Annotated in this window: 52 protein-coding genes (2 of these 52 running past the window's edge); 25 read left to right on the forward strand and 27 right to left on the reverse strand. The window is 60.2% G+C overall.

The window, feature by feature from the left end; all coding sequences use genetic code 11:
- The 5 genes from EA797_RS15205 to EA797_RS15225 form a co-directional block, all read right to left on the reverse strand.
- A protein-coding gene (locus EA797_RS15205; RefSeq protein WP_122166675.1) for a non-ribosomal peptide synthetase crosses the window boundary here: on the reverse strand, window positions 1-444 show its 5' end (the start). The gene continues 2,652 nt to the left of window position 1, outside the view; the window shows 444 of its 3,096 coding nt (coding positions 1-444); its start codon is at window positions 442-444; the stop codon falls past the left edge of the window.
- Window positions 441-1,313: an isochorismatase family protein gene (locus EA797_RS15210; protein ID WP_122166677.1), complete on the reverse strand. Its 873-nt coding sequence runs from the start codon at window positions 1,311-1,313 to the stop codon at window positions 441-443. The genes EA797_RS15205 and EA797_RS15210 overlap by 4 nt, the downstream gene beginning before the upstream one ends.
- Window positions 1,314-1,324: 11 nt before the next feature.
- Window positions 1,325-2,950 carry a (2,3-dihydroxybenzoyl)adenylate synthase gene (locus tag EA797_RS15215; protein ID WP_122166679.1) on the reverse strand — a complete coding sequence of 542 codons (1,626 nt, stop codon included), beginning with the start codon at window positions 2,948-2,950 and terminating at the stop codon, window positions 1,325-1,327.
- Window positions 2,947-4,119 (reverse strand): isochorismate synthase, encoded by a 1,173-nt coding sequence (locus EA797_RS15220; protein WP_208644459.1) that lies wholly within the window; start codon window positions 4,117-4,119, stop codon window positions 2,947-2,949. Before EA797_RS15220 ends, EA797_RS15215 begins: the two co-directional genes overlap by 4 nt.
- Window positions 4,120-4,416: 297 nt before the next feature.
- Complete coding sequence (locus EA797_RS15225) at window positions 4,417-4,893, reverse strand: GreA/GreB family elongation factor (protein ID WP_122166681.1); 477 nt, start codon at window positions 4,891-4,893, stop codon at window positions 4,417-4,419.
- Window positions 4,894-5,153: 260 nt separating this feature from the next.
- On the opposite strand from EA797_RS15225, the gene EA797_RS15230 reads away from it, so the two are divergent.
- Window positions 5,154-5,585 carry a DUF2141 domain-containing protein gene (locus EA797_RS15230; RefSeq protein WP_122166683.1) on the forward strand — a complete coding sequence of 144 codons (432 nt, stop codon included), beginning with the start codon at window positions 5,154-5,156 and terminating at the stop codon, window positions 5,583-5,585.
- 379 nt (window positions 5,586-5,964) lie between these two features.
- Window positions 5,965-6,237, forward strand: coding sequence for an HU family DNA-binding protein (locus tag EA797_RS15235; RefSeq protein ID WP_122166685.1), 273 nt, complete (start codon window positions 5,965-5,967; stop codon window positions 6,235-6,237).
- A 275-nt stretch (window positions 6,238-6,512) separates the two neighbouring features.
- On the opposite strand, the gene EA797_RS15240 is transcribed toward EA797_RS15235, so the two are convergent.
- Window positions 6,513-7,277 carry an SDR family NAD(P)-dependent oxidoreductase gene (locus EA797_RS15240; RefSeq protein ID WP_122166687.1) on the reverse strand — a complete coding sequence of 255 codons (765 nt, stop codon included), beginning with the start codon at window positions 7,275-7,277 and terminating at the stop codon, window positions 6,513-6,515.
- A 385-nt stretch (window positions 7,278-7,662) separates the two neighbouring features.
- Here EA797_RS15240 and EA797_RS15245 point away from each other — a divergent pair, with 385 nt between their 5' ends.
- A complete protein-coding gene (locus EA797_RS15245; RefSeq protein ID WP_122166689.1) occupies window positions 7,663-8,757 on the forward strand; it encodes a hypothetical protein in 1,095 nt (364 codons plus the stop codon).
- Window positions 8,758-8,816: 59 nt separating this feature from the next.
- On the opposite strand, the gene EA797_RS15250 is transcribed toward EA797_RS15245, so the two are convergent.
- Together EA797_RS15250 and EA797_RS15255 are read right to left on the reverse strand one after the other, a co-directional pair.
- Complete coding sequence (locus tag EA797_RS15250; RefSeq protein ID WP_122166691.1) at window positions 8,817-9,179, reverse strand: response regulator; 363 nt, start codon at window positions 9,177-9,179, stop codon at window positions 8,817-8,819.
- Window positions 9,169-10,962, reverse strand: a complete 1,794-nt coding sequence (locus tag EA797_RS15255; RefSeq protein ID WP_122166692.1) for a sensor histidine kinase — start codon at window positions 10,960-10,962, stop codon at window positions 9,169-9,171. The genes EA797_RS15250 and EA797_RS15255 overlap by 11 nt, the downstream gene beginning before the upstream one ends.
- A gap of 216 nt (window positions 10,963-11,178) precedes the next feature.
- Between EA797_RS15255 and EA797_RS15260 the strand changes: the two genes are divergently transcribed.
- The 6 genes from EA797_RS15260 (at window position 11,179) to EA797_RS15285 (ending at window position 18,961) form a co-directional block, all read left to right on the forward strand.
- Window positions 11,179-12,690, forward strand: coding sequence for a CoA-acylating methylmalonate-semialdehyde dehydrogenase (locus EA797_RS15260; protein WP_122166694.1), 1,512 nt, complete (start codon window positions 11,179-11,181; stop codon window positions 12,688-12,690).
- A 66-nt stretch (window positions 12,691-12,756) separates the two neighbouring features.
- Complete coding sequence (gene mmsB, locus EA797_RS15265; protein WP_122166696.1) at window positions 12,757-13,647, forward strand: 3-hydroxyisobutyrate dehydrogenase; 891 nt, start codon at window positions 12,757-12,759, stop codon at window positions 13,645-13,647.
- A 2-nt stretch (window positions 13,648-13,649) separates the two neighbouring features.
- On the forward strand, window positions 13,650-14,705 hold the full coding sequence (locus tag EA797_RS15270; protein ID WP_122166698.1) for an enoyl-CoA hydratase/isomerase family protein: 1,056 nt from the start codon (window positions 13,650-13,652) through the stop codon (window positions 14,703-14,705).
- Between the two features lie 10 nt (window positions 14,706-14,715).
- A complete protein-coding gene (locus tag EA797_RS15275) occupies window positions 14,716-15,867 on the forward strand; it encodes an acyl-CoA dehydrogenase family protein (RefSeq protein ID WP_122166700.1) in 1,152 nt (383 codons plus the stop codon).
- A gap of 303 nt (window positions 15,868-16,170) precedes the next feature.
- Complete coding sequence (locus EA797_RS15280) at window positions 16,171-17,823, forward strand: long-chain fatty acid--CoA ligase (protein WP_244214129.1); 1,653 nt, start codon at window positions 16,171-16,173, stop codon at window positions 17,821-17,823.
- Window positions 17,824-17,887: 64 nt separating this feature from the next.
- On the forward strand, window positions 17,888-18,961 hold the full coding sequence (locus EA797_RS15285) for a CaiB/BaiF CoA transferase family protein (RefSeq protein WP_122166702.1): 1,074 nt from the start codon (window positions 17,888-17,890) through the stop codon (window positions 18,959-18,961).
- Between the two features lie 366 nt (window positions 18,962-19,327).
- Here EA797_RS15285 and EA797_RS15290 read toward each other — a convergent pair whose 3' ends face one another.
- From EA797_RS15290 to EA797_RS15315, 5 genes are all read right to left on the reverse strand, one after another.
- A complete protein-coding gene (locus tag EA797_RS15290; protein ID WP_122166704.1) occupies window positions 19,328-20,461 on the reverse strand; it encodes an acyl-CoA dehydrogenase in 1,134 nt (377 codons plus the stop codon).
- A 9-nt stretch (window positions 20,462-20,470) separates the two neighbouring features.
- The gene (locus EA797_RS15295) at window positions 20,471-21,658 is read right to left on the reverse strand and encodes an acetyl-CoA C-acyltransferase (RefSeq protein ID WP_122166706.1); all 1,188 of its coding nucleotides are present in this window, start codon (window positions 21,656-21,658) and stop codon (window positions 20,471-20,473) included.
- 12 nt (window positions 21,659-21,670) lie between these two features.
- A complete protein-coding gene (locus EA797_RS15300) occupies window positions 21,671-22,438 on the reverse strand; it encodes an SDR family NAD(P)-dependent oxidoreductase (protein ID WP_122166708.1) in 768 nt (255 codons plus the stop codon).
- Between the two features lie 296 nt (window positions 22,439-22,734).
- Window positions 22,735-23,781, reverse strand: a complete 1,047-nt coding sequence (locus EA797_RS15310; protein ID WP_122166712.1) for an AraC family transcriptional regulator — start codon at window positions 23,779-23,781, stop codon at window positions 22,735-22,737.
- Window positions 23,778-24,668, reverse strand: coding sequence for a LysR family transcriptional regulator (locus EA797_RS15315; RefSeq protein WP_122166879.1), 891 nt, complete (start codon window positions 24,666-24,668; stop codon window positions 23,778-23,780). Before EA797_RS15315 ends, EA797_RS15310 begins: the two co-directional genes overlap by 4 nt.
- Window positions 24,669-24,840: 172 nt before the next feature.
- Between EA797_RS15315 and EA797_RS15320 the strand changes: the two genes are divergently transcribed.
- Window positions 24,841-25,617, forward strand: coding sequence for an enoyl-CoA hydratase (locus EA797_RS15320; protein WP_122166714.1), 777 nt, complete (start codon window positions 24,841-24,843; stop codon window positions 25,615-25,617).
- Window positions 25,618-25,830: 213 nt separating this feature from the next.
- Here the strand turns inward: EA797_RS15320 and EA797_RS15325 are convergent, their stop codons facing one another.
- From EA797_RS15325 to EA797_RS15360, 8 genes are all read right to left on the reverse strand, one after another.
- Window positions 25,831-26,850 (reverse strand): branched-chain amino acid ABC transporter permease, encoded by a 1,020-nt coding sequence (locus EA797_RS15325; RefSeq protein WP_122166716.1) that lies wholly within the window; start codon window positions 26,848-26,850, stop codon window positions 25,831-25,833.
- 2 nt (window positions 26,851-26,852) lie between these two features.
- Window positions 26,853-27,740, reverse strand: a complete 888-nt coding sequence (locus EA797_RS15330) for a branched-chain amino acid ABC transporter permease (protein ID WP_122166718.1) — start codon at window positions 27,738-27,740, stop codon at window positions 26,853-26,855.
- A gap of 70 nt (window positions 27,741-27,810) precedes the next feature.
- Window positions 27,811-29,028 (reverse strand): ABC transporter substrate-binding protein, encoded by a 1,218-nt coding sequence (locus EA797_RS15335; protein ID WP_122166720.1) that lies wholly within the window; start codon window positions 29,026-29,028, stop codon window positions 27,811-27,813.
- 90 nt (window positions 29,029-29,118) lie between these two features.
- Window positions 29,119-29,835, reverse strand: a complete 717-nt coding sequence (locus EA797_RS15340) for an ABC transporter ATP-binding protein (protein WP_122166722.1) — start codon at window positions 29,833-29,835, stop codon at window positions 29,119-29,121.
- Entirely contained in the window at window positions 29,832-30,605 is a 774-nt protein-coding gene (locus EA797_RS15345) for an ABC transporter ATP-binding protein (protein ID WP_122166724.1), read from the reverse strand. Before EA797_RS15345 ends, EA797_RS15340 begins: the two co-directional genes overlap by 4 nt.
- A gap of 239 nt (window positions 30,606-30,844) precedes the next feature.
- Window positions 30,845-32,113 carry an OprD family porin gene (locus EA797_RS15350; protein WP_122166726.1) on the reverse strand — a complete coding sequence of 423 codons (1,269 nt, stop codon included), beginning with the start codon at window positions 32,111-32,113 and terminating at the stop codon, window positions 30,845-30,847.
- A gap of 104 nt (window positions 32,114-32,217) precedes the next feature.
- Window positions 32,218-32,811, reverse strand: coding sequence for a peroxidase-related enzyme (locus EA797_RS15355; RefSeq protein ID WP_122166728.1), 594 nt, complete (start codon window positions 32,809-32,811; stop codon window positions 32,218-32,220).
- Between the two features lie 38 nt (window positions 32,812-32,849).
- Window positions 32,850-34,529, reverse strand: a complete 1,680-nt coding sequence (locus tag EA797_RS15360) for an AMP-binding protein (protein ID WP_122166730.1) — start codon at window positions 34,527-34,529, stop codon at window positions 32,850-32,852.
- Between the two features lie 252 nt (window positions 34,530-34,781).
- Here EA797_RS15360 and EA797_RS15365 point away from each other — a divergent pair, with 252 nt between their 5' ends.
- The 4 genes from EA797_RS15365 to EA797_RS15380 all read left to right on the forward strand — a co-directional run bounded on the left by EA797_RS15365 (window position 34,782) and on the right by EA797_RS15380 (window position 40,510).
- The gene (locus EA797_RS15365) at window positions 34,782-35,945 is read left to right on the forward strand and encodes an isovaleryl-CoA dehydrogenase (RefSeq protein ID WP_122166732.1); all 1,164 of its coding nucleotides are present in this window, start codon (window positions 34,782-34,784) and stop codon (window positions 35,943-35,945) included.
- Between the two features lie 101 nt (window positions 35,946-36,046).
- Window positions 36,047-37,654 carry a carboxyl transferase domain-containing protein gene (locus tag EA797_RS15370; protein ID WP_122166734.1) on the forward strand — a complete coding sequence of 536 codons (1,608 nt, stop codon included), beginning with the start codon at window positions 36,047-36,049 and terminating at the stop codon, window positions 37,652-37,654.
- 112 nt (window positions 37,655-37,766) lie between these two features.
- On the forward strand, window positions 37,767-38,570 hold the full coding sequence (locus tag EA797_RS15375) for a gamma-carboxygeranoyl-CoA hydratase (RefSeq protein ID WP_122166736.1): 804 nt from the start codon (window positions 37,767-37,769) through the stop codon (window positions 38,568-38,570).
- Window positions 38,567-40,510 (forward strand): acetyl/propionyl/methylcrotonyl-CoA carboxylase subunit alpha, encoded by a 1,944-nt coding sequence (locus tag EA797_RS15380; RefSeq protein WP_122166737.1) that lies wholly within the window; start codon window positions 38,567-38,569, stop codon window positions 40,508-40,510. The genes EA797_RS15375 and EA797_RS15380 overlap by 4 nt, the downstream gene beginning before the upstream one ends.
- Before the next feature lie 200 nt (window positions 40,511-40,710).
- On the opposite strand, the gene EA797_RS15385 is transcribed toward EA797_RS15380, so the two are convergent.
- Window positions 40,711-42,333, reverse strand: a complete 1,623-nt coding sequence (locus EA797_RS15385) for a methyl-accepting chemotaxis protein (RefSeq protein WP_122166739.1) — start codon at window positions 42,331-42,333, stop codon at window positions 40,711-40,713.
- Between the two features lie 173 nt (window positions 42,334-42,506).
- Between EA797_RS15385 and EA797_RS15390 the strand changes: the two genes are divergently transcribed.
- The 8 genes from EA797_RS15390 to EA797_RS15425 all read left to right on the forward strand — a co-directional run bounded on the left by EA797_RS15390 (window position 42,507) and on the right by EA797_RS15425 (window position 50,654).
- Window positions 42,507-43,421, forward strand: coding sequence for a hydroxymethylglutaryl-CoA lyase (locus tag EA797_RS15390; RefSeq protein WP_122166881.1), 915 nt, complete (start codon window positions 42,507-42,509; stop codon window positions 43,419-43,421).
- A 37-nt stretch (window positions 43,422-43,458) separates the two neighbouring features.
- Window positions 43,459-44,154: a CoA transferase subunit A gene (locus EA797_RS15395; RefSeq protein WP_122166741.1), complete on the forward strand. Its 696-nt coding sequence runs from the start codon at window positions 43,459-43,461 to the stop codon at window positions 44,152-44,154.
- Between the two features lie 2 nt (window positions 44,155-44,156).
- On the forward strand, window positions 44,157-44,783 hold the full coding sequence (locus tag EA797_RS15400) for a CoA transferase subunit B (RefSeq protein WP_122166743.1): 627 nt from the start codon (window positions 44,157-44,159) through the stop codon (window positions 44,781-44,783).
- A gap of 129 nt (window positions 44,784-44,912) precedes the next feature.
- Entirely contained in the window at window positions 44,913-45,308 is a 396-nt protein-coding gene (locus EA797_RS15405; RefSeq protein WP_122166745.1) for a MerR family transcriptional regulator, read from the forward strand.
- 474 nt (window positions 45,309-45,782) lie between these two features.
- Entirely contained in the window at window positions 45,783-46,868 is a 1,086-nt protein-coding gene (locus tag EA797_RS15410; protein ID WP_122166747.1) for a TRAP transporter substrate-binding protein, read from the forward strand.
- A gap of 200 nt (window positions 46,869-47,068) precedes the next feature.
- Window positions 47,069-47,683 carry a TRAP transporter small permease subunit gene (locus EA797_RS15415; protein ID WP_244214130.1) on the forward strand — a complete coding sequence of 205 codons (615 nt, stop codon included), beginning with the start codon at window positions 47,069-47,071 and terminating at the stop codon, window positions 47,681-47,683.
- A gap of 16 nt (window positions 47,684-47,699) precedes the next feature.
- On the forward strand, window positions 47,700-49,067 hold the full coding sequence (locus tag EA797_RS15420) for a TRAP transporter large permease (protein WP_122166749.1): 1,368 nt from the start codon (window positions 47,700-47,702) through the stop codon (window positions 49,065-49,067).
- Window positions 49,068-49,169: 102 nt separating this feature from the next.
- Window positions 49,170-50,654, forward strand: coding sequence for a sigma-54 interaction domain-containing protein (locus EA797_RS15425; protein ID WP_122166884.1), 1,485 nt, complete (start codon window positions 49,170-49,172; stop codon window positions 50,652-50,654).
- Window positions 50,655-50,783: 129 nt separating this feature from the next.
- Here the strand turns inward: EA797_RS15425 and EA797_RS15430 are convergent, their stop codons facing one another.
- A complete protein-coding gene (locus tag EA797_RS15430) occupies window positions 50,784-51,554 on the reverse strand; it encodes a 3-hydroxybutyrate dehydrogenase (protein ID WP_122166751.1) in 771 nt (256 codons plus the stop codon).
- 616 nt (window positions 51,555-52,170) lie between these two features.
- On the opposite strand from EA797_RS15430, the gene EA797_RS15435 reads away from it, so the two are divergent.
- Window positions 52,171-52,569, forward strand: coding sequence for a DoxX family protein (locus tag EA797_RS15435; protein ID WP_122166753.1), 399 nt, complete (start codon window positions 52,171-52,173; stop codon window positions 52,567-52,569).
- 211 nt (window positions 52,570-52,780) lie between these two features.
- Here EA797_RS15435 and EA797_RS15440 read toward each other — a convergent pair whose 3' ends face one another.
- Complete coding sequence (locus EA797_RS15440; RefSeq protein WP_122166755.1) at window positions 52,781-53,716, reverse strand: LysR family transcriptional regulator; 936 nt, start codon at window positions 53,714-53,716, stop codon at window positions 52,781-52,783.
- Between the two features lie 138 nt (window positions 53,717-53,854).
- On the opposite strand from EA797_RS15440, the gene EA797_RS15445 reads away from it, so the two are divergent.
- Together EA797_RS15445 and EA797_RS15450 are read left to right on the forward strand one after the other, a co-directional pair.
- Window positions 53,855-54,259, forward strand: coding sequence for a RidA family protein (locus tag EA797_RS15445; RefSeq protein WP_122166757.1), 405 nt, complete (start codon window positions 53,855-53,857; stop codon window positions 54,257-54,259).
- 172 nt (window positions 54,260-54,431) lie between these two features.
- Complete coding sequence (locus EA797_RS15450; protein WP_122166759.1) at window positions 54,432-55,046, forward strand: glutathione S-transferase N-terminal domain-containing protein; 615 nt, start codon at window positions 54,432-54,434, stop codon at window positions 55,044-55,046.
- Window positions 55,047-55,094: 48 nt separating this feature from the next.
- On the opposite strand, the gene EA797_RS15455 is transcribed toward EA797_RS15450, so the two are convergent.
- The 3 genes from EA797_RS15455 to EA797_RS15465 all read right to left on the reverse strand — a co-directional run.
- Window positions 55,095-55,499 carry a VOC family protein gene (locus EA797_RS15455; protein ID WP_122166761.1) on the reverse strand — a complete coding sequence of 135 codons (405 nt, stop codon included), beginning with the start codon at window positions 55,497-55,499 and terminating at the stop codon, window positions 55,095-55,097.
- Between the two features lie 59 nt (window positions 55,500-55,558).
- Window positions 55,559-57,223 (reverse strand): phosphoglucomutase (alpha-D-glucose-1,6-bisphosphate-dependent), encoded by a 1,665-nt coding sequence (gene pgm, locus EA797_RS15460; protein WP_122166763.1) that lies wholly within the window; start codon window positions 57,221-57,223, stop codon window positions 55,559-55,561.
- 225 nt (window positions 57,224-57,448) lie between these two features.
- On the reverse strand, window positions 57,449-57,671 hold the final stretch of the coding sequence (locus tag EA797_RS15465; protein ID WP_122166764.1) for a LysE family translocator. The gene runs 371 nt beyond the window's last position; 223 of the gene's 594 nt are visible here — the last part of the coding sequence; its start codon lies off the right edge, out of view; its stop codon occupies window positions 57,449-57,451.

Below are 57,671 nucleotides of genomic sequence, written 5' to 3' on the forward strand. Positions count from 1 at the left end.
CGAGGCTATCCGTTGATACAGCAGATTGGTGCCATAACCGTCCAGCGCGATGTGGTGGACGCAGCTATACAGAAAGTCGCTCTTCTCGCCCTGCAGCAAGACGAAACGACATGCCATTTCTCGCTCAAGATCCATCGGCAGACGGATGTCGCGCATGGCCCATTCACGAACCCAGCTTTCGGCATCGGCGCCAGCGGGTATCTGCAGTTGATGTACATCCAACGGCAATTCGCAAGGCTTGAAGCAGACCGAGTCTCCGTCCGCCACGTACAGGCCGGACAGCACTTCGCACTCGCTGACTGACCGTTGCACAGCGGCAATCAGCGCCGATGCCTGGACCTTGCCAGCGAAAGCGATGCACTCGGCGGTGTTGAACATGGCGCGGTCTTCATTGAGCAGGTAACCGTACCAGAGTCCCTGCTGGGCAATGCCAAGCGGCCTCATTGGACGCCTCCCCGGTCGCTGATGAGTGCCCACCAGCCATTCAAGGTCGGCGTCTTGGCCAGGTCGGTGAAGTTGAGCTCGAGGCCCTGTTCCCGCCACTCGCTCAGCAAGGTCATCATCTGAATCGAATCAAGCCCGTAATCGAGCAGGTTCTCGTCCGGATCGAAGGGTTCATCCATCTCGTCCAGCATGCTCAGCAATCGAGACTTGAGGTCGTCGCGCGTTGGCAGCGACCGCACGGTGTCACCTAGACCAAGTACTTCCCTGCAGGTCAGGACCCGCCCGCACCGAGTTGCGACGTAGTCGAGCGCCATCTGGTGTTCGGCCTGACTGAAGTCGGCGATGCCATCGGCGAGCATGAAGGGCTGGATGTCACGCATGAAGGCGTCGCATGCGGTCATGAGGCAGCCAATGTGCCCATAGATACCGCCGATGATCAGCTGATCACGCCCAAGCTCGGCCATCATGTGTTCCAGGGGCGAACGCTGGAATGCGCTATAGCGCCATTTCACCAGTACGGTGTCGTCGTCCGCCGGCTCGAGTCCGGCAGTGATGGCCTGCCGATCGGGATGCTGAGTGATGCCTGGCCCCCACATGTCGGAAAGCAATGCACGATCGACATCGCTCTGCTGCCCCGGCTGTGCGGTGTAGATGACGGGAATCCCAAGGTCCTTGCAGCGTTGGCGAACCTGCGCCAGACGCGAGACAAGCTCGGCAACGAATGGGCTCGCTGCGCCCCAGAAATCGCAGAAGTACGCCTGCATGTCGTGAATCAGCAGCACAGCGCGCCCGGGATCCAGCGTCCACTGAACCTTGTTTTCGCGCCATTCGCGAGGTAACGGGTAAGACGTGAGGGTGGGAATAGCCATGAAACGGATCCTTATTCGGTCACTGTCAATTGTTCAGCGGCACGGCGGCGCAGGTAGTTCTTGTCCACCTTGCCCACGGCTGTCATCGGGAGCGCGTCTATGTGTACGAAGCGGTCCGGCAGCTTGTAGTCCGCCAGACCAAGCCCGCGCAGGAATTTGCGCAGTGCGGTGCTCTTGAGGTGGGCGTCGAAGCTGACGATGTAAGCGCAGCTCTTCTCTCCCATGGCATCGTCCGGGATTGAAACCAAGGCAGCCTGTGCCACTGCCGGGTGCGCCATCAGCAGGTTTTCAACTTCTTCGGCAGCAATCTTTTCACCACCTCGGTTGATCTGGTCCTTGATGCGGCCCACGACCACCAGATAGCCGTCTTCACGCAACCGGACCAGATCACCGGAGCGGTAGAAGCCCTCGGCATCAAATGCATTGGCGTTGTGCTCAGGACTCTGGAAGTAGCCACGGATCGTGTAGGGCCCACGCGTCATCAGCGCGCCGACTTCTCCAGCTGGAACCGGTTTGCCGGCTCGATCAACGACCTTGACCTCGTCATCCGGGCTCATTGGTCGCCCCTGAGTCAGGTAGACCCGCTCATCGCTGTCATCCAGGCGGGTGTAATTGACCAGCCCCTCGGCCATGCCGAAAACCTGCTGCAAACGGCACCCGAGCATTTGCGGAACGCACCTGGCCTGGGATTCCGGCAACTTCGCTCCACCTACCTGCACCAACTCCAGCGAAGCGATCTCGGTACGATGCGTGGGTGCAGCCTGCAGCCACAACGACAGCGCCGAAGGCACCAGTGCAGTGACATTGACCCGATGCTGCGCAATCAGCGGGAAACAGCTGGCCGGACCGGGATCACTGCTGAGCACAACCCTGCCTCCGACGAGAAACACACCCAATGCACCGGGCGAACTCAGCGGAAAGTTGTGCGCCGCGGGCAAGGCGCAGAGGTAACGGGTGTGGTGATCGAACTCACAGATCTCGACGCTACGGCGCACGCTGTATAGGTAATCATCATGGGTTCGAGGAATCAGCTTGGGCGTACCGGTGCTACCTCCCGATAGCTGAAAGAAGGCCACCTCGCCTGCTGGCGTCGGGCTGAATGACCGCTCAGCCGTAACCGGCTCCAACCAGCGCTGCAACCGCAACTCAGGCTGCGGGTCGTCATGCAGCACGGCCGTATCGAGTTCCGGGATGAGTTCGGACAGCTCTTCAGCAAATTCATCATCAGCAAACAGCGAATGAGCACGGCTTGCGACCAGTAATCGCGGACGGATCTGTGAGGCATAAGCCATAAGCTCCAGGCGGTTATGGCTGAACAGTGCATTGACCGGCGCGATGCCGGCCTTAATCAATGCGAAAAAGACGATGTAGAGCTCGGCCTGATTGCCCAGCTGCACCAGAGCCCGATCACCCTGCCCCACGCCACGGTTTGCCAACCGTCGAGCGAAGTGTGTCGAAGCTGTATCCAGCTCGGCGTAGCTGATCTCCCGTCCGCCACAGACAATGGCGATGGCATCCGCCTGAGCGCTGACCCGGTCCGCCAGCATCTGGCTCAGCGGTTCACCGCGCCAATGGCCAGCACGCCGATAGCGCTCGGCAAATGCCTCAGGCCAGCGCGCGAAAGGAACCAGGCTCATGCGACCTCCCGATCCAGGCCGAACGCCGCGAGCATGGTGCGCAGCTTGGTACCGGTCTCTCGCCATTCCGATTCAGGGCAGGACGCCGATACCAGACCGGCTCCTGCAAACAACCGAACCTTGTGTTGGTCGATCACCCCACAGCGAATGACGACGGCCCATTCACCGTTTCCGGCGGCGTCGCACCAGCCGACAATCCCGCCGAACACGCCGCGATCGAACGGCTCCAGCTCGGCGATCAGCTGCCGGGCGGCTGCCGTCGGAAACCCACAGAGCGCTGGGGTCGGGTGCAGCTGACAGGCCAGATTCAGGGCTGAGATCGGCTCTGCCAACTCGCCCTCGATCCGGGTAGACAGGTGCCACAACTTGGCCGTAGCCATCAACGAGGGTGTCTCCGGTATATGCAACTCGTGGCACAGCGGGCGCAGCTGCCGCTCCATGTCGCGGATCACCAGCCGGTGTTCGTGCTGATCCTTTGCCGAATCCAGCAGGCGCTGCGCCGCGTCATCGTCTGCCAACGGATCGGCATGACGTCGAGCTGAGCCAGCCAGCGGGTTGGTTTCCAGACGCTGCCCAATTTTGCGCAACAGCAGCTCGGGGCTGGCGCCGATCAGGACGCCGCCTTCGGGCAAGTCCGCGTAGAAGTGATAGGCCTCGGGATTCTGTTGGCGCAGCCCTTGGAAAATGGTTGCCGGACACGGAGGTACATCGAATTCCAACTGCAACAGCCGGGAAAGAACTGCCTTGTCCAGCCGGCCATTACGCAGGGCGCCAAGAGCACGATTGACCGCCTGCTGGAAGCCCGCCTGATTTGGGTGCTCGATGCATTTACGAGCGCTACCGCACGGAAAACCGCAGATGGCGGTGGGTGGGGACGTAGGGGAAAGATGACTCACATGGCGTGGGATGAACAAGCTAGAAGGCTGGCGCTTATCGAAGGGGATTACGCCAACCAGCACCGGATTGGCCAACCCGGCTGCTTGGGCGTCGGCAAATGCTCGCTGCACATCGCTTTCCAGCCTTGGCCCGGCGCCTTCAGCTGGTGTGGTTATTGCCTTGAAACAACCGCTGGCTTCGATGCCGCCCACCGGTGAATAGAATCGATATGACGGGGGGTATTTGTATCCTTCCCCTGGCCCGTCATAGGCGACGCGAGTCAATGCGTTCACCACCACCTCCGCAAATGCCAATGAGATTGCTTATCATTTGCTGCGGAAAGATAGTTAGCTCGACTGGATGCGTCAAATTGTTTCTGCGTTGCCCGCTAGGCGGCCCTTGCCGGGCAGGCTATTAGTCAAGCAGGCCGTTTACGGCAATAACTTGCGTAAAATCAGATAGTTACGATATTTATATAATTTATTTTCGAGATTGAATTCGAAGCGGCGCTGCTGACAACGACACGCTCCGCCTTTATGGAGATAAAGCTTTAAGTAGGCAGGTTATCTAACTGATAAATATAACTTTATTTACTGCACAGTCAAAATCTGGAACCGCTGCACTCGGCTTTCCACAGTGATCTCTACCTCGTCGCCTTCGTGCAAGCCCAGCAGTGCTTGCCCTAAAGGTGATCGAGACGAGATGAGCAGCACTTCGATATCGTTCACAGTGACGCGCAATCCTGCTGCGTCCGGACCAAGGAACACCCATCGGCATGAACCATCGACTTCCAGTTCGATCAGAGCGCCGAGCGTAATAGCCTCGTTCAAGTGGGGCCTGATCGGCAGATTGCGGTAACCGGACAGAGCGGTCTCGATTTCATGCACCCGCCGTCGTTGGCCATCGGCCAGGTATGCAGCTTCGAGGCCACGGGTGTCGTACTTGTTTTCCGCCTTGCTCTCGGCATGGGTGGCCGCCTCGTGAGACGCCTGCAGGGCGTCCTTTGCAATGGCGAGATCGGCTTGCAGCTTGTCAATGATCGCCGTCTGGAGCTGGCTTTTATTCATGAGGGCTCGAAATGATTTAGGGCTGGCCTTCTAGCATCGCATCGATGCAGCCCGGCCAGTCTGTTGGCGGTACGGATTGTCACGCGTCTCAGGCAATTTGGCTGGCTACGCACGAGCAAGAACCATTAGTAGAATGCGCACGCTGGCCGCTCAGAGCAAAGCCCGGCACTATCGCCAGCAATACCCACGAGCAAACCTACGACTGGTGCCGATCGCGCCGTTTACCCTATTTACCTGTTTCGTTTATCGGGGAGTGACTGATGACATTACGCGCAAGTCTGGTGCTGGCTGCAGCCATCGCGGCAAGTGGATCCGCCTTTGCCGATGGGCAATCGATGACCGTAAGGCTGAACGGAGTTGAACACGACCGTGGCACTCTTCGCGTTGCCCTGTTCTCCGACCCCAAGACCTTTCGCAAGGCCGACCAGGCGTTTGCAGCACAGGAGGTGCAGGCCAGTGCCGGAACCGTTACGGTGGTGTTCGACGAGGTTCCGGCTGGCCAGTACGCGGTCATGGCTTACCACGACGAAAATGCCAATGGTGAGCTGGATTTGCGCTTTGGCATGATACCGATCGAGGGATATGGCTTGTCCAACAACCCTAAGGTCATGGGGCCCCCGTCGTTCAAGGACAGTGAGTTCGAAGTCCCAGGCGATAAGCCGAGCGACCTAGACATAGAAATACGCTACTAAAGTCGAACATTCGCCCACGCCCCCGCACTTTTGGCTTAAGTTGGGGGCGATGTCCCACGCTTCGGCCACAGGCCTCGCTTGGCGGCGCCGTTCTCAGCCGCCGACACACAAATATTGGCCGCGGCCTGGAATATAAGGTCGAGCAGTGCGACGTTCCGACGGTTTCTGATGATCGGCTGCACCGCCGGCCGGCCGCAGGCGCGGCTTCAATGAACCGAAGCCGGAACACCGCTGTCCAGACAAATGCGTCTGCATCAGCCAAAAACGAGCGAATAGTCGCCCCGCGCGAGATATTTTTTTGAAAAGAGGAAATTTGCCGCAGGCGACAGAGCAAGACGCTGCTTATACTGACCACCCATCCCAATCTGGAGCCACACCCGTGAATAAAGCCGAGTTGATTGAAGCGATCGCCGCCTCTGCCGATGTCCCGAAGAGCACCGCAACCCGCGTGTTGGATGCCTTCACCGAAAGCGTGACCAATACCCTGCAAAGCGGCGACAGCGTAACGCTGGTCGGCTTCGGCACATTTGCCGTCAAGGAGCGCGCTGCTCGCGATGGTCGCAACCCGCAGACCGGCGCCACGATCAAGATCTCCGCTGCCAAGCTGCCGGGCTTCAAGCCAGGCAAATCGTTGAAGGACGCGGTGAACTAAGTCACCTGCATCCGAACACCGGGCCGCTGACGTCCATCATGGACGCAGCGCCTGCTTAGCACTAGCCCCCTGCTCCTGTCTTCGGCCGAATCCGGTCGATGCCCCTCCTGAACAACGCTCCCATTACATAAAGCGGTGAACAAACGCGCCCTATGGACGCGTGGCTTGTCGAACCCGGCTTGTACAGCGCCGTGGCCCTACATCATCAGCTGCTCGATTCCCCCTTTCAGCTAAACCAGACCGGCGCGCAATCACAGCGGTTGGCAGTGCGCGCCTTAATTGTCGCGGTCGACAGCGAAGCCTGCCCAAGCCTGGCGCGACGGCATGATCTCCAGTCGATTGATATTGATATGCGCGGGTAGCGTTGCGACATAGAAGATCTGCTCGGCGATGTCCTCGGCGCTCAGGGGGGTGGTGGTGCTGTAAAGCGCATCCGATGCCGCCTGGTTACCCTTGGTACGCACCAGAGTGAACTCGGTCTCCGCCATACCCGGCGCGATGTCCGTGACGCGCACGCCTGTCGCGATCAGATCGCAGCGCAGGTTGTAGCTGAACTGCTGTACGAATGCCTTGCTGGCGCCATACACATGGCTACCGGGGTACGGCCATTGGCCGGCGACCGAACCAATATTGATGATGCTGGCGCCCTTGCCGGTTTCGATCAGGGTCGGCAGCAAGGCATGGGTCACGTTGACCAGCCCGGTGATATTGGTGTCGATCATGGTGTGCCAATCGTTCAGGTCGGTCTTCTGTGCAGGCTCCGGCGCGAGCGCCAGGCCGGCGTTATTGACCAGACAGGTCACCTCGCGGAATGCGTCGGGCAGATTCGCAACCACCTCAAGCACTGCTTCATTCTTGCGTACATCGAGCGTCGCGATGTGAACCGGAACCTTGGCGCCTAGTGAAGCCTTCAGCGCCTCCAGCCGCTCCGAACGGCGTCCAGTCAAAACCAGGGACCAACCCGCCTCTGCAAAACGGTGTGCTGTAGCGCGTCCGAAGCCAGATGTGGCGCCCGTGATGAAAACGACCTTGCTGTTCATGCTTTTCCTCTTTCCAATGGCGGCGCCCGTAGAAGCACCGCGTTGATCTCGGATATCTATGGTCCGCTGGTGGACGAAATAATTCGAGCGGTTTCAAAGCTGTACGGCATTTCGAGAACGTTGCTGTGTAGCTACCGACCAAGCCTGTACTTACCTTATATATAAACGCTGTTTTAGCCTCGGTTTTAGCTATCCGGCGCTTTATAGCCAATCATCACAAGTGAGCACGCCTCCCTAGCTCCCGCCATCGTCGATATCACGTGACTCTCAGATTGACATGCAGAGGGATTAATCCACCGTTCATCATCAATCAATCGGACGATGTATAGCGACATACAACCGAGGCGGCTAGAAGACCAGTTCCTTCACTCAAGGGACTCTGAACATGCATACAACAAAAACAATGCTGGCCGCAGCCATATCGCTGCTTGTGGCAACACAGGCGCTTGCCGCTAGCGAGTCGACGCAGGAACAGACTGGCTCAGATAACTACGCAGACGTAATGCAGTCCGGGAATGACAACCGCATCAGCCAGATCCAGGACGGAGTTGGTAACGTCGTCTACACGACCCAGACCGGTTTCGGTCATCTGGCTGAAAGCAAGCAGACTGGCAGCGGTAATATTTCTACCACTGAGCAAGGCGGCGCTAGTGGTGAGGTCAGCATCAGCCAGGATGGCGATTACAACCTTGCCACGGTCGGCCAGTCTTCTCTGGAAGTGGGCAACTCGGCAGCCATCACCCAGGTCGGCGTAAGCAACTTGGCGTATATCGAGCAACTGGATGGCGATGCCAATAACGCTGCGATCAGACAGGACGGGGAAAATAACGTCACCGAACTGTTTCAGGAAGGAGTGGGAAACCGCTACGACGGCGTGCAGAACGGTGTCGGCAACATCGCTTACGTCGAGCAGTCGGGTGGCGCCTTTGCCGACACCGAGCAGACCGGCACTAACAACATAATCACACTCAGCCAGGACGGCTTCCCCTACGGCGCCAACGCTTCGATCAGCCAGAACGGGACCGGCAACGAGGCCACGCTCGATCAGCGTTCACCCGGTCGCTATGCCTCAGGCGACGTTGATCTCGTACAGATTGGCACTGACAACAGAATGGATGTCGTAGAAATGGGCGGCTTTTCCTCGTTCTCTTTTACTCAGGATGGAACGGGTAATGAGCTGACCGCCATGCAAACTGGACGCTCTACGAAGGTCGAGGGCCGCTCCAGCGGCGACTTCAACCGGGTGGACATTGAGCAGGACTTCGATGGCAGCAGCGTAGTCATCGATCAGAACGGTACCGCTAACGAGATCGACGTGGTGCAGTCTGCCTACTACAGCAGCGGCACCATCGAGCAGGTCGGCACCGAAAACTACGCCTCGCTGGTTCAGAACGGCGGCCTCGACAGCATGACCCAATACGATGCGATGATCAGGCAGGACGGCACCGGCAACTCGGCTTTCGTCACTCAGGGCCCATGATCCATCACCTGATATGACGGCAGTTGACCGTTAGCACAGAGCGTCCTGATGAGGCGGACTCATCGGGACGCTAGTGCCGACAGCACCACTTGCTCCAGATCGCCAAAGAAAAACGGTTTCTGCAACGTCGGAATTGCTGCGTAACGCGGGTCCATTCCTGCTTTGCCGTAGCCGGTCGCAAAAATCAGTGGGATCCCACGCTCGATCAGGCGATCGGCAATAGGAAAACTGCTTACGCCATCCAGATTGACGTCCAATACCGCCAGGTCGAATTCCCCGTCGTGGGCGGTACGCATCGCGTCATCGAAACGCTGCACCAGCTCGACTGAACGGCACCCGATATCTTGCAGCATGTCTTCGAGCAACATGCCTACCAATGCCTCGTCCTCTATGACCAGCACCTTTGCACGTTCAATGGTCATTCAGTGGCACCTCTATATCGCACAACAATCCTGACTTCAGATACGCCAAGCGCACCTCCGCGTTCAGCTCACCTGCCAACCCTCGCTCCAACAAGCGCGTGCCGAAACCCTTTCGCGTAGGCGCCTCGACCGAAGGACCACCTACTTCTTCCCAGTGAATCTGCAGGCAGGGTATGTCATCGCTCTTCGCTAGTTGCCAGGTGAGCCTTACTTGACCGGTGTGGGTCGACAACGCGCCATATTTGGACGCATTGGTGCACAGTTCGTGCAGTGCCATGGCCAATGCCAGCGCCTGCTTGGGGCGCAGCCGTTGCGCCGGGCCCTGAATGGCGAAACGTTCATGGCCGTCAACTTGGAATGGAGCTGCCACCTGATCGACCACCTCACGCAGGTCCGCGGCTTGCCAGTTTTTACGCGACAGCACGTCGTGAGCCTTGGACAGAGCAATCAGACGGCCCTCGAACCAGGGGTAGCTTTGATTACCAACCTCACGGCGAAAACTCTGCGCAGCAATCGATTGCACGGTGGCAAGCGTGTTCTTCACCCGGTGATTCAGTTCATTTAGCAGTAGCTGACGATGATCCTCGGCTACTTTGCGCTCGGTGATGTCGACCATCATGTTGACGGCGCCGACGACTTCGCCAGCGTTGTTGCGCAAAGGTGCCGGATAACCGAGGAATGGCACGCCGCTGCCATCGGGCCGCAGCGCCAGCGCCTCAACGGCGTGGAAGGAACGATTCTCGGAAAGCGCGACAGCCAATGGACAGGTGCCCGGCTCGATGACTGAACCGTCGGGCCTGCAAAGTCGCCAGATCACGCTCCAAACGTCTACGCCGATCTGCGGCACGCGTCCCGCCAGCTCAACGCATGCCTGATTGAAGTAGGTGATCACGCCTTCTGCATCGGTGGTGTATACCGCGGTAGGCAACGCGTCCAGTAGATTCCTGAGGCGGTGCTCTGCTTCGCTGTTGGCTAAGGCGAGCCGCTTGCGCTCCGTGATATCCCGGGTGACCGCAAGCTGCACGTATCCATGTCGACCCTCAATGTCGGAGGGCAGAATCATTGGCACCGCGTGGGTTTCCATATGCCGCCTGTTGCCGGCGAGGCTGATGACATCGAATTCCCAGCTGAGCTTTTCCCCCGCGCAGACGCGTTGATGCTGTTCACGCCAGTGGGCCTGGTGTTCGGGAGCGATAAGGTCGATTACGTAAGCACCCTCGACTTGTTCAGCATTGCTGGCTTCCAGCATTCGAAGGCCTGCTGGATTCATCTGTACCAGGATGCCGTCTTGATCGACGACCTTCACACACTCCGGAGTGCTCTCCACGATTGCGCTCAGCCATTCGACGTCGCGATGCCGGTTCAGGCTCGATTCGGCCGCCGGCGTGCTGGCCTGAAAACAGATGACTGCACCGGTGATCTGCCCGGCGTCATTGCGTAACGCCTCGATGTTCGCGAGGACCGATACAGGCGTGTCATCAGGACATATCAAGGAAAGCTGGACATCTGAGCCGCTGCGGCCCGTACGTAGCGTATGGGCCAGCGGCGTATCGGCCAGCGATTGCAGTTCTCCATCGCTGCCAACAATCCGCAAACGTCCCAGCTTCGCCAACCCGCCGCCGCAAAGGCGATCAGCCAGAGCGTTATAGCGAAGCACGGCGCCGTCCGCATCTAGCGTACAGACAGCCATCGGTAGAACGTTTATCAGCGCCTCATCAAAGGGCAATGGATGTTCGATGCACTCGGTTGCGGAAGTCTCGCCGCGGGGATCTGCATTCAGCATCAGTACCTGTTCCAGCGAATCGATTATTCAGCCTGCCGAATCCACTTCGCTTCACCGGCTAGAGGCAGAGAAACGGCAGCGTCACACGACGACATAGTGTGTATTTATGCAGAGCTGCTATGCAGCAACCCGCATTGATGTATGCAATTTTGCACTCTAGGATCAGGACAACATGATCCGTCTTGTTCCAATAACAATTAAACGCTAGGACCCGCCATGACCCAGTCAAGTGCCATCCCAACAGTCAAACTCCTGATCGGCGGCGAGCTGGTCGAGTCATCCACCAGCGAATGGCGGGACATCGTAAACCCAGCGACACAAGAGGTCCTAGCGCGCGTTCCGTTCGCCACGCAAACGGAAATGAATGCTGCCGTCGCCAGCGCCAAGGAGGCCTTCAAGACCTGGCGCAAAACGCCCATTGGCACACGCTCGAGGATCTTCCTCAAATACCAGCAGTTGATACGTGAAAACATGAAGGAGCTGGCGGCGATCCTCACCGCCGAGCAGGGCAAGACACTACCCGATGCCGAAGGCGATGTGTTTCGCGGGCTGGAGGTGGTCGAACATGCCGCCGGCATCGGCAACCTGCAGCTCGGCGAGCTGGCCAACAACGTGGCCACCGGCGTCGACACCTATACTCTGCTGCAACCGCTGGGCGTCTGCGCCGGCATCACCCCTTTCAACTTCCCGGCGATGATCCCGCTGTGGATGTTTCCGATGGCAATCGCCACCGGTAATACCTTCGTCCTCAAACCGTCAGAGCAAGACCCGATGGTGACCATGCGTCTCGCCGAACTGGCGATGGAAGCGGGCGTACCGCCGGGTGTGCTCAACGTCATTCATGGCGGCGCCGACGCGGTAAACCTGATTTGCGACCACCCTGATATCAAGGCCGTTTCCTTCGTCGGTTCGACCAAGGTCGGCACCCATGTCTACAACCGGGCCAGCCAAGCGGGCAAGCGTGTGCAGTGCATGATGGGCGCGAAAAACCACGGCATCATCCTGCCCGACGCCCACAAGGAGCAGACACTCAACAACCTGACTGGCGCTGCATTCGGCGCGGCCGGTCAGCGCTGCATGGCGCTGTCCGTGTTAATCCTCGTGGGTGAGGCGCAGAGCTGGCTGCCGGATCTGATCGCCAAAGCCAAGACATTGAAGATCAATGCAGGGGCCGAAAGCGGCACCGATGTCGGCCCGGTGGTGTCCTGCGCGGCGCTGGATCGTATCAGCTCGCTGATCGAACGCGGCGTGTCCGAGGGCGCTGAGCTGGTATTGGACGGTCGCAACCCTCAAGTGGCTGGCTTTGAGAATGGCAACTTCGTTGGGCCGACCATTTTCTCCGGCGTGAAGCCCGAGATGAGCATCTACCGCGAAGAGATCTTTGGACCGGTGCTCTGCGTGATGCAGGCCGACACGCTCGATGAGGCCATCGAGCTGATCAACGCCAACCCCAACGGCAACGGCACCGCCCTCTTCACCCGTTCCGGCGCCGCCGCCCGGCATTTCCAGGAAGAGATCGACGTTGGTCAGGTGGGCATCAACGTACCGATCCCGGTGCCAGTGCCGATGTTCTCCTTTACCGGCTCACGCGCTTCCAAGCTCGGCGACCTCGGCCCTTACGGCAAGCAGGTGGTGCAGTTCTACACTCAGACCAAGACGGTCACCCAGCGCTGGTTCGACGAGAACGAAGTCGGCGGTCCGGTAAATACCACGATCAACCTCAAGTAATCGACTCGGCGCTGGCTGTTGCTCGGCGCCGATTCAGCCGTCAATCAGAACAAGAAGGAAACGGCCATGAATATCGGATTTCTAGGGCTTGGCAACATGGGCGGGCCGATGGCCCGCAATCTGCTCAAAGCCGGCCATCACGTCACTGTGTTCGACCTCTCTGCGGCTGCGGTGTCGGGTCTGGTCGAAGCCGGTGCCAAGGAGGCAACCTCGCCTGGGGCGGTCGCAAGCGCTGACGTCGAGGCCATCATCACCATGCTGCCGGCTGCTGCGCATGTCAAACAGGTCTATCTCGGCGATGGCGGGCTTCTCGCCAATGTTCCCTCCGGCGTGTTGCTGATCGATTCGTCCACCATCGATCCGATGTCCGCACGAGAAGTCGCCGAAGCGGCTGCGAAGAACGGCAACCCCATGCTCGACGCGCCGGTTTCCGGCGGCACGATAGGTGCCGCTGCCGGCACCTTGACCTTCATGGTCGGCGGCAGCGAGGCGGACTTCCAGAAAGCGCAGCCAATCCTGGCGGCGATGGGCAAGAACATCGTGCACTGCGGTGACACCGGTAACGGGCAGGTAGCCAAGGTCGCCAACAACATGCTGCTGGGCATCTCGATGATTGGAGTGGCCGAAGCCATGTCCTTGGGCGTTGCACTGGGCATGGATGCGAAAGTGCTCGCCGGAATCATCAACTCCTCGAGCGGACGATGCTGGGCGTCGGAGATCAACAACCCCTTCCCTGGCGTCTTGGAAAATGGCCCGGCCTCTCGCGGCTACAGTGGCGGTTTCGGCACCGATCTGATGCTCAAGGACCTGGGTCTGGCCAGCGAAGCGGCCAAACAGGTGCGCCAGCCGGTTATCCTCGGCGGTCTCGCGCAGCAGCTCTACCAGGTCTTCAGCATGCAAGGCCACGGTGGGCTGGACTTCTCCGCGATCATCAAACTCTACCGCCAAGAGGATTAGACATGACCCAGGCAGAAGCGCCGGTACTGATCGAGGTACGCAATCGCGTCGGCTATCTCACGCTCAACCGCCCCGCCGGGCTGAATGCCGTCACCCTGGAGATGGTGCGGATGCTGCACCGGCAAATGCAGGCGTGGGCCGATGATCAGGGCGTCGTGGCCGTGGTATTGCGCGGCGCGGGCGAAAAAGCCTTCTGCGCCGGTGGCGATATCCGTTCGCTGTACGACAGCTACCAGAGCGGCGACAGCCTGCATCGCGAATTCTTCGAGGAGGAATACGCACTGGACCAGTACATCCACGCATATACCAAGCCGCTGCTCGCGCTGATGAATGGCTTCGTACTGGGCGGCGGCATGGGGCTGGTTCAGGGCGCCTCGCTGCGAGTGATTTCCGAACGCACGCGGATGGGCATGCCGGAGGTCGGTATCGGCTATTTCCCCGATGTCGGCGGCAGCTACTTCTTGTCTCGCCTACCGAGCAACCTCGGCTTCTACATGGGCCTGACCGGCAACCATGTGGGGTCGGCTGACGCGTTGTATGCAGGCCTTGCCGACTACTGCGTCCCCTACGAACGCTTCGCCGAGCTGGAACAGCAACTGGATAAGCAGGACTGGAAAACACCTGCCGAGGATGCCTTGACCGCGCTGCTCAAGGACATGGGTAGCACTGAATTGCCGGACGCGCCCTTCGAAACGCTTGCGCCCGCCATCGAACAGCATTTCGCCCACGACACCGTCATCGCCATCCGCCAATCGCTCGCTGGCGAAAACCGTCCGGAATACCGCGACTGGGCGGCAGAAACGCTCAAGGTCATCGACAGCCGCTCGCCGCTGTCAGTGAGCGTCACGCTGGAAATGCTTCGCCGGGGCCGAACGCTGTCCCTGGCCGAGTGCTTTGCCATGGAGCTGCATCTGGACCGTCAGTGGTTCGACGGCGGCGACATCATCGAAGGCGTTCGCGCGCTGATCGTCGACAAGGACAAGAATCCCCGCTGGAACCCGCCTACGCTCGATGAAGTGACGTCCGAACGCGTGGCGGCCTTCTTCGCCGGCGTCTGAGGAGCTGCACATGCAAGACATCGAACTGACCGAAGAACAACGGATGATCCGCGACATGGCGCGCGACTTCGCCCGCGCCGAAATCGCTCCCAAGGCCCAAGCCTGGGAAAAAGCCGGCTGGATTGGCGACGACACCGTGACGCAACTGGGCGACCTCGGCCTGCTGGGCATGATCGTGCCCGAGCAATGGGGCGGCACCTATATCGACTACGTCGCCTACGCCTTGGCGGTCGAGGAAATTTCCGCAGGTGACGGCGCGATCGGCGCGCTGATGAGCATTCACAGCTCGGTCGGCTGCGGCCCCATCCTCAAATACGGTACGCCGGCACAGCAGGATGAATGGCTGCCGGATCTGGCCGCCGGGCGTACCATCGGCTGCTTCGCCCTCACCGAGCCCCAGGCCGGCTCCGAAGCCCACAACTTGCGCACCCGCGCCGTGCTGGAAAACGGCGAATGGGTGATCAACGGCGCCAAGCAGTTCGTCAGCAACGGCAAGCGGGCAAAGATCGCCATCGTCTTCGCGGTCACTGACCCGGACCTGGGCAAGAAAGGTCTTTCCGCGTTCCTGGTGCCCACAGGCAATCCCGGTTTCGTCGTCGATCGCATGGAAAGCAAGATGGGTATCCGTGCCTCGGATACCTGCGGCGTGACCCTGCGCGACTGCCGCATTCCCGAGGCCAATATGCTCGGCCCGCGAGGCAAGGGATTAGCGATCGCCCTTTCCAATCTCGAAGGTGGCCGCATCGGAATCGGTGCTCAGGCACTGGGGATTGCCCGTGCGGCGTTCGAAGCGGCACTGGGGTACGCCCGTGAGCGAATTCAGTTCGACAAACCCATCATCGAGCACCAGAGCGTGGCAAACATGCTGGCCGACATGCATACCCGCCTCAATGCGGCACGCCTGCTGATCCTGCATGCCGCACGCCTGCGCAGCGCCAACCTGCCATGCCTGTCCGAAGCGTCCCAGGCCAAGCTGTTCGCCTCGGAAGTCGCCGAGTACGTCTGCTCCAAAGCCATGCAGATCCACGGCGGCTACGGCTATCTGGAGGATTACCCGGTCGAGCGTTATTACCGCGACGCGCGGATTACCCAGATATATGAAGGCTCGAGCGAGATTCAGCGGCTGTTGATTGCGAGGGAGTTGAATAACTACGGGTTGTGACTGATGGCGCAACGATTGTTCAACGACTAACTGGGCGGCAGACCCGAGCCCTTACTCGCAGGCGCTGGAAGTTCGGCGTAACGAGTGATCGCCAGCAAGCTGGCTCCTACAAGGGCACGGTGGGACCGTTCGCCCGAATCGTCACGGGTGCGCAACCATCCCGTAGGAGCCAGCTTGCTGGCGATTAAGCCAGGCCCCAGACGGTAAAGACGAGACACCTCGCAGCAGTATTTTGAGCGAGATGACGGCAAGCGCCGCGGCAAGCGCGACCGCTATCCAGACAACAATAAAAAGGATACGACGATGCTCAAAGGTACGATGCAGCAGACTCCGCTGATGATCAGCGGCATCCTGGCCCACGCCGCCCTGGCCCATGGCGACCGGGAAATCGTTTCGCGGCTGGCGGACGAACCGCTCTGGCGTTACGACTACGCAGGCCTGGCGAAACGGGCCGGCCAGGCCGCCGCCATGCTGCGCCGCCTGGGCGTGAGGCCTGGCGATCTGGTTTCGTCGATGGCCTGGAACACGCACCGTCACTTCGAGCTGTTCTTTGCCGTGCCTGGCATCGGCGCGGTGCTTCACACCGCCAACCCTCGCCTGTCGGACGAGCAGATCATCTACACCTTGAACCATGCCGGCAGCGGCGTACTGCTGTTCGACCGCAGCTTCCTTGCGCTGGTCGAACGCGTGCGCCCACAGCTGGACAAGGTCCACACCTTCATCATGCTCTCGGATGCAGAACGCACAGAAGCCGGCGAAGTGGGCGCGTCGAGTTACGAAGCCCTCATTGCCCGTGAACAGCCGATCACCGAGTGGCCGCAGTTCGACGAAAACGCAGGTGCCATGCTCTGCTACACCTCCGGCACGACCGGCAACCCGAAAGGGGTGGTCTACAGCCATCGTTCGGTCGTCCTGCATGCCATGGCCGCAGGCCTCACTGGCGCCTTCGGGTTCTCCGCATTCGACTGCATCATGCCCTGCTCTTCGCTGTACCACGCCACTGCCTGGGGCGTGCCCTTCACGGCCGCCATCAACGGCTGCAAGTTTGTACTGCCGTGCGACAAGATGGACGGCGCCAGCCTGCAGGAGCTGATTCAGAGCGAGGGCGTCACCTTCTCCGGCGGTGTGCCGACCATCTGGACCATGTACCTCAACCACCTGGAGCGCACCGGAGAGAACACTGGAGATCTCAAGTGTCTGGTGATTGCCGGCTCGGCCGTGCCCCGTGCGCTGGCCGAGAAGTTCGAAACACGTTATGGCGTCAGCGTCCGTCAACTCTGGGGCATGACTGAAACCAGCCCGCTCGGTGTAGTCGCTACACCGACACCCAAGCTCGCCGCTATGGGCGAAGCTGCCACTAACGAAGCGATCTGGACCCGCCAGGGCCGCTTGCAATTTGGCATCGAGCTGAAGATCGTCGACGAATCCGGCAACCCATTGCCCCATGACGGGACCACGTCCGGTGCGCTGCTGGTTCGTGGCCCCTGGACCGTAGAGCGCTATTTCCGAAGCGAAACCAGCGCGCTGGATGCAGACGGCTGGTTCGACACCGGAGACATCGCTACCCTGGACCCCAATGGCTACATGCGGATCACTGACCGCAGCAAGGACGTGATCAAGTCCGGCGGTGAGTGGATCAGCTCCATCGACATCGAAAATATCGCCGTCGCCTGTCCCGGTGTGCGCATCGCCGCGGTAGTCGGTGTGCCCCACGAAAAATGGGAGGAGCGGCCCATCCTCATCATCGAGCCCCACGACGATGCGGAGATTCATACCGAAACCGTGCTCGCCTTTCTCGAACCACAGATTGTCAAATGGTGGATGCCCGACGCAGTCATCATCGACCGCGTGCCGTTGACTGCCACCGGCAAGATCGACAAGAAGACCCTGCGCGACCGTTACCGCTCCTATCTCATCGACATGGCAACTGACGCGACAAGCGCGGCCACTATGTAGGGCTTGTGAACCGTGGGTGAGTTTGAGATACCACTCGAGCCTAACCAGCAGCCTGGAGCACCTCATGCCGCTAGACGATAAACCCCGTCAAGGCCCGCTGCTCGGCCTGCGCGTGCTGGAGTTCGCCAGCATCGGCCCCGGCCCGCATTGCGCGATGCTGCTGGCCGACCTCGGCGCCGAGGTGATTCGCATCGAGCGTGAGGGCGGTAACGGTTGGCCAAATCCAGTTGTTGATCGCGGCCGCAAATTGCTGACGCTGAATATTCGCACAGAGGCCGGACGCGACCGGTGCCTGACGTTGGCCGAGGATGCCGATGTGCTGATCGAAGGCTTTCGCCCAGGCGTGATGGAACGTCTGGGCCTTGGGCCGGAGCAGGTTCACAACCGCAACCCGCGATTGGTCTATGGCCGCATGACCGGATGGGGCCAGACGGGACCACTGGCAAAAAGCGCCGGTCATGACATCAATTACCTGGCCATAACCGGCGCGCTGGCTGCAATCGGGAATCGCGAAGGCCCGGCGATACCACCGCTTAATCTCGTGGGCGATTTTGGTGGCGGTTCGTTGTATCTGGCGTTCGGCATCATGGCTGCGCTCTGGGAGCGGGAGCGTTCCGGAAAGGGCCAAGTGGTGGACGCCGCCATCGTTGACGGTGTGTCCTCGATGATGAGCTTCTTCGCCGGGCTCTTGCCCAGCGGCGCACTATCCCTCGAGCGCGACCGCAACCTGCTTTCCGGCGCCGCCCCCCATTACCGCTGCTACACCTGCGCAGACGGACGCGACATTGCAATCGGCCCGTTGGAGCCGCAGTTCCTGGCCGAACTGATGCAGCGCATCGATGCGCCGGAATCCCTGCGTGAAGGCTGCAATGACCCTGCGCAATGGCAGGAGCAAAGCGAACAGCTCGCCGGGCTGTTCGCCAGCCGAACCCAGGCCCAATGGTGCGCCCTGCTCGAGGGAACCGACGCCTGCTTCGCCCCTATCCTGACGCTTGAGGAAGCCGCACAGCATTCACATATGCGGGAGCGCGGGGTCTATCGCGACATCGATGGCGCCCTGCACGCCGCCCCCGCGCCGCGCTTTTCGCGCACACCGGGGGCGATAAGAGCGTCTGACGATGCAAATGGCTGGGATTGATAAAGCACAGGAAAAAATTACCGGTGGATCGGTGAAGCGCGATCCAATCTACGTCCGCTTGCGCAACCGGGGGCATCAAACGGCCAGGCATCGTTCCGCTCACCGACTCCGTAGGGTGGATGACGCTTTATCCATCCACCAAACGACGACGCAGGTTCAACGGTGGATCGGTGAAGCGTGATCCACCCAACGTTCGCTTGCCTAACCGGGGGTGGATCAAACGACTAGCATCGTTCGCTCACCGACTGCGTAGGGGATGGCGCTTTAATCCATCCACCAAAGCGGCGATGCGATTTTCACCGGTGGATCGGTGAAGCGCGATCCACCCTACGAAAAGCGGGCAACGTGACAGAAACGATTAGGAGCTCATTCCCCGAGGTTGCGCGCAATCACCAGCCGCTGGATGTCGCTGGTACCTTCGTAGATCTGGCAGACCCGCACGTCGCGGTAGATGCGCTCGACGGGGAAGTCCTGCAGATACCCGTAGCCGCCAAGCGTCTGGATGGCGGCTGAGCAGACCTTCTCGGCCATTTCGGAGGCGAACAGCTTGGCCATGGAGGCTTCGACCAGCGCCGGCTGGCCAGCCTCCCGCAGCGCGGCGGCGTGCAGCACCATCTGCCGGGCGACGGCGATCTGAGTGGCCATATCGGCCAAGCGAAAGGCGACGGCCTGATGTTCAGTGAGTGCTTGGCCGAACGCCTCGCGCTCACGCGCGTAGTCACGGGCGGCCTCGAATGCAGCCCGCGCCATGCCGACCGCCTGGGCCGCGATGCCGATGCGGCCACCTTCAAGGTTCGCCAGGGCAATTCGGTAGCCCTCGCCCTCCTCGCCCAACCGCTGGGATTCGTGCACGCGCATGTCTTCGAACGCCAGCTGGCAAGTATCCGAGGCATGCTGGCCGAGCTTGTCCTCGACACGTACGACCTGATAGCCCGGTGTGTCGGTAGGTACGATAAAAGCACTGATGCCTCGCTTGCCGGCGTCTGGATCGGTCACCGCAAAGACGATCACCGTGCCAGCGTGCTGGCCTGATGTGATGAATTGCTTGGCCCCGTTGAGTACATACCCATCACCGTCACGCCGCGCGCGGGTGCGCAAACTGCTGGCATCGGAGCCGGCATGGGGTTCGGTCAACGCGAAGGCACCAATCTGCGCACCGCTGGCCAGTGACGTCAGGTAGCGCTGCTTCTGCTCATCGGTGCCGAACCGCAGAATCGGCACGCAACCGACCGAGTTGTGCACGCTCATGATGGTCGAACAGGCGCCATCACCCGCTGCAATTTCCTCCAGCGCCAGCGCATAGGCAATGTAGCCCGTGTCACTGCCGCCCCATTGCTCCGGGCAAAGCATGCCAAAGAAGCCGAGTTCAGCCATCTCGGCCACTGCTTCAGCCGGATAGCGGTGTTCACGGTCCCAGTCGGCAGCGAAGGGCTTCAACCGCTCCTGGGCGAACTGCCGGGCCATGTCACGGATGCTGATGTGGTCATCATTGAGCAGCATGGCGAATCCTCAATCGAGCAGTTCGATGGCCATGGCAGTCGCTTCGCCACCGCCGATGCAAATGGCCGCGATGCCCTTGCGCAGGCCGCGGTCGCGAAGTGCCGCAATCAGCGTCACCAGAATACGGGCACCGGACGCACCTATCGGGTGGCCAAGCGCGCAGGCTCCGCCGTTGACGTTGACCTTGGCGTGATCCAGCCCCAGCTCGCGCATGGTGACCATGCTGACCACCGCGAAGGCTTCGTTGATTTCGAACAGGTCCACCTCGTCGAGACGCCAGCCGGTGCGCTCCAGCAGCTTATGGATTGCCCCGATGGGAGCAGTCGGGAAGAGATTGGGCGCATCGGCAAATACGGCGTGGCCGTGAATGATGGCTTGGGGTTTGAGGCCATACTGCTCGGCATGGGAGCGGCGCGTGAGCACCAACGCCGCGGCGCCGTCAGAGATCGAACTGGAATTGGCCGCGGTCACTGTCCCGCCCTCTCGGAATGCCGGCTTGAGGGACGGAATCTTCTCCGGCATTGCCTTGGGTGGCTGTTCATCGTCTCGAACTAAGCGTTGCTCGCGCCCTTGAGGGGCCTCTAACGGGACGATTTCGCTGGCAAAGCGGCCGACGCTGATTGCATCACGCGCACGCTGTAACGAAGTCAGTGCGTAAGCGTCCTGTTCCTCGCGGCTGAAGCCGTGGTTCTGCGCGCAGTCCTCGGCAAAGGTGCCCATCAGCCGGCCCTTGTCATAGGCATCTTCAAGGCCATCGAGGAACATGTGGTCGAGCACCTTGCCGTGTCCCATGCGGTAGCCACTGCGGGCCTTTTCAAGCAGATACGGCGCGTTGGACATGCTCTCCATGCCGCCCGCAACGATCAGGTCGACGCTGCCGGCGCGCAGCGCATCATGGGCGAGGATTGCCGCTTGCATGCCTGAGCCACACATCTTGTTGAGTGTGGTGGCGGCGGTCGCCTTGCCTAATCCGGCGCCAAGCGCTGCCTGGCGGGCAGGAGCCTGGCCCAGGCCGGCCGGAAGCACGCAACCCATCAGCACTTCCTGAACCTGTTCGGCCGAAACACCGCTGCGCTCTACCGCAGCGCGAATTGCCGCCGCACCCAGCTCCGGCGCGCTCAAGCCTTTCAGATCACCTTGAAAGCCGCCCATGGGGGTACGGGCAGAGCCCAAAATCACGATTGGATCGTTGTTCATTGCTGTCTCCGGTTATTTCGCGGCCATACGCAACGCGCCGTCGAGGCGAATCACCTCACCATTGAGCATGTCGTTCTCGATGATATGGCGCACAAGGTTGGCGTACTCGCTGGCACGGCCCAGGCGTGGCGGGAATGGCACACCGGCGGCCAGAGAGTCGCGTATCTCCTGCGTCATGCCCGCCATCATCGGCGTTTCGAACACACCGGGGGCGATGGTCATCACGCGAATGCCATGACGAGCCAGCTCGCGCGCTGCCGGTAGTGTCATGGCCACGACGCCGCCCTTGGATGCAGCATAGGCAGCCTGGCCAATCTGGCCGTCATAGGCCGCGATGGATGCGGTGTTGATGATCACGCCGCGATTGCCCTGCTCGTCCGGCTCGCCCCTGGCAATGGCTTCTGCCGCCAGACGCAGCATGTTGAAGCTGCCGATCAGGTTGAGGCCGATGACCTTGCTGAAACTATCCAGGCCATGCGGTCCCTGTCGACCGAGGATTTTTTCTCCACTGGCGACGCCGGCGCAGTTGACCAGCCCGTGCAGGCCGCCAAAACGCTCCACTGCTGTGTTCACTGCCGCTTGTGCAGCAGCCTCTTCACACACGTTGGTCACCACGCCGAGTGCGTTCGCGCCCAGTGCCTCGCTACGCTCGTTCAGCAGTGTTTGATTGATGTCCGCCAGTACTACTTTGGCACCAGCCGCGACAAGCGCTTCGGCGGCCGCAGCGCCCAGGCCGGACGCACCGCCTGTGATCAGGAAAACCTTGTCTTGAATATCCACAGCACGACCTCGAGAAGATGATGGGCATCGCGGCAGATCAGCTGCCGGATCCCGCTGGGTTCATCTTCTTCAGACCGGTAGGTACGGACAATGGTCGTTGCGGGCAATCGCGGTGACCGATTTGGCCAAGGTTGTTGGTACGTGCAATCTGGAAAAGTTCTGCCAGCGCGCTGTGGCGCTGTGTGCGTTCAGTTAACGCCAGCAAGCTAGCACCCACGGAAAGCATCTGACCGGCGCATCGGTCCGCCCTCTCTGTAGGAGCCAGCATGCTGGCGTTCCGGGTGGCCGCCGCACCTCTATCGCGACGCGGAATGACCCATTTCGTCCCCGCGCAGGATCAGGCTGCGGTACTGCCCCGGGTTGGTCCCGGACCATTTGCGGAATGCCTTGTAGAACGAGCTGACATCGGCGAAACCCAGGCGCTCGGCGATGTCGGCATAGGTGATCGAAGCGTCCGCCAACCATAGTGTCGCCATCTCCTGGCGCACCTGGTCCTTGATCGCCTGATAGGTCTGCCCGGCTTCAGCCAATCGACGACGCAAGGTCGAGGGCGAAACGCACAGCGTCTGCGCGAGCCCTTCGCTGGTTGGCCAGCACTCGGCTGGCAGCTCGCGCAACTGCGCCTTGATGCGGCTGGCGAGGCTCGTGGTGTCGCGGTATTTAACCAGGATGTTGGAAGGCGCATGGGCAAGGAAGCCGTGCAGCTCCAGCTCACTGCGGCGCACCGGTAGGTCGAGCGCTTCGGCAGCGAAAATTATCCGCGTGGTGGGCCGCGCGAAGCGCAGATTGCGCGAGAACATCACTCGGTAGTCATCGGTATAAGCCGGCTCATCGCAACGCAGCTCGACCGCCAGCAGCGGAATGCGCCGCCCCACCAGCCAACAGGCCAGGCCGTGCAGCAGCATCCAGAAGGTGAAATAGCTGAACGCCCGGAGCGGCTGCGCCTCTGGTCGCTCAGTCAGGGTGACTTCCGCCAGGCTCTCACTGCGATACAGCTCGCCAGCGAAGCCCTCGAAGGTCAGCCTGAAGAACTCCAATACCACGCGAAGCGCGCTATCGAGGGTCGGCTGGGCCATTGCCGCGCGGCATACGAACGCGAAACTGCCGGTACGCATGCGTCGCGCATCCATGCCGAAGAACTCATCGTCGAAGTGCCGCGCCAGGCGCCGCCAGAGCTTGCTGTACTCGGCCACGTCGATCCGCGCTTCGCTGTCGCCCAGGTCAATGGCATCGAGTCCCAGTTGGTGCAGCAGCTGTCCGGCGGATCGCGAAGGCGCGGTGAAACCTTGCAGCGCCTCTTCCACCAGCCTGACCGAGATAGTGCCTTTGCCGTCGCGGTTCATGCGCGCCCCATCATCACGTCATGGCTGTTGGCCGCAACGTCCCGTAGAAAGTCCCAGCAGACGCGCATCCGCGCCAGGTCCTTGTTTTCCACCGGCATCAGCATCCAGAAGGTTCGGGTGAATTCGATCTCGTCCACCAGAACCTCTTTGAGCAACGGCTCCTTGCGTGCCGAAAACGCCGGCAGGATCGCCAGCCCTGCTCCGGCGGCGACCGCTTCCTGCTGCGCAAGGATGCTGGTGCTGCGTAACGAGTGTTGACGGGGGCGGACAATCTCGTCGAGGTAGAACAGCTCTTTGCTGTACAGCAGGTCTTCGATGTAGCTGACGAAAATATGGCCGCTGAGGTCTTCGCGGCTGCGGATAGGCGGATGAGATGCCAGATAGGCTTCCGACGCATAGAGCCGCAGCACATAGTCGGTCAGTTTGGTGATCACATAGGGGCCACGCTCGGGGCGTTCCAGCGTGATGACGATGTCTGCCTCGTGTCTGGCCAGTCGTACCGAGCGCGGCACTGCCAGCAAATCCACGCCCAGGTGCGGATAATCGCGTGTCAGATTGGCCAGCTGGCTTGCCAGCATCACCGTGCCGTAACCCTCGGTGGCACCTATGCGGACCTGGCCCGAGAGTTTGTCGGCAGTCAGGCTCGGTTGTTCGATGGAGGCAATGGCGCTTTCCATCGCCTCGGCCTGGGCCAGCAATTCGCGACCCGCTTCAGACAATCGATAACCGGCCTTGGCACGAATGAAAAGCTGCCGGTCAAGGCTTTTCTCCAGTGCCTGCACCCGTCGCGCGACCGTGGTGTGATCTACAGCCAAGCGCCGCGCGGCGACTGTCAGTTTGCCCGCACGCGAAAGCTCGAGAAAAAAACGCAGGTTGTCCCAATCCACTGCTGGCTCCAGATCCATCGAATTGATGCGTGCCATCCGCGGCTCGCTGTGCAAAAACACAGAATACATCTGCATTTCGCAGCATGGGTTTACTATTTTTACGCTGCTAGGCTCGTCTATCGAACCCGTTTCGCCTCAGGCGACCGCATCATTGCAAACCCAAGGAACCGACATGAGCCAGAAGATACAGCTCGAAATGCGCGATCATACGGCGCTGCTGACCATCGCCAATCCACCAGCCAATACCTGGGATCGGGAGTCGCTGGCTGCGTTGGAGCAGATGATCGGCCAGCTCAACGACAATCCTGACGTGTACGCATTGGTCATCACCGGCCAGGGTGAAAAATTCTTCTCGGCCGGAGCCGACCTCAAGCAGTTTGCCGATGGCGACAAGAACGGTGCGCGCGAGGTAGCCGAACTCTTCGGGCGAGCCTTCGATGCGCTGACGCGCTTTCGCGGTGTGTCCATCGCCGCTATCAACGGCTACGCCATGGGCGGCGGGCTGGAATGCGCGCTCGCGTGCGACATCCGCATCGCAGAAGAACACGCACAAATGGCGCTCCCTGAAGCCAGCGTCGGTTTGCTGCCCTGCGCCGGTGGCACGCAGAACCTGCCCTGGCTGGTCGGCGAAGGCTGGGCCAAGCGCATGATCCTTTGCGGTGAGCGCATCGACGCCCAGCGCGCGGAGAAGATCGGTCTGGTCGAGGAAGTGGTACCGCGCGGCCAGTCACTTGAAGCAGCACTGAAGCTTGCCGAAGGCGTCAGCAAGCAAAGCCCCTCCTCCATCAGCCGTTCCAAACGACTGGTAATGAACGCTCGCAACGATACCCACGTGAGCGGATGGGTAGCCGAGCGCGAGCTTTTTGCCGAACTGTTCGACACCAAGGATCAGAAAGAAGGTGTGAACGCGTTCCTCGAGAAACGCAGCGCGAAGTGGCAGAACGGCTGATCATTCCGGCCCCGCCTGTGCGGGGCCAGGGCTGCTTGGAGAGAGGCGTCAGGACGTAGTCGCGAGCCGACTTGTCCGCCCGCCACTCTCCATGTTTGCCGGTCGTGGTGTAGAGGCCGGAAACCGAGCGGTTACCTGTGAGCTAAGACTCAGGACCATCTAGCGCAGCAGCAGGGCCAGGTCAGAACCCCCCCCCGCAGGTTTTGGCACCTGTCACTTGAAATTGCGTTTGATCAGCCGCTCCACCCATCCAACGATCCCCGATCGGAACAAGAGCACGCAGAGCACGAAGATCACCCCGAGGATCACGTGTACCCATTCGCCCAACGGCCCGTTGGACAGCGAGCTCTGCAGCGTAACCACCACCGTTGCCCCTACGATCGGCCCGAGGATGGTGCCCACCCCACCCAACAGCGTCATCAGAATCACCTCGCCGGACATATGCCAGTGTGCGTCGGTCAACGACGCCAGCTGGAACACCACCGTCTTGGTCGAGCCGGCAAGGCCTGTCAGCGCAGCGGAGATCACGAACGCCAGCAGCTTGTGCGCATCCACGTTGTAGCCCAGCGAAATCGCTCGCGGCTCGTTCTCGCGAATGGCCTTGAGCACCTGGCCATACGGTGAATGGATAGTCCGCTGGATGATCGCGAAGCCAATCACGAACACGGCAAGTACGAAGTAATAGAGCGACATGTTGTTCTTCATGTCGATAAGCCCGAACAGGTGACCACGAGGTACACCCTGCATACCGTTTTCACCACCAGTGAAGGGCGCCTGAACGAACACGAAGAAGATCATCTGCGCCAGGGCCAGGGTAATCATCGCGAAATAGATGCCCTGCCTGCGAATCGCCAACAGCCCGAAGACAGCGCCCAGCACAGTGGAGGCCACTGTTCCGGCCAGTATTCCGAGCTCCGTACTCAGTCCGCTGTAAGTGCTGAGCATGTAGCCGGTTATATAGCCGCCGCAGGCGAAGAATGCCGCGTGCCCGAACGACAACAATCCCGCATAGCCCAACAGCAGATTGAAGGCGCAGGCAAACAGCGCAAAGCACAGCAGCTTCATCAGAAAGACGGGGTAGACCATCATCGGCGCCACCATCGCCACGGCCAGCAACACGCCGTAGAAGATGTACATGCGCCGCCGGGCGGCACGACGACGCTCGCGCTCGGCATTGGCTCGTACCGTGGCTGCTTGCACAGGAGACGTTTGAACGTTTTGTTGAGTCGACATGTTCATGCCTCCTTGCCGAACAGGCCTGCAGGACGCACAAGCAGGACCAGAACCATGATCAGGAAGATCACCGTGTTTGCTGCCTCGGGATAGAACACCTTGGTCAGCCCTTCGATCAGCCCCATGGCCAGGCCGGTGACGATCGCTCCCATGATCGACCCCATGCCGCCAATCACCACGACGGCGAACACGACGATCAGCAGGTTGGAGCCCATACCCGGCGTTACCGCGTAGATGGGTGCAGCAAGCACACCGGCAAAGGCGGCAAGCGCAACGCCGTAGCCATAGGTCAGCGTGATCAGCAGCGGAACGTTGATGCCGAACGCCTGCATCAGTTTCGGATTCTCCGTACCGGCCCGCAGGTACGAACCCAGCCGGGTCCGCTCGATCATGTACCAGGTGACGAAGCACACCGATAGCGCCGCAACGATGACCCAGCCACGGTATGTCGGCATGAACATGAAACCGAGGTTGTGACCACCTTTGAGCATCTCGGGCATCGGATAGGACGAACCTGAAACGCCGAACAGTTTGACGAAACTGCCCTCGACGATCAGCGCGAGGCCGAAGGTAAGCAGCAAACCATAGAGATGATCTTCACCGGCAATACGCCGCAGCAGGCCACGCTCGATGCCCATCCCCAGCAAGCCGACCAGCAGCGGAGCCAGAAGCAGCGCTGCCCAATAATTGATGCCCAGGTAATTCAACCCGAGGTAGGCGGCGAAAGCGCCAAGCATGTATTGCGCGCCATGCGCGAAGTTGATGATCCGTAGCAGCCCGAAAATGATCGCCAGGCCTAGGCTCAACAGCGCATAGAACGACCCATTGATCAGTCCGAGCAGCAGCTGTCCGAACAGAACGCTCAGGGGAACGCCGAAAACGAGAGTCATGATTCACTACCCAAAGGAATTCCGGAACGCCCGGCCATGTCGGCCGGGCTGAGGCGTGGGATCAGGTCGATCAGCCCTTCGGCGCCATCTTTTTGCATTGGCTGTCGGCCATCGGACGGAAGGCCTCGTCACCAGGGATGGTGCTCACCACCTTGTAAAGGTCCCACTCCCCTTTCGACTCGGCGGGCGTCTTGACCTGCACCAGATACATGTCATGAACCATGCGACCGTCCTCGCGGATGGTCCCGTTCTTGGCGAACATGTCATCGACTGGCGTCTTGGCCATATGCGCGCGCACGGTTTTGGTCTCGTCGCTGCCGGTTGCCTTCACCGCATTCAGGTAGTGAGTGGTAGCCGAATAGATACCGGCCTGCACCATGGTTGGCATGCTGCCGACGCGCTCCGAGTATCGCTTGGCCCAAGCTCGGGTCTCGTCATTCATGTCCCAATACCAGCCGGTAGTCAGCATCAGCCCCTGGGTCACTTCCAGGCCCATGGCGTGGATGTCGTTGAGGAAGACCACCATGCCGGCGAGACGTTGACCGGACTGTGTGACACCGAACTCACTGGCGGTCTTGAGCGAGTTGACGGTGTCCGCCCCGGCGTTCGCCAGCGCCACGACATCCGCCCCGGAACCCTGAGCCTGGAGGATGTAGGAAGAGAAATCGCTGCTCGGGAATGGATGGCGGACCGTCCCGACCACGCTGCCGCCCTCCTCTTCGACGACTTTCTTGATGTCAGCTTCCATCGCATGACCGAAGGCGTAGTCGGCGGTAAGGATGAACCAGCTTTTACCGCCATCCTTCAGCACGGCATTGGCCGTACCGTTGGCCAAGGCGAAGGTGTCGTACGTCCAGTGAATATGATTGGGAGAGCAGAACTCGTTAGTGATGCTGGAAGCAGCCGCGCCCGAGATCAGCGCCAGCTTATCGCCCTGCTCCACCACCTTGGCCGCAGCCAGCACCACGGAGCTGGCAACCAGGCCAGTCACCATGTCTACATTTCGCTCGTCGATCCACTGGCGCACGGTGTTTGCGCCGACGTCCGGTTTGTTAAGGTCATCGGCATTGAAAGTGACGATCTTCTTTCCATCAACGGTGCCGCCGAAATCTTCGATGGCCATCTTCAGCGCCTCCAGACCGCCTGGTCCGGACAGATCACGGTAAGTACCGGACATATCTGCCAGGTAGCCAATGCGGATTTCGTCGTTGCTGATTTCGGCCTGCGCCGTGCCGGCGATCATGCTTGCTACGAGTGCGGCGGCTGCGGTTTTCTTGAGATTTTTCATATTCACCCACTATTGTTTTTGTTGTTTTGCTTTGGTTGATGAACGAACCGGCGAGCACTGCGGACCGGCTGGCATGCATTGCGAGAGTGGTCAGACCCCCAGACAGCTATTCAAAAACTCCTTTTTCGAATCGAGTTCAGCGGCGCTTATTTCTTCGATGATCTGCCCGTGCTCCATCACGTAATGACGGTCGGCCAGCGGTGCGGCAAAGCGGAAGTTCTGCTCCACCAGGACGATGGTCAGGCCGCGCTTTTTTAGCTTTATCAGCACCTCGCCCAGCTTCTGCACGATTACCGGTGCGAGGCCTTCGGTGATTTCATCGAGCAGCAGCAGGTTTGCGCCAGTGCGCAGAATCCGCGCCATCGCTAGCATCTGCTGCTCCCCCCCGGACAAGCGCGTGCCCTGGCTGAAACGGCGCTCATACAGGTTGGGAAACATCTCGTAGAGCTCATCCAGGCCCATGCCACCACTGCGCACCGTCGGCGGCAGTAGCAGGTTTTCCTCGACGTTGAGGCTGGCGAACACGCCGCGCTCCTCGGGGCAATAGCCCACCCCAAGTCTTGGAATAAGGTGCGCCGGCATGCCCATGGTTTCGTTGCCGTTGACGACAATGGAGCCGGTGCGGCGGCCTACCATGTTCATGATTGCGCGCAATGTAGTACTGCGGCCGGAACCATTTCGGCCGAGTAACGTTACAAGTTCGCCCCGTCCGACTACCAGGTCGACACCATGCAGAATGTGGGACTCGCCATAGAAGGCATGCAGGTCATCGACCCTCAACTGGTCGCGATCAGCCATGGGCGTCATACGTGCGCCTCCTCTGCGTCGGCTTCGCTGCCCATATAGGCTTCTCGCACTTCCGGGTTTGCCGAGACGGATTCGTAATCACCTTCGGCCAGAACCGCGCCGCGGGCGAGAACGGTAATACGGTCGCAGAGCCGGCTGACCACGCTGAGATTGTGTTCGACCATCAGCACCGTGCGATTCACCGCTGCCCGGCGCACCAGCGCGACGACCATATCGACGTCTTCGCCGCCCATGCCCTGCGTTGGCTCATCGAGCAGCAACACCACGGGGTCCAGTGCGAGCGTGGTGGCCAGCTCCAGGGCGCGCTTGCGGCCGTAAGGCAGTTCGATGGCCAGGGTCTGGGCGAAAGTCTCGAGGTCGACGTCGGCCAGTAGCTGCATCGCCCGCTCGTCCAACTCGCGCAACGTGCGTTCGGACTTCCAGAAGTGGAAGGAATTACCGAGTTTCTGTTGCAGTGCGACTCGCACGTTTTCCAACACGCTCATATGACCGAAAACAGCCGAGATCTGGAACGAACGCACCAGACCGAGCCGGGCGATTTCGTTCGCCTTCATGGCAGTAATGGGCTTACCGCGATAGATGATTTCGCCGCGTGTTGGGGTCAGGAATTTGGTGAGGAGATTGAAGACGGTGGTCTTACCGGCGCCGTTAGGGCCGATCAGTGCATGGATGTGTCCCTTCTCGACGCGAAGATCGACTGAATCAACCGCTGTGAATCCACGGAATTCCTTCGTCAAACCACGCGTTTCCAGCACAAACTCTGGTGCCATGGGATGCCCTCTAACCCTGATTATTGTTGTTGGTTATGGCGCAGGTCGCTGGGTGACCTTTACGTAAACGATAACAATCGTTTCCAGCTGGAGGCAAGCTTCAAATTCAAACGCGCGATTGATGCCGGAGCGGCCCGTACGTGGGGCCAGGACACCCTAGACGGTAGCCTAAAAAACCGGGCCGCAGAGGGCCCGGTAAAAGGATCAACGAGGAGGTATTGCGGTGTTGCGCCCTGCGGTTACCAGAGCGCCAATGTATAGCTCACGATCAGACGAGTCTCATCGATGTCGGCGCCGAAATTGCTGCGGACAGTCGCGTTACGCACTTTCACGCCGAGGTTCTTCAGCGGGCCATCCTGAATCACGTAAGCCAGGTCTGTGTCGCGTTCCCACTCTTTGCCTTCGCCGCCAGCGTTGAGACTGACGTTATCGCCCGATACATAACGGGTCATCAGGCTCAGTCCCGGAATGCCCATCGCCGCGAAATCGTAGTCGTAGCGGACCTGCCAGGATTTCTCGTCTTCGTTGCCGAAGTCGTTGATCTGCAGCAGGTTGATCAGGGTGTTATCGCCACCGCCAACATAGGCGTAACCGGTGTCGCCGCTCATCTTCTGGTAGCCGCCAGTGAAACCGTGACCGCCGATACGGTAGGTGAACAGCGCACCGAACGCGTTGTTATCAACGTTGCTGCCGCCATCATCGGTGGAACGGACGTAGCGTAAGTCCGTCTTGAAGCTCTGGTTGTCGCCTAGCGGCATGACATGAACCAGATTGAGGTTGTGCTGCTTGTAAATGCCGTCCAGCCCGCCGTAGTAATAACTTCCAGTCAGCTCGGGCATGAATTGGTAACGACCACCCGCAAAGACGAATTCATCACTGGTGGTAGTATTGCCCAACACGATATTTCGCGCGCCGCCGTTGAAGACAGCCATCTCCTCATAGTTCGAGGAGTCCCGGTAACTTGTACGATCGAGCATACCCAGATCGAAGGTGAGCCCTTCGACTTCCTTACTCTGCAGCCAGGCGCCACGGTACACGTTAGGTAGCAAGCGGCTGTCGTTGCGCATCAATACTGGAATGATGGGCTGCAGTGTCCCGACGTGCAGCGTCGTGTTGGAGACCTTCGCCTTGGCAGTCACACCGGCAGTGCCATAGTCATCATGTGCTTTGTTTGGCGCCTCCCGATCGCGAGGCAGTAGTCCGGTGCCGGTGCGATCAGGACTGGAATCGAGTTTGACGCCGAGCAGTCCAATGGCATCGAGACCGAAACCGATCGGCCCTTCGGTATAGCCAGACTCCATCTTCAGAATGAAGCCCTGGGCCCACTCCTCCGCCTTGGACTGGGCAGCTCCGCTTTGGCGGAAATCACGACTCATATAGAAATTGCGCGCTTCGACGCTTGCTTTGCTGTCGTCGAGAAACGCGGCTGATGCCATCGAAGAGGTACCTAGGGCTGTGGCCGCCAGGCTGCTGAGAATGAAGAAACGGCTCAGGGGTTTCAGTTGCATAGTTATCTCTCTTGTTATTGTCTTGGTTGGTGCAGCTGGACCCGACCTCGCTCCTGCCGGGTCTCATTTTTACCGCTATAAGGCGGTAAATTCGTCGCTACCGATCAGCTAGCGGTAGCTCTGGGCACACGGCCCAGCAAATAAAACTCAGCGTTGGGCGGCGTGCGTGCCATCGACACCAGGCGATTGGAGAGCCCGAACAGCGCGGCAATCGCGCCGATATCCCACACGTCGCTCAGAGTGAAGCCTACTTTCTCCAGTTGCGCCTGCCACCCGTCATCCAGCACGCCACGGTGCGAGGCCAGATGCAACGCGAAGTCAATCATCAGCTGCTGACGCTCGCTAATCAGAGCAGTCCGGTAATTGACTGCTATCTGATCGGCGATCATCGGGTCCTTGGCCAGGATTCTCAGAATCGCCCCATGGGCCACCACGCAGTACAGGCAACCATGATCGGCACTCACCGCAACGACGATCATTTCTTTCTCGGCCTTGGTCAGGCTGTCCGATTCGCGCTCCATCAAAGCATCGTGATAAGCAAAAAACGCGCGAAATTCATCTGGCCTATGAGCCAACATAAGGAAAACGTTTGGCACGAAGCCGGCTTTTTCCTGCACGGCAAGGATGCGCTCACGCACATCGGTGGGCAGTTGCTCCATATTAGTGACCAGAGGGAAACGGCTTATGGCTTGGCTCATGCTGTGCTCCTCATGAAACAACTCACGCTCTACCGCCCTTAGTGATCAGCAAGCCCAAGCTCGGCCACGCTCACTTCGCGCATTTTGAATTTCTGCACTTTGCCGCTGATGGTCATGGGGAAGTCATCCACGAACTTGATGTGCTTCGGCGTCTTGAAATGAGCGATGCGACCTTTGCAGAACGCACGCAGTTCGTCTTCGCTCGCCTCATGGCCAGGGTGGAGCTTGACCCACGCGACGATCTCCTCGCCGTATGTTTTGTCCGGTACGCCAATGACCTGCACGTCCGCAACTGCAGGGTGAGTGAACAGGAACTCTTCCACCTCACGCGGGTACACGTTCTCGCCGCCGCGAATGATCATGTCCTTGTTGCGCCCGACGATCTTCAGGTAGCCCTCGTCATCCATGATCGCCAGGTCGCCAGTGTGCATCCAGCGCGCGCCGTCGATGGCGCCTGCGGTGGCTTCCGGATTGTTCCAGTAGCCGAGCATTACGCTGTAGCCACGGGTGCAGAGTTCACCGATCTGTCCACGCGGCACGATGCGGTTGTGCTCGTCCACGACCTTGCTTTCCAGGTGCGGCTGGGTGCGGCCGACGCTGGTGACACGGCGCTCGAGATCATCGTCCGGGCCGGTCTGGGTTGAGACCGGACTGGTCTCGGTCATGCCATAGGCGATCTGCATTTCGGCGAGGTGCATGTCGTCGATCACCCGCTTCATTACCTCGATCGGGCATGTGGAGCCGGCCATGATCCCGGTGCGCAGGTTGCTCAGATCCAGTGACTGGCGCTCCGGGTGGTCGAGCATGGCGATGAACATGGTTGGCACACCATACATGCCGGTTGCCTTCTCTTCTGCGGCTGCCTGCAACGCCGCCAACGGTTCGAAAGCAGCGCTTGGATAGATCATCGTAGTGCCGTGGGTCACGCAGCCCAGGTTGCCCATGACCATGCCGAAGCAGTGATACAGCGGAACGGGGATGACCAGGCGATCATGTTCGGTGAGCTTGAGGCTCTCGCCGACCATGTAGCCGTTGTTGAGGATGTTGTAGTGGCTGAGCGTGGCGCCCTTGGGAAACCCCGTGGTGCCCGAGGTGTACTGGATATTGATCGGATCGTCGAACTGCAGTTGCTCGCCGCACTGACGAAGCTGTTCCGGGCCAACACGCTCCGCCATCTCCATCAGGCCTTTCCACAACAACATGCCATCCACAGGCTGGTCGCATAGGCTGATCACTCCGCGCAGCTCCGGCAGCATGTGACTCTGCAGAGCGCCGACTGCGGAGCGCTCCAGCTCGGGCAATAGCTCATGCAGCATGGCGTGGTAGTCGGACGTCTTGAAAGCGTCGGCACAGATCAACCAGCGGCAGCCAGACTGCTTGAGCGCATATTCAAGTTCATTGACGCGATAGGCCGGGTTGATGTTCACCAGCACCACACCGATCTTGGCGGTTGCGAACTGGGTGATGCACCACTGTGCATTGTTCGGGGACCAGATGCCTACCCGCTCGCCCGGCTGAAGACCCAGCGCAAGCAAGCCTCGGGCACAGCGGTCCACCTGCTCGGCCAGTTGCGCCCAGGAATAACGCAGATTCTGATGACGCACGACCAAGGCCTCGCGGTCGGAGTACCGCTCGACCGCCCGGTCGAACGCTGCGCCAATTGTCATCGGCAACAGGGGGTTGGTCTGCGGTCCGCAGGTGTAGCTCGGAAGACTCATGTCGAATTCCTCAGTCTTATGTTTGTTATGAGGCCTTGCTATCCGGGGCTTTCCGCTGTTGACAGTCATTCCGGACGTGGTTACGTTAACGTAAAGGTAACAGCGTGACAACCCACCGCACCCAGCTACGGAAAGACCAGCAGGGTCAGGTGTCGGGATGCCACAGACAACAGGCTGAACCGCAAAGGAAATCCTGCGTTTTTCCTCCTGCAGCAGTCGAACCAGAACAACTACAAGACAAACAGGTGGCACATGAACTATTCCGGCCTCAACTTCGCTCTCGGCGAAACCGTCGACATGCTCCGCGATCAGGTGCGCGGTTTCGTAGCCGACGAAGTGGCGCCCCGCGCCGAAGCCATCGACCGTGACAACCTCTTCCCCAGCGACATGTGGCGCAAGTTCGGCGACATGGGCCTGCTCGGTATCACCATAGACGAGGAATACGGTGGCGCTGGCATGGGGTACTTGGCGCATGTCATCGCCATAGAGGAAATCAGCCGTGGCTCGGCCTCGGTGGGCCTTTCATACGGCGCGCATTCCAACCTGTGCGTGAACCAGATCAATCGCAACGGGACGCCCGAACAGAAGGCCAGATACTTGCCCAAGCTGGTTTCCGGCGAGCACGTTGGCGCCCTTGCGATGAGTGAGCCGAATGCTGGCTCTGATGTGGTTTCGATGAAGCTGCGCGCCGATCGCAAGGGCGACCGCTTCGTGCTCAACGGCAGCAAGACCTGGATCACCAACGGCCCGGATGCAAACACCTACGTGATCTATGCCAAGACCGACCTCGACAAGGGCGCCCACGGCATTACTGCGTTTATCGTCGAGCGCGACTGGGAGGGTTTCTCGCGCGGCAACAAGTTCGACAAGCTCGGCATGCGCGGCTCCAACACCTGTGAGCTGTTCTTCGATGACGTCGAAGTACCGGAAGAAAACGTGCTGGGCGTGGAAAACGGCGGCGTGAAAGTCTTGATGAGCGGCCTGGACTACGAACGCGTGGTGCTTGCAGGCGGTCCGGTCGGCATCATGCAAGCCTGCCTGGACGTGGTGGTGCCCTACATCCACGACCGCAAGCAGTTCGGCCAGAGCATCGGTGAATTTCAGTTCATCCAGGGCAAAGTGGCGGACATGTACACCCAACTCAACGCCAGCCGCGCCTATCTCTACACCGTGGCCCAAGCCTGCGACCGCGGCGAGACTACCCGCAAGGACGCCGCCGGCGTGATTCTTTACACCGCCGAAGCGGCTACGCAGATGGCCTTGCAGGCGATCCAGATTCTCGGCGGCAACGGCTACATCAACGAATTCCCCACCGGCCGCCTGCTGCGTGACGCCAAGCTTTATGAGATCGGTGCAGGCACTAGCGAGATCCGCCGGATGCTGATCGGCCGCGAGCTGTTCAACGAAACCAAATAATCCGCCGAACCGTAGGAGGCAGCTCGCTGGCGATCAAGTCTCCAAAGATCATCGCCAGCAAGCTGGCTCCTACTAAAGGCATCCAGTTCGGAGTGGGCCGCATGGCTATCCTGAATACGCAAATCAACATCCGCTCCCCAGAATTCGCCGCCAATCGTGAAGCTATGGTGGAGCAGCTGCAGAACCTGCGCGCCCTGCTCGGCCGCGTCAGCGAAGGCGGCGGAGAGAAAGCGCAGCAGCGCCATGTATCGCGTGGCAAATTGCTCGTGCGCGACCGCATCAACGCCCTCCTCGACCCCGGTTCAGCCTTTCTCGAAGTCGCGCCCTTGGCGGCTTACGAGGTGTACGGCGAAGACGTCGCCGCTGCGGGGGTGGTAGCCGGCATCGGTCGGGTCGAAGGCGTCGAATGCATGATCATCGCCAACGACGCCACAGTGAAAGGCGGCAGCTATTACCCGCTTTCGGTGAAAAAGCACCTGCGCGCGCAAACCATTGCCCAGCAGAACCGCCTGCCCTGTATTTATCTCGTGGATTCGGGCGGTGCCAACCTGCCGCGCCAGGACGAGGTCTTTCCGGACCGGGAACACTTCGGCCGCATCTTCTTCAACCAGGCCAACATGAGTGCCATGGGCATTCCGCAGCTCGCCGTGGTGATGGGTTCCTGCACGGCGGGCGGTGCTTACGTACCGGCCATGGCTGACGAAACCATCATGGTGCGCAACCAGGCAACGATCTTTCTGGCTGGCCCGCCGCTGGTCAAGGCTGCCACCGGCGAAGTGGTCACGGCGGAGGATCTCGGCGGTGCCGACGTGCATTGCAAGATTTCCGGAGTGGCCGACCACTACGCCGAGAACGACGAGCACGCGCTCGCCATCGCACGGCGCTGCGTCGCCAACCTCAACTGGAAAAAACTCGGCCAGATAGAAGCCCGTCAACCGCGGGCGCCGTTGTATGAGGCGGATGAGCTATATGGCGTGATCCCTGCGCAATCCAAGCAGCCCTATGATGTACGCGAAGTCATCGCTCGGTTGGTGGACGGCAGCGAGTTCGATGAATTCAAGGCGCTGTTCGGCAACACGCTGGTTTGCGGCTTCGCCACCCTGCATGGCTACCCCATCGCGATCCTGGCGAACAACGGCATCCTGTTCGCCGAGGCTGCTCAGAAAGGCGCGCACTTCATCGAGCTGGCCTGCCAGCGCGGCATTCCACTGCTGTTTTTGCAGAACATCACAGGCTTCATGGTCGGTCAGAAATACGAAACAGGCGGCATCGCCAAGCACGGGGCCAAGCTCGTCACCGCGGTCGCCTGCGCCCAGGTGCCGAAGTTCACTGTGGTCATCGGCGGCAGCTTTGGCGCCGGCAACTACGGCATGTGCGGGCGCGCCTACGACCCGCGCTTCCTGTGGATGTGGCCGAATGCGCGTATCGGCGTGATGGGTGGGGAGCAAGCCGCCGGTGTGCTGGTGCAGGTCAAACGCGAGCAGGCCGAGCGCGGCGGGCAAAGCTTTTCCGATGAGGACGAAGCCCAGCTCAAGCAGCCGATCCTTGAACAGTACGAGCGTCAGGGGCATCCCTACTATTCCAGCGCCAGGCTGTGGGACGACGGCGTCATTGATCCGGCGCAGACACGCGATCTGCTGGGCCTGGCAATCTCGGCCAGTCTCAACGCCCCGATCGAGCCGACCCGCTTCGGCGTGTTCCGGATGTAAGCAGCGCCGTGCCAAGCGGAGTGAGAGTAGCCAGGCGAGAGGTATCCCCTTTTCAGACAGCGCACTTCAGCACCGCAGATCGCGAGCGACCTCGCTCCTACAGGAAAGCAGCATGAACGACTTCAAAACCGTACAACTGGAAGTGGACTCCCGCGGTTTCGCCACACTCTGGCTCAACCGTCCGGAAAAGAACAACGCCTTCAACGCCGAGATGATCCGCGAACTTGTGCTCGCGATCGACCATGTGCAGTCGGACAAAAGCCTGCGTTTCATGCTGCTGCGCGGTCGCGGAAAGCACTTCTCAGCAGGGGCCGACCTCGCATGGATGCAGCATTCGGCCAAGCTCGATTTCGAAGCCAATCTCACCGATGCCCGCGAACTGGCCGAGCTGATGTACAGCCTCTACCACTTGAAACTGCCCACATTGGCCGTGGTGCAAGGCGCTGCGTTCGGCGGCGCGGTGGGGCTGATTGCGTGTTGCGACATGGCCATCGGCGCTGCTGATGCACAGCTTTCGCTGTCCGAGGTGCGCATCGGCCTCGCCCCTGCGGTGATCAGCCCGTTCGTGGTAAAGGCCATTGGCGAGCGCGCTACCCGCCGCTACTCCATGACCGGCGAACGTTTCAGCGGCGAACGCGCTCGCGAGCTTGGCTTGCTTTCGGAAAGCTACGACGCCGCAGAACTGGACGCCAGCCTGGATGGCTGGATCGACAATCTGCTGCTCAACAGCCCGCAGGCCATGCGGGCCAGCAAGGATCTGATGCGCGAAGCCGGCAGCATGTCGCTAAGCCCGGCGCTGCGCCGCTACACCGAAAACGCCATCGCTCGCATTCGGGTCAGCCCCGAAGGACAGGAAGGGCTCAACGCCTTCCTGGAAAAACGCAAACCGACTTGGACGCAGGAGCCACAACAATGATAACCACCCTCCTGGTCGCCAACCGCGGTGAGATCGCCTGCCGCGTGATGCGCACCGCCAAGGCAATGGGCCTTACCACCGTTGCCGTGCACAGCGGTATCGACCGTGACGCGCGCCATGCCCGAGAAGCGGATATCCGCATCGATCTGGGCGGCGCAAAACCCGCCGAAAGCTACCTCATGATCGACAAACTGATCGCCGCGGCCAAAGCCAGCGGCGCTCAAGCCATTCACCCTGGCTACGGCTTCCTTTCCGAGAACGCCGATTTCGCTCGCGCTATCGAAGACGCCGGCCTGATCTTTCTCGGCCCGCCCGCCTCGGCCATCGACGCCATGGGCAGCAAATCTGCCGCCAAGGTGCTGATGGAAAAAGCAGGCGTGCCCCTGGTGCCCGGCTATCACGGCGAAGCACAGGACGTGGAGACCTTCCGTACGGCTGCTGAAAAGATCGGCTATCCGGTACTGCTCAAAGCCACTGCAGGTGGTGGTGGCAAAGGCATGAAAGTCGTCGAGCGCGAAGCGGATCTGGCAGAGGCGCTGCAATCGGCCCAGCGCGAAGCGCAATCATCGTTCGGCGACTCGCGCATGCTGGTCGAAAAGTACGTGCTCAAACCTCGCCATGTGGAGATTCAGGTATTCGCCGACCAGCATGGCAACTGCCTGTACCTCAACGAGCGCGACTGTTCGATCCAGCGGCGCCATCAAAAAGTGGTCGAAGAAGCCCCCGCGCCCGGCCTCTCCCCCGAGCTGCGCCGCGCCATGGGCGCAGCCGCCGTCAAGGCTGCGCAAGCCATCGGCTATGTCGGCGCGGGCACTGTCGAGTTTCTGCTCGATGCCCGCGGCGAGTTCTTTTTCATGGAAATGAACACCCGCCTGCAGGTCGAGCATCCCGTCACCGAAGCCATCACCGGCCTGGACCTGGTCGCCTGGCAGATCCGCGTTGCCCGTGGCGAACAGCTGCCGATGACCCAGGAGCAGGTGCCGCTCACCGGGCATGCCATCGAAGTGCGGCTGTATGCCGAAGATCCGGACAACGACTTTCTGCCTGCCACCGGTACGCTCGATCTGTACCGGGAATCGGCTTCAGGGCCGGGCCGTCGGGTCGATAGTGGCGTAGCGGAAGGCGATACAGTCTCACCGTTCTACGACCCGATGCTCGGAAAGCTGATCGCCTGGGGTGAAGACCGAGAGGAAGCGCGCCTTCGCCTGCTGGCCATGCTCGATGAAACCTGCGTTGGCGGCGTGCGCACCAATCTTGCTTTCCTGCGTCGCGTGATAGGTCACCGCGCCTTCGCAGCGGCGGAACTCGACACCGGTTTCATTCCGCGCCATGAAACGGAGCTGATGCGCAAACCCGGCGAGCTGGCTGATGACTTCTGGCAATTGGCGGGCAAGCTCTACGTGCAGACCGAACCGCCAAAGGTTCGCGGTGACGATGCTCACTCGCCCTGGGCCAATCGTGATGGCTTGAGGTTCGGCCTGCCAGGGCGGATCGGCGTACACCTGCAATGCAACGGTGAGAGCCGTCTGGTTCGGGTGGCGGCAAACTCAGAAGAAAGCAAGCCGAGCTCCTCGGCCGCCAGCGGCCTCACGTCTACACAAGCAAAAGCCTCACGCCAGCCGAAAGCCATACGCCAGGGCAAGACGCTGTATCTGGAATGGGATGGCGAGCTGCAGGCCATAACGGCGTTCGACCCCATCGCCGAAGTCGAAGCGAGCCACCAGCACCACGGCGGCCTGACGGCACCCATGAACGGAAGCATCGTTCGCGTGTTGGTCGAGCCCGGCCAAAACGTCGAAGCTGGCGCTACGCTGATCGTGCTGGAAGCGATGAAGATGGAACACAGCATTCGCGCAGCTGAGGCCGGCGTGGTCAAAGCGGTGTATTGCGCAGAAGGCGAGATGATCAGCGAGGGTGCAACGCTGGTAGAGCTTGAGTGATGACGTTTACGGCCAACCGGCGAATCGGGGATGGGCTGCCCGTCTGGTCCAGCGATAGTGATAACCGCTGGTTCCACCTCGAAGCCATTACTTGCAATAACGGGCAAGTGCGTAAAGCAAGCTCATCGGGGGGCCGTATCCACAAGCATGCGCAGGAGCGTTCATCCTGCTCCTGCATACCCGCCCGCACCAGGCGGTGGTTACATCTTGAATCGGCGCACCAAGCCGTTGAGGTTCACCGCCAGCCGCGACAACTCCTGCGTGGCGATGCTGGTTTGCTGCGCACCGGCCGACGTCTGCACCGACAGATCACGAATGTTCACGAGGTTGCGGTCGATTTCGCGGGCGACCTGCGCCTGTTCTTCAGAGGCGCTGGCGATGACCAGATTGCGCTCATTGATGCCAGCCACAGTCTCGGCGATCTGAACCAGCGCAACACCGGCCGCCTGAGCCTTGTCCAGCGTCCCCTGAGCGCGCGATGCACTCAGTTGCAGCGCGTCCACGGTCAGCCCGGTGCCTTGCTTGATGTTGCCGATCATCGACTCGATTTCCTGAGTCGATTCACCCGTGCGTTTCGCCAGTGCCCGTACCTCATCCGCCACCACGGCAAATCCACGGCCCGCATCGCCTGCTCGTGCAGCCTCGATGGCGGCGTTGAGCGCCAACAGATTGGTCTGCTCGGCCACCGCGCGAATGACATCGAGCACCCGCGTGATGTTTTGCGTCTGGTTAGCCAGATCCCCAGCGCGATCCGACGCGCTGAGTACGTCATGGGCAAGCGCCTGAATCGAAGCGATGGCGTCGTCCAGCTGGATGCGACCTTGCTGCGCCGACTCGCTGGATTCACGGGACGCCTCGGATGTGGAGACAGCATTGCTGGCCACCTCCTCGACGGCGCAGGTCATTTCGTTAACTGCGGTGGCCGCCTGCTCGATCTGGTCATTCTGCTTCTGCAGGCCGTCGGTGCTGTCCAGCATGACGGCTGTCATTTCCTCGGCCGAGGTGGTCAGAACATGCGCCGAATCGTTGATCTGGCCAATGATGTCGCGCAGGCTCGCCTGCATTTCGCTGAGGGAAGTCAGCAGCTCGGTGGCCTCGTCATTGCCGTCGATAAAGACCTCGTGTGTCAGATCACCCTTGGCGATCTCGTTGGATACCGCTACAGCCCGGCGCATCGGCCGGACGATGCTGGCGGTCAGGATCAGCGCCAGCACTACAGTTGCTATCAAGGCAGCCAGGATCACCGCGGCAATGATCAACCGGGCATTCTTGTAGACGGCAGTCGCGACATCTACCGCATGGTGGGCACCCTCCTCGTTGAACGTGCGCAGTTTCAAAAGCGCTTGCTCGAACTGTGTGCCCATCGCGTCAACACGAGCGTTCGCTGCGGTCATTTGCGCGGCGCTCGGGCTAGCGGCCATGACACGCCTGCGCTCCTCGAGCGCTTGCGGATACTGGGCGAACACTTCCTTGGCGGCGCCGAATACGCGCGCCTCGTTGTCATCGGAGATGTGTGCCTCATAACGAACCATGAGGCTTTGGATCTCGCTCAACGCGGCTGCAATCAATGCCTCGCTCTTGCGAATCGTCTCCACGTCGCTGAAGGCGAGCTGGCGCAACGACTCCGTCTGAACATGGGCAAAGTTCAACGCCATGTCGTCGGCGGCCGCCTGGCTGGGCATCCAATCCGAGTCGATTTCGCTGCCGGCCGCACGGATCGCCGCCATCTGCATCAGGCTGAACAAACCAAGCGCGGTCAGCAGTACGGCCACGAGCGCAAAGAACAACAGCGTGCGATGGGAAATCTTCAGTTTGCGGAGCATGGGAACCTCGAAAAGGCGTGCGGCAAAAGCCGGGTTTCCTATATTTATCTGCTAGGTGCGAGCGAACTTAAACGCACGAAGTCCACTTTTTGACTACCGAGTCGGTATCCAGGCGGTTGCCGATCGGGGACCAGATCCTTACGGCGGCTCGCTTGTTTACTTGAGGAAAGATGATGACCACGACCTCTGAAATTCCACGCCGGGTACGCCTGGTTGAAGTCGGACCGCGTGACGGCCTGCAGAACGAAAAGCAGCCGATCAGCGTTGCGGACAAGGTGCGATTGGTCGATGACCTCACTGCCGCCGGTGTGCGCTACATCGAGGTAGGCAGTTTCGTGTCGCCCAAATGGGTGCCGCAGATGGCGGGCTCGGCTGACGTGTTCGCCCAGATCAAGCAGAACCCCGGGGTGACCTACGCGGCCCTGACGCCCAATCTGAAGGGCCTTGAAGCGGCCATCGAAGCGGGTGTCAGCGAGGTGGCGGTATTCGGCGCAGCATCCGAGGCGTTCTCGCAAAAGAACATCAATTGCTCCATCGACGAGAGTCTGGCGCGCTTCGCCCCTCTGATGTCTGCTGCACGAGAGAACGGCATTCAGGTGCGCGGTTATGTGTCTTGCGTGCTCGGTTGCCCGTACGAAGGCGACATCGATCCCGCGCGCGTCGCGCATGTCGCCCACGAACTGTTCGCCATGGGCTGCTACGAGGTCTCACTTGGCGACACCATCGGCACCGGCACCCCGGGCAAGACGCGTCAGCTCTTCGACCTGGTCAGCCGAACCGTGCCGCGTGACAAGCTTGCCGGGCACTTTCACGACACCTACGGCCAGGCCATGGCGAACATCTACGCCAGCCTGCAGGAAGGTATTTGCACATTCGACAGCTCGGTTGCAGGGCTTGGTGGCTGCCCCTATGCCAAAGGGGCCAGTGGCAACGTCGCCAGCGAGGATGTGCTCTACATGCTCAACGGTCTTGGCATCGAAACAGGGATCGACCTTGACTCACTGATCGCGGCGGGGCAACGCATCAGCGATGTATTGGGTCGACCCAACGGCTCACGGGTTTCGCGGGCGCGGCTAAGCGCGCAGTGACACCGCTGGCCGGCCCCGCTATGACAAAGAGGTTCATATGAACAAGATCTACCCAAACGCTGAAGCGGCGCTCGACGGTTTGGTCGAGGATGGCATGACCCTCGCCGTCGGCGGCTTCGGGCTGTGCGGTATCCCCGAGGCGCTGATCGAGGCGCTACGCGACACCGGCAGGAACAATCTCACCGTCATCAGCAACAACGCAGGTGTGGACGGCTTCGGTCTCGGCTTGCTGCTGGAGTCGCGCCAGGTGCGCAAGATGGTTTCGTCGTACGTGGGCGAGAACAAGGAGTTCGAACGGCAGTATCTGGCCGGCGAGCTGGAGCTGGAATTCACTCCACAGGGCACCCTGGCCGAAAAGCTGCGTGCAGGCGGTTCAGGCATTCCTGCGTTCTATACCAAGACTGGCTACGGCACGCTGATAGCCGAAGGCAAGGAAACCCGCCAGTTCAACGGTGAGTGGTACGTGATGGAAGAGTCGTTGACCGCCGACATCGCGCTGGTCAAAGCCTACAAGGCAGACAAGGCCGGCAACCTGGTATTCAACAAGACCGCCCGCAACTTCAACCCACTAGCGGCAATGGCCGGCAAGGTTTGCGTGGTGGAAGTCGATCATCTGGTCGAAACAGGCGAGCTGGATGCCGACCAGATTCACTTACCTGGCATCTACGTGCAGCGCATCATCCACAATCCGAACGCCGAGAAGCGCATCGAAAAACGTACGGTGAGGAGCTGATCATGGCCTGGACACGTGAACAGATGGCGCAACGCGCCGCGCAGGAATTGCAGGACGGTTTCTATGTGAACCTCGGGATCGGATTGCCGACACTGGTCGCAAACTACATCCCCGAAGGCATGGACGTCTGGCTGCAAAGCGAAAACGGGCTCCTCGGCATCGGTCCCTTCCCGACTGAAGATGAAATTGATCCGGACCTGATCAACGCTGGCAAGCAAACCGTCACCGCCCTGCCCGGCAGCGCCTTTTTCGACAACGCCATGAGTTTCGGCATGATCCGCGGCGGCCATATCAATCTGGCAATTCTTGGCGCCATGCAGGTCTCGGAGAAAGGTGACCTGGCCAACTGGATGATCCCCGGCAAGATGGTCAAGGGCATGGGCGGCGCGATGGACTTGGTAGCTGGGGTCAAGCGTGTGGTGGTTTTGATGGAGCACACCGCAAAGGGTGCGCACAAAATCATGGAGCACTGCGACCTGCCCCTTACCGGCGTCGGCGTGGTGGATCGCATCATTACCGACATGGGGGTGCTGGATGTCACCGAGCAGGGCTTGAGGCTGGTCGAACTGGCTGAGGGCGTCAGCTTCGATGACATTCAGAAAGCGACCGGCTGCACGATTTCCCGTTGAACGAGGGTACATGGCCTGATGCCACTGTGCATCAGGCTTGCTCCACGTGTAGCCTTGACGCATACACAGCACGAACGAAACGCCCGGTTCATTGCGAGCCGCGGGTGGATAGGCAAACTGGATACCTTCATGGCAAAGCAGACGTACAGCATTTCCGATTTGGCCAACGAGCTTGACATCACCACCCGCGCAATACGTTTTTACGAAGAACAGGGCATGCTCACGCCGACGCGTCGCGGTCAGGAACGTATCTACAGCCCGAAGGACCGCGTCGCCCTCAAGCTGATCCTGCGCGGCAAGCGCATCGGCTTCTCCCTCGCCGAATGCAAGACGCTCATCGAACTCTACGATCCCAAGGCCGGCAACCAGAAGCAGCTGAACATCATGCTTGGCATGATCGCCGAGCGCCGCCAGCAACTGGAGCAGCAGCTGCTCGATATCCAGCAGATGCAGTTGGAACTCGATACCGCCGAAGAGCGTTGCCTGTCGGCACTTAAAACAACCATCAGCAAAGAAGCGAGCTAGCGTCAGTTGTCTCGTTCAGGGCGGCAGAAGCACTCTGGCGTCCGCTCCCTTCATCACCTTGATTCAGGCATTCGGCGACTCAGGGCAAGCATAGTGACCGATGGATGCTAAGCAGCGAACTTGTCCGCGACGCGCACTGAACCTCGTGCAATCGAACTGCCCTTTCATCTGCTCATCCGCTCATCTGCATCCTTGCCGTTCGACTCACCGTAATCCAGGATTCCGGACACAGATCCAGATTTATGGACACCTGCGCAACCCATCCGGATTCATGTCTACTTGACTGGACACAGAGATTTCGGCCGCTTCGCTGGAACCTATCTATACCAGTATTCCAGCTTCACGCAGAACTCAGGCATAGAACCTGCAAAGCATTGCCTGCAACGTGTGGCCACATCTGGCAGGACGAGAATGTCGTGGGTAAATCGTCTCGTTCCGCCTTTACACCAGAACAACAACAAGAAGGAATCATCAATGTCCCTAACCAGAAAACTGTCCCGTCTCGCCTGCGCGGTAGGTGTCACCAGCATTATCAGCACCGGCCTGATCAGCACTGGCGCTACGGCTGCGGAGAAAATACGTTGGCAAGTGCCGCTAGCCTTCCCCTCGCATCTGATCGGCCTGACCACTCCAATTAAGCATCTGTCCGAGTCGCTCAAGGCCATTTCCGGCGGCGACATTCAACTGCGTTACTACGAGCCCGGCGAACTGGTACCGCCGTTCGAAATCATGGATGCGGTCAGCAACGGCAAGTACCCGGCCGGCTACACCTGGATTGGCTATGACCAGGGCACCATTGCGGCTCTGCCGCTCTACTCCGGCGCGCCGTTCAACATGGAGCCGCCGGCTTATCTGGCCTGGTACTACGAGGGTGACGGCAAGAAGCTGCTCGAGGAAATCTACGCGCAGCGCAACATTCATCCAATGCTGTGCAGCATCATCGGCCCTGAAGGGGCCGGGTGGTTCGCCAAGCCGATCGAGAAGCTAGAAGATATCGATGGCCTGCGCATCCGTTTCGCAGGCATCGGGGGCAAAGTGCTGGAGAAACTCGGTGCTTCGGTCACCATGATCCCGGGTGGTGAGATCTACCAGGCGTTGGAACGCAAGACCATCGATGCCACGGAATTCTCGCAACCCGCCATCGACAAGATGCTGGGGCTCGATCAGATCATCAAGAACTACATCATGCCGGGCTGGCACCAGACGCTTACGACCTCCCACCTGCTGGTGAACAAAGGCGTCTGGGACAAACTCGAGCCGCAAAGCCGCGCATTGATCGAGATGGGCTGCGAGTCCGCCACCCTGAAGGGCTTCGCTGAGAGCGAATGGGCACAGCCGACCGCCCTACGCGATTACGAGAAGCAAGGCGTTAAGGCTCAAGTATTGCCCGAGGAAGTGTTGCGTGAGCTGGAGCGAGTGACCAATGAAGTGCTTGATGAAATCGCGGCCGAGGACCAGATGTTCAACCGTGTCCTGACCAGTCAGCGCGAATTCATGCAGCATCACTCGATCTGGCATGGCAAGGGTTACCTGCCCCGCGACTACTACAAGTACGAGTGATTTCTCAGCAAGCCTGGTGACCCCTAGGGTTGACTTGTCGTGCACCTGATGTGCCGAGGCTCGCTTCCATCGCAGGCAACTGACGAAGCGAAGTAACACAGTCTCAGCACAGCAGGTGGAGAATCTAGTCGTCCCGATTGGTGCTAGCGCCACGGTCCTTGTGCCGTGTCTTCTCCTGGTTTCGGATCTCCGAGGTGGCCGTGTCCGCTCATCCCGTCTCCCCAAGCAATGCTGTGCCCGCTGCTCCCGCGGATGCACTGCCGCACAACAAACTGTCGTACTGGCTGGACAAGGCCCTGGTCGCTGTCGGCGAATCCAGTTCCTGGATCTGGCTGCTGGTCCTGGCGGTGGTGCTGACCAATGTGTTCAGTCGCTTCGTCATGTCGCGCGGTTCCATCGCGCTTGAAGAGCTGTCGTGGCACCTGTTCGGTGCCGCCCTGATGCTCGCGCTGGCCTACGCAGTGGTCCGTGATGATCACGTACGTGTCGATGTACTGCGCGAGAAATTCACATTGCGCAGCCAGGCGATCATCGAGCTGTTGGCGATCCTGATACTGGCGTTGCCGATCGTGGTGCTGATGGTCGATGCACTGGTGCCGTTCGCCTACCAGTCATTCGTACACGGCGAGCGCTCACAGGCACCCAGCGGCCTGCCGCATCGTTTCATCTTCAAAAGCGTGTTGCCCCTAGGCCTGACACTGGTTGCGCTTGCGCTGCTATCGCGCGCTACCCGCTGCAGCACACTTCTTTTCAATTTCCCGCGGGCCTTCAAGGCTCCCTCGCGTGACCGCGACCGCGGCCATTCGCAGCCCTGATGGAGTAGCCGTAATCATGGGTCTGGAAGAAATTCTCGTCATCAGCATGTTCGCAACCTTCATGGGACTTCTGCTGCTTGGCTTCCCGGTTGCCTGGTCACTGGCCGGCATCGGACTGCTCTTCGCAGTGCTCGGCCATGTAATGGTCGAACACTTTGACGCCGATCTCTGGTTTACCTGGGACGGCACAATAGGGGTCCTGGACGCACGCATCTACGGCATCGTCGCCAACGAGCTGATGGTCGCCCTCCCGCTGTTCATCTTCATGGGGATCATGCTCGACCGCTCCGGCATCGCCGAACGGCTGATGCATAGCCTGGTGCGCGTGCTGGGTCCATTGCGTGGTGGTTACGCCGTGACGGTGGTATTGGTGGGCATCCTGCTGGCCGCGTCCACTGGCATCGTCGGCGCCTCGGTGGCATTGCTCGGCATGCTTTCCATCGGGCCGATGCTGCAGGCCAAGTACAACAAGAGCCTGGCTGTGGGCACCGCCTGTTCCGTTGGCACGCTGGGCATCCTGATTCCGCCGAGCATCATGCTGGTACTGATGGCCGACCGCCTCGGCACCTCCGAGGCGTCAGTGGGCAAGCTGTTCATGGGTGCCTTAATCCCCGGAATGATGCTGGCGCTGATGTATATCCTGTATATCGTCATCGCCTCCTGGGTGAAGAAGGACTTCGCGCCGGCACCGGCCAACCGCCCGAAGCTTGATGCTCGGGCACTGCTCGATGTTTTCTGGGCCGTAGTGCCGCCCTTCGTTCTTATCCTGGCGGTCCTTGGCTCGATCTTCTTCGGAATTGCCACCACGACCGAGGCCTCCGCGGTTGGCGCATTCGGCGCGGTCATCATGGCCGCATGCAGCCGCAAGCTGAACATGACTGTACTCAAAGAGGCGCTTTACCAGACCAGCCGCACGTCAGCATTCATCTTTGGCATTTTCATCGGTGCCACCGTTTTCGCCGCCGTGCTGCGCGGCCTGGGTGGCGACGACGTCATACGCGCAGCGCTCACCGGCCTGCCGTTCGGCCAGACAGGCGTGCTGCTGACAGTGCTGTTCATCACCTTCCTGCTCGGTTTCTTTCTGGACTGGGTGGAGATCACGCTGATCATCCTGCCCCTGGTAGCGCCAGTGTTGTTCTCCATGGGCGTCGATCCGCTGTGGTTCGCGGTCCTGTTCGCGCTGTGCCTGCAGACGTCCTTCCTCACCCCACCGGTGGGCTTTGCGTTGTTTTATATCAAAGGGGTCTGTCCGCCGGAGGTCACCACGCGGGACGTTTATCTCGGCGTCATGCCCTATATCCTCATTCAACTGCTCGGGCTCGCACTGGTGTTCTTCTTTGCCCCATTGGCAACATGGCTGCCCAACGAGGTGTATGCCCAGTGAAAATCTTCGTACGTTGCCAAAACTGGGTGGACAGCGGTTACCTTGCCCATGGCAACCGGCGCCTTTCATAATCGGCAGAACCTCTCCGGACAGCTCGAATCCATGGCAATCGCCCGCAACGACCTCGACCACAACGGCCTGATCATCGGTGTTTCGCCCGAGCGCTTTCGTGCAGTGGCAATGCCGCTTCTGTTCGACCATCTCAACGCCCAGTGCGAAGGCACTATCGCGGTCAACCGGCAGGCACGCATTGTCTGGATCAACGACAAGTACGCCGAGAAGATCGGCATCAGCGACGCGCGCAGCGTACTCGGCAAGGAAATAGAGGAAGTGCTGCCTGCGAGCCGCCTGCGTGAGGTGGTGGAAAGCGGTTTGCCAAGCATGCTCGACCTCATGGCTTTCGGTGACGAACATTTCGTTGTCACCCGCATTCCACTCCGCGATGAAGATGGCACCCTTGTCGGCGCACTAGGCTTCGTGCTGTTCGACCGGGCTCAGCATCTCAAGCCATTGATGTCCAAATTCAACATCCTGCAAACGCAGCTGGTGGCCACACAGAACGAATTGGCAAAGGCCCGTCGTGCCCGCTACACCATTGCCGGCTTCATAGGCACCAGCCCCGCCGCCAGTGAAGTGAAGCGCCAAGCCCGACGCGCCGCGCAGCTGGACGCCACGGTTCTGATTCGCGGCGAAACCGGAACCGGCAAAGAGCTGTTAGCCCAAGGCATTCACAACCTGTCTCCGCGCGCCAACGGGCCATTCGTCGCGGTGAACGTTGCCGCTATTCCGGAGACCCTGGTCGAAGCCGAACTGTTTGGCACTGCGCCGGGAGCCTTTACCGGCGCGGACCGCAAGGCCCGCATCGGCAAGTTCGAAGTTGCGAATGGTGGCACTCTGTTTCTCGACGAAATCGGCGATCTGCCATTGGGGTTGCAAGCCAAACTGCTGCGCGTGCTGCAGGAACAGGAAATCGAGCCGCTAGGCTCCAACCAGGTCAAACCCCTCAACGTCAGGGTGATCGCCGCCACCCATATCGACCTGGAGGCCAAGGTCGCCGCCGGGCAGTTCCGCGATGACCTCTACTACCGCCTCAATGTGCTAGCGCTGAAAGTGCCCTCGTTGCGTGAGCGCGCCAGCGACATTCCGGCACTGGTCGAACACCTGCTCGATGATATCGCCAATCGATCGGGTCAAGCCCCGATGGAGCTCACCGCCGAAGCTGTTGCCCTGCTCTGCGGCCAGCCCTGGCGCGGCAATGTGCGTGAGCTGAGTAATCTGTTGGAGCGCGCTCAGCTCAACGCCGACGGCTTGCCACTCGAAGTGCGGCATCTTTTGCCGTTGCTGGACGTTAAAAGCTACACGGAGGTGCCAGCTGTCCAGCTCTCACCCACGTACAGCGAGCCCACAGCAATGGAGGAATTACCATTGCAGCTGCTTGCTGAATGGGTCGCCCAAGCCGAGCGTCGCGCGCTCCAGCACGCATTACGCGCCTGTAAAGGAAACCGCCGCCGCGCTGCAGTGGAGCTCGGTATTTCCCGGGCCAGCCTCTACTCCAAGCTGCAATTGCATGGATTGAGCGAGAGGTGAGTCGAGGGCCAACTGTTTGATGGGTATCGCTTTGCTCAACGCCATCTTACCGACCGCACCAAGCCCGAATGGCCGTTAGTCGCTTGTAGCTCGAAGGATGGGCCGCCCAGCCCACCCTACAGTCCTTAACTACTGCGCCACCCAGCCGCCATCGATATTCCACGCAGCACCGCGGACCTGCCTGCCAGCGTCGCTGCAGAGGAACAGCGTCAGTTCGCCCAACTCCTCCGGCGTAACGAAGTCCAGTGAGGGCTGTTTTTCCATCAGTAATTCGCGAGTCGCTCGTGCCGCATCGCCATGTTCCCGCGCTTTGTTGTCGATTTGCTCTTGGACCAGAGGCGTGAGCACCCAGCCAGGGCAAAGCGCATTGCAGGTAATCCCGGTCGTGGCGGTCTCCAGCGCTACCGTCTTCGTCAGGCCGATAACGCCGTGCTTCGCCGCAACGTAGGCAGCCTTCTGCGCTGAGGCCACAAGGCCGTGCACCGATGAGATATTGATGATCCGCCCCCAGTTACGCTCGCGCATTCCCGGCAAGGCGAGCCGCATGGTGTGGAACACCGAAGACAGATTGATGGCGATGATGCTGTCCCACCGTGCCACCGGAAACTGCTCGACTGGTGCCACGTGCTGAATGCCGGCGTTGTTGATCAGGACATCAAGCGAGCCGAGATCACGTCTGGTCTGGCTGACCATTTCTTCGATCTGCGCGGCATCGGATACGTCAGCTGGATGGTGAAGAACCCGTGTGCCATAACCAGAGACGCGTGCGATGGCCGCATCCACATCGCCGAACCCGTTGAGCATCACATCAGCGCCGGCCTCCGCCAATTTGCAAGCGATCCCAAGGCCGATGCCGCTCGTCGAACCTGTCACCAGTGCAGTTTTTCCGTCGAGGGTCATGGCAGGCTCCGGGAGTAACTACTGACAGAAGCGGCTTGCCCTGAACAATGGCACTTTCCGTCAGCATAGCGATTGTGGGGAGCTTTGATGGTCGTCATTAGCGGACCCAACACGGAACAGCCGTTCAGCGCGCTGGCCAGATCGGAAGGTTGGAACATCTGCATTTCCTTATTGTTGTTCTGGGCTGCACTTAGCGGTGCGGCATCCCGCGAACGAGCGAGACTCCCTGCCCCAGCGAAAGCCATGCCAAAACCCGATCGGAGATCAAGATCACTTATCGCTGGCGCCCATCTCCCTGTGGCAGGCGGCTGCATGGAAATCTGTCACTCACCGGCTCGGAAGCACGGTGTCCAGGATTTCGGACATGCGTAACCATCCATACATCTTCACACCATAGATGTCCGTTTGGCTGGACGGCGAATGTCACGGCGGGCCGGGGGCTGTTCAACCAACAGGCGCTCGGCATTCGTGTCGCGGACATCGTAGCCATGAAAAAAGTGCTTACAGGCTCTTAATTGATCCCGCGCCGTCATAGCGTCACGCAATACCTTCACCGTTGGGCTACTTTGTTATCCATCAAGCCAGAACCCTGGCGCTAGAGAGGAAGGGCATGCCCATGAGTGACGATGTTGGAAAGCTGATATTGAGGGTGAGCGTAGCCTTGCTGATGCTGCTGCATGGTATCGCCAAGCTTCAAGGTGGCGTCGGCGGGATTGCCGGCATGCTGGCCGGGTATGGCCTGCCGGGATTTCTCGCCTATGGTGTCTATCTCGGGGAGGTTGTAGGTCCGATTCTGGTCATCATTGGCCTGTTCACGCGGATTGGGGCGCTGCTGATGGTCGGCAACATGCTGGTAGCGATCGCCCTCGCCCATATGTCTGAGCTGTTCACGATAGGCCAGATGGGGGGCTGGGCGCTGGAGACCCAAGGCTTGTTCCTCTTCGGATCGGTCGCCATTGCACTGCTGGGCGCAGGCAGATTGAGCATTGGCGGCGTCCACGGACGCTATAACTAACGCTGGGATTGCGCTACCCGCACGGTGCACAGCTGCCGTGCGGGCGAGCGTCATTTTTTAAGATTTGTACTCAGAACAGCTTTCTGGGCACGTTCTGGTGGATCGCTTGATCAGGCTAGCAGGCCGCTTCGTCCGCATCATCTTCGGACCTACTGCCGTATCCGCCCGCCGCCGACCGCTGGCGGGTCTTAGTAACATGCTCCCGTTAGAGTCATTCACGCAGAACAACTTGTGGCCGATGTACAGGTGCCAGCTGCGCCACCAGCTCAGCAACCCAATCAATGAATACCCTTAGCTTTGCGCTGACGTGCCGGTTTGGAGGGAAAGCGATATACAGCGGCATCGGATCGAATTGCCAGTCTTGAAACAGAGGCACCAATTCGCCTCTCGCTAAATGCTCTTTGGCCATGTAGTCGGGCAACCAGAGAACGCCCAGCCCCGCCACACCGGCTCCCAAATAGGCATTGCCGTCATCGACTGAAACCCAATAACGGCCTAGCAAATGAACACGCTCGCCATCGCAATGCATGGCATACGGCATTGCCTTTCCGCTTCGCGCCCACAGGAAGCCGATGATGCGGTGATGCGTGTCTTCTAGTTCCCGAGGATGCAAAGGCGTGCCAGCGCGCTCGAGGTAACTCGGCGCCGCGTAGGTCCCAAGTTGCAGATCACCTATGTGGCGAGCAATCAATGATTGGTCGGTTAGCTCCCCGCCGCGCACAACGCAATCAACGCTCTCGTCGACAAGATCGACCATGCGATCGCTCACGCCAAGGTCCAGCTGGATATCTGGGTACAGCGCATGAAACTTCGGCAACGCTGGTATCAGGATCGTCCGTGCGAAGGGGCTTGGCACATCCACTCTGAGACGTCCTCTGGGCGCCGCCGACGCGCCGGACAAGCTGGTTTCTGCGTCATCCAGGTCGGCGAGCAGGCGCACAACCCGCTCGTAGTAGGCGGCACCATCGGCCGTTACGTTGACCTTGCGCGTCGTGCGGTTGAGCAGCCTGACGCGCAGACGCGCCTCGAGTTGCTGGACCAGTTGCGTGACGCTGGTCTTGCTCAGATTCAGCGTCTCGGCGGCCTTGGTGAAGCTGCCTGTTTCGACTACGCGGGCGAATGCCTGCATCGCGACAAAGCGGTCCATGGTGGCTCCGGGCTTTGGATTGTTTTGAATTCGTGAACAGTGATGATCAGCCTTACCAGTTTATCCGGCTGGCACGCCGCTCTACAGTCTGATTCCAGATCCCTGACACTTGCTCGACCCAACTATAGAGAGGCACTGATGAACACACGTGACGTCGTTTTCCCCGCTGGCCGCCAAGCGCTTTACGAACGCAACCGTTATTCCCCCGCCATTCGCTCCAATGGGATGCTGTACGTTTCGGGGCAAGTGGGTAGTCGCGAAGATGGATCGCCCGAGCCGGATCTGGAAGCTCAGGTCCGGCTGGCGTTTGAAAATCTAAACGCGGTTCTGCAAGCAGCCGATTGCACCTTTGACGACGTGGTCGACGTGACTGTTTTCATCGTCGATCCCCAAACCAACTTCGAGAAAATCTGGAGCGTGGTTCCGGACTATTGGGGCAGAGCACCGCACCCTACTGTGACAGCTGTCGGCGTCACCTGGCTTTATGGTTTCCAGTTCGAAATCAAGGTGATTGCCAAGCTGCCGAAAACGGTCGGCGTGTGAAGGTTCAGGTTGGCAACGTGTGAGATGTTGCCGGGGCCAGTGCGGACAAGCAGAAGCAGGCAGATCACCCGCTCCGTTTCCGTTGTCTATGCTCAATTACAGCCGTTCGCATCCGCCGGCCAAAGCGTTGCCAACCCTTCCCTGATCATCACCAAACAAGAGCTACTTTTCCATGCAATTGATCTATGCCGCTGCATCGCCCTTTGCCCGAAAGGTGAGAGTACTTGCCAGCGAGACCGGCTTAACGCCCCGACTGGAGCTGATCGAAACTTCCGTACTCCCCGTATCCGTTAACGAGCGGGTCAACTCTCTCAACCCTCTGGGCAAGATTCCCGCTTTGCTGACCGATGAAGGTGAAGCCTTGTACGACAGCCGAGTGATCTGCGAATACCTCGACAGCCTGCACGACCAACCCAGGTTATTCCCCACTGATCCCACCCTGCGATGGCAAACCTTGCGTCTGGCCGCGCTGGCGGATGGCTTGATGGAAGCCGCGGTGCTTACGCGCTACGAGCGCGCTGCACGGCCCGTGGAGCGGCAGTGGGATGAATGGGTAGATGGCCAGTTGAGCAAGGTACGGCGGGGTTTGAGGTCACTGAATGATGACGTAGGCCAACTGCAAGGCCCGCTGGACATCGCTCAGATTGGGGTAGCCTGCGCGTTGGGGTATCTGGATTTCCGATTTGCCGAGCTGAGCTGGCGTAACGAATTCCCAGGCCTTGTGGCGTTCCAGGACAAGTTTTCAGAACGGGACTCGATGCGCAGCTCTGCGCCTGCCGCCCAATGAGTGACAAGCAGGACTGATCCTTTGACTCAGCCTCCGTATCTAATCGGGCTAGCCATCAAAGTCATTGGTGTGAAGAAAGCACAATTTGTTGCCTTCCGGATCGAGACAGTAGGCACCGAAGAAATCTGCGCCATAACGTGGGCGCAGCCCCGGCGCCCCTTCATCAGCCCCTCCGCTCTTGATAGCGGCCTGCCACGCCGCTGTCACCTGCTCCTGCGAAGCGGCGGCAAAGCTGATCTGGACGCCGTTACCCGATGTAGCCGGCAAACCGTTGTAGGGTTGCTGCACATAAAACTGCGGCCACTTCGTACCGGGCCGATGCCAGCCGGCACCGGGTGGGCCGTCATCCTCTTCATCAAGCAAGCGCACCCAACCCAAGCGGCCAAGCACCAAGTCATAGAAGGCGACCATTGCCTGGAGATCGCGACCTCCAACCTGAATATGGCTGAACATGGCTCTCCTCGTCTCAACTTGGTGACTGACCTCTTCGATCATGGCTCGGCTGCTAGTCGTCAGCCGTTGAGCACGTTATCCACCAGCGCCTTGGCTTCTTCCTGGATGCGCTTGAGGTGCCCTTCGCCTTCGAAGCTTTCGGCGTAAATCTTGTAGACGTCCTCGGTGCCGGACGGGCGCGCGGCGAACCAGCCATTGTCGGTCACCACCTTGAGCCCGCCGATGGCTGCACCGTTGCCAGGTGCTTCGGTGAGGATCTGAGTGATCGGCTGACCGGCCAGCTCGGCAGCTGTGACCTGGGACGCCGAAAGTTTGCCCAACTTTGCCTTCTGCTCGCGATTGGCGGGCGCGTCGATGCGCTGGTAGACCGGCGCGCCGAAACGGTCGGTCAGCGCCTGGTAGCGTTCGCCCGGGTCCTTGCCGGTTACGGCGGTGATTTCGGCGGCCAGCAGGCCGAGAATCAGGCCGTCCTTGTCGGTCGACCAGGCCCCGCCCTGCTTGCGCAGGAATGACGCCCCAGCGGATTCCTCGCCACCGAAGCCCAGACTGCCGTCCATCAAACCATCGACGAACCACTTGAAGCCTACCGGCACCTCAACCACCTTGCGGTCGATGCCCTTGGCGACGCGATCGATCATCGAGGACGACACCAGCGTCTTGCCGATACCTGCCTGAGCGCTCCATTGCGGGCGATGGGTAAACAGGTATTCGATGGCCACGGCCAGGTAATGGTTGGGATTCAGCAGACCCACCGAGCGCGCCACGATGCCGTGACGGTCATGGTCAGTGTCGCAGGCGAAGGAGACGTCGAAGCGGTCCTTGTTTTCGATCAGCCCGGCCATGGCGTGGGGCGAACTGCAATCCATGCGGATCTTGCCGTCCCAGTCCAGGCGCATGAAACGGAAGGTCGGATCGACACGGGTCGAGAGCACTTCCAGGGGCAGACCATAGCGTTCGGCAACACGCGTCCAGTAATGCACTCCTGCCCCACCGAGTGGATCTACACCAAACTTGAGACCGGAGTTGCGGATCGCTTCGAGGTCGATTACCTGCTCCAGGCCGCTCACGTAGCTATCGATGAAGTCGAAGCGTTGTGTCGTCGGTGCTTTCAGCGCCTGGGAATAATCCATCCGCTGCACGCCTTTCAGGCCGGCAACCAGCAATGCATTGGCGCGCTCTTGAATCCACTTGGTCACACCCGTATCGGCCGGGCCGCCATTGGTGGGGTTGTACTTGAAGCCGCCATCGGCAGGTGGATTGTGCGAAGGCGTGATGACGATGCCATCGGCCAGGCCTCTGCTACGGCCGGCGTTGTATTCGAGGATGGCGTTGGAGATCGCAGGCGTCGGTGTGTAGCCGGGCTCGCCGTTGGTCTCGGTGCAACCGGCGTCGATTCGAGTCTCAACGCCGTTGGCCGCCAGCACTTCCAGGGCGGATACGAAGGCCGGTTCGGACAGCGCGTGGGTGTCCATGCCGACGAAGATCGGGCCATCTATGCCCTGCTCCCGGCGATAGTCACAGATCGCCTGGGTGGTTGCCAGGATGTGCCATTCGTTGAAGCTCGCCTTCAGCGAGGAGCCACGATGCCCGGAGGTGCCGAAAGAAACCTGCTGCGCTGGATCGGACGGATCTGGTCGCTCGCTGTAGTAGCGCGAAATCAGGCGCGGAATGTTGGTCAGCGAATGTTCTTCCGGGAGGCGTCCTGCGTTGAGGTCGATGCTCATCTATCGTTCCTTTGAAGGGTAAGTAGGTCGCCTCAGGCAACAGCGCCGCACGGGAGGCAATCGAAAACCAAGACCGGTGGTGGTCATTGTCTAGGCGCTTCGACCATCACTGATCCGGCTTTGGTTCCCCAGCCGGCGAGATGAATGTGCAGGCGACCCGGCGGTGCATGATAGTTGCCCCTGCGAACCAGGCGTAGCGTGCTAAACGCAGCCCCCAGAAACGCCTTACATCAACAGGCTGCTCCATGCCGAGACGAGCAGCAGCAGCGCCATGGCCTGATTGAAACGCCGCAGCGACGCTCTGGAGCGCAGCAGTTTGACCGCCCCGCGCCCAAGCGCGGCCCATCCAATCAGGCAAGGCATCGCTATGGCAAGGAAGATCAGCGCGTAGATTGCGTATCCTGCCAAGCCTGCATCAGCGCCCGCGAATACGCCGACTACGGCAAGT

Source organism: Stutzerimonas zhaodongensis (assembly GCF_003696365.1).
GTDB classification, from domain to species: Bacteria; Pseudomonadota; Gammaproteobacteria; order Pseudomonadales; family Pseudomonadaceae; genus Stutzerimonas; species Stutzerimonas zhaodongensis.

Coding starts and splice junctions, on each gene's coding strand:
- EA797_RS15210 (WP_122166677.1), bottom strand. CDS start 1,313: ATGGCTATTCCCACCCTCACGTCTTACCCGTTACCTCGCGAATGGCGC.
- EA797_RS15215 (WP_122166679.1), bottom strand. CDS start 2,950: ATGAGCCTGGTTCCTTTCGCGCGCTGGCCTGAGGCATTTGCCGAGCGC.
- EA797_RS15225 (WP_122166681.1), bottom strand. CDS start 4,893: ATGAATAAAAGCCAGCTCCAGACGGCGATCATTGACAAGCTGCAAGCC.
- EA797_RS15230 (WP_122166683.1), top strand. CDS start 5,154: ATGACATTACGCGCAAGTCTGGTGCTGGCTGCAGCCATCGCGGCAAGT.
- EA797_RS15240 (WP_122166687.1), bottom strand. CDS start 7,277: ATGAACAGCAAGGTCGTTTTCATCACGGGCGCCACATCTGGCTTCGGA.
- EA797_RS15245 (WP_122166689.1), top strand. CDS start 7,663: ATGCATACAACAAAAACAATGCTGGCCGCAGCCATATCGCTGCTTGTG.
- EA797_RS15250 (WP_122166691.1), bottom strand. CDS start 9,179: ATGACCATTGAACGTGCAAAGGTGCTGGTCATAGAGGACGAGGCATTG.
- EA797_RS15255 (WP_122166692.1), bottom strand. CDS start 10,962: ATGCTGAATGCAGATCCCCGCGGCGAGACTTCCGCAACCGAGTGCATC.
- EA797_RS15260 (WP_122166694.1), top strand. CDS start 11,179: ATGACCCAGTCAAGTGCCATCCCAACAGTCAAACTCCTGATCGGCGGC.
- mmsB (WP_122166696.1), top strand. CDS start 12,757: ATGAATATCGGATTTCTAGGGCTTGGCAACATGGGCGGGCCGATGGCC.
- EA797_RS15270 (WP_122166698.1), top strand. CDS start 13,650: ATGACCCAGGCAGAAGCGCCGGTACTGATCGAGGTACGCAATCGCGTC.
- EA797_RS15275 (WP_122166700.1), top strand. CDS start 14,716: ATGCAAGACATCGAACTGACCGAAGAACAACGGATGATCCGCGACATG.
- EA797_RS15280 (WP_244214129.1), top strand. CDS start 16,171: ATGCTCAAAGGTACGATGCAGCAGACTCCGCTGATGATCAGCGGCATC.
- EA797_RS15285 (WP_122166702.1), top strand. CDS start 17,888: ATGCCGCTAGACGATAAACCCCGTCAAGGCCCGCTGCTCGGCCTGCGC.
- EA797_RS15290 (WP_122166704.1), bottom strand. CDS start 20,461: ATGCTGCTCAATGATGACCACATCAGCATCCGTGACATGGCCCGGCAG.
- EA797_RS15295 (WP_122166706.1), bottom strand. CDS start 21,658: ATGAACAACGATCCAATCGTGATTTTGGGCTCTGCCCGTACCCCCATG.
- EA797_RS15310 (WP_122166712.1), bottom strand. CDS start 23,781: ATGAACCGCGACGGCAAAGGCACTATCTCGGTCAGGCTGGTGGAAGAG.
- EA797_RS15320 (WP_122166714.1), top strand. CDS start 24,841: ATGAGCCAGAAGATACAGCTCGAAATGCGCGATCATACGGCGCTGCTG.
- EA797_RS15325 (WP_122166716.1), bottom strand. CDS start 26,850: ATGTCGACTCAACAAAACGTTCAAACGTCTCCTGTGCAAGCAGCCACG.
- EA797_RS15330 (WP_122166718.1), bottom strand. CDS start 27,740: ATGACTCTCGTTTTCGGCGTTCCCCTGAGCGTTCTGTTCGGACAGCTG.
- EA797_RS15335 (WP_122166720.1), bottom strand. CDS start 29,028: ATGAAAAATCTCAAGAAAACCGCAGCCGCCGCACTCGTAGCAAGCATG.
- EA797_RS15340 (WP_122166722.1), bottom strand. CDS start 29,835: ATGACGCCCATGGCTGATCGCGACCAGTTGAGGGTCGATGACCTGCAT.
- EA797_RS15345 (WP_122166724.1), bottom strand. CDS start 30,605: ATGGCACCAGAGTTTGTGCTGGAAACGCGTGGTTTGACGAAGGAATTC.
- EA797_RS15350 (WP_122166726.1), bottom strand. CDS start 32,113: ATGCAACTGAAACCCCTGAGCCGTTTCTTCATTCTCAGCAGCCTGGCG.
- EA797_RS15355 (WP_122166728.1), bottom strand. CDS start 32,811: ATGAGCCAAGCCATAAGCCGTTTCCCTCTGGTCACTAATATGGAGCAA.
- EA797_RS15360 (WP_122166730.1), bottom strand. CDS start 34,529: ATGAGTCTTCCGAGCTACACCTGCGGACCGCAGACCAACCCCCTGTTG.
- EA797_RS15365 (WP_122166732.1), top strand. CDS start 34,782: ATGAACTATTCCGGCCTCAACTTCGCTCTCGGCGAAACCGTCGACATG.
- EA797_RS15370 (WP_122166734.1), top strand. CDS start 36,047: ATGGCTATCCTGAATACGCAAATCAACATCCGCTCCCCAGAATTCGCC.
- EA797_RS15375 (WP_122166736.1), top strand. CDS start 37,767: ATGAACGACTTCAAAACCGTACAACTGGAAGTGGACTCCCGCGGTTTC.
- EA797_RS15380 (WP_122166737.1), top strand. CDS start 38,567: ATGATAACCACCCTCCTGGTCGCCAACCGCGGTGAGATCGCCTGCCGC.
- EA797_RS15385 (WP_122166739.1), bottom strand. CDS start 42,333: ATGCTCCGCAAACTGAAGATTTCCCATCGCACGCTGTTGTTCTTTGCG.
- EA797_RS15390 (WP_122166881.1), top strand. CDS start 42,507: ATGACCACGACCTCTGAAATTCCACGCCGGGTACGCCTGGTTGAAGTC.
- EA797_RS15395 (WP_122166741.1), top strand. CDS start 43,459: ATGAACAAGATCTACCCAAACGCTGAAGCGGCGCTCGACGGTTTGGTC.
- EA797_RS15400 (WP_122166743.1), top strand. CDS start 44,157: ATGGCCTGGACACGTGAACAGATGGCGCAACGCGCCGCGCAGGAATTG.
- EA797_RS15405 (WP_122166745.1), top strand. CDS start 44,913: ATGGCAAAGCAGACGTACAGCATTTCCGATTTGGCCAACGAGCTTGAC.
- EA797_RS15410 (WP_122166747.1), top strand. CDS start 45,783: ATGTCCCTAACCAGAAAACTGTCCCGTCTCGCCTGCGCGGTAGGTGTC.
- EA797_RS15420 (WP_122166749.1), top strand. CDS start 47,700: ATGGGTCTGGAAGAAATTCTCGTCATCAGCATGTTCGCAACCTTCATG.
- EA797_RS15425 (WP_122166884.1), top strand. CDS start 49,170: ATGGCAATCGCCCGCAACGACCTCGACCACAACGGCCTGATCATCGGT.
- EA797_RS15430 (WP_122166751.1), bottom strand. CDS start 51,554: ATGACCCTCGACGGAAAAACTGCACTGGTGACAGGTTCGACGAGCGGC.
- EA797_RS15435 (WP_122166753.1), top strand. CDS start 52,171: ATGAGTGACGATGTTGGAAAGCTGATATTGAGGGTGAGCGTAGCCTTG.
- EA797_RS15440 (WP_122166755.1), bottom strand. CDS start 53,716: ATGGACCGCTTTGTCGCGATGCAGGCATTCGCCCGCGTAGTCGAAACA.
- EA797_RS15445 (WP_122166757.1), top strand. CDS start 53,855: ATGAACACACGTGACGTCGTTTTCCCCGCTGGCCGCCAAGCGCTTTAC.
- EA797_RS15450 (WP_122166759.1), top strand. CDS start 54,432: ATGCAATTGATCTATGCCGCTGCATCGCCCTTTGCCCGAAAGGTGAGA.
- EA797_RS15455 (WP_122166761.1), bottom strand. CDS start 55,499: ATGTTCAGCCATATTCAGGTTGGAGGTCGCGATCTCCAGGCAATGGTC.
- pgm (WP_122166763.1), bottom strand. CDS start 57,223: ATGAGCATCGACCTCAACGCAGGACGCCTCCCGGAAGAACATTCGCTG.